The organism is Aeromonas sp. QDB25 (assembly GCF_027707725.1).
In the GTDB taxonomy this organism is placed as follows: domain Bacteria; phylum Pseudomonadota; class Gammaproteobacteria; order Enterobacterales; family Aeromonadaceae; genus Aeromonas; species Aeromonas caviae.
Genome location: NZ_JAPCIZ010000020.1, coordinates 1 through 56,595, shown reverse-complemented (window position 1 = coordinate 56,595; position 56,595 = coordinate 1). Strand labels below are relative to the sequence as shown.

47 protein-coding genes, 10 tRNA genes and 1 pseudogene (1 of these 58 only partly in view) are annotated in these 56,595 nt (G+C 63.9%); 38 read left to right on the top strand and 20 right to left on the bottom strand.

The window, feature by feature from the left end:
• From ybgF to PG883_RS09485, 11 genes are all read left to right on the top strand, one after another.
• Nucleotides 1-312 carry the final stretch of a tol-pal system protein YbgF gene (gene ybgF, locus PG883_RS09535; RefSeq protein WP_042014605.1) on the top strand. 498 nt of this gene lie to the left of the window's left edge, so only the last 312 of its 810 coding nucleotides appear in the window; the start codon falls outside the window, past its left edge; it ends in the stop codon at nt 310-312.
• A 174-nt stretch (nt 313-486) separates the two neighbouring features.
• Nucleotides 487-562, top strand: a tRNA-Lys gene (locus PG883_RS09530).
• A gap of 32 nt (nt 563-594) precedes the next feature.
• A tRNA-Val gene (locus PG883_RS09525) sits at nt 595-670 on the top strand.
• Nucleotides 671-718: 48 nt separating this feature from the next.
• A tRNA-Lys gene (locus tag PG883_RS09520) sits at nt 719-794 on the top strand.
• A 19-nt stretch (nt 795-813) separates the two neighbouring features.
• Nucleotides 814-889 (top strand) — tRNA-Val (locus PG883_RS09515).
• 48 nt (nt 890-937) lie between these two features.
• Nucleotides 938-1,013, top strand: a tRNA-Lys gene (locus tag PG883_RS09510).
• Nucleotides 1,014-1,032: 19 nt separating this feature from the next.
• Nucleotides 1,033-1,108 (top strand) — tRNA-Val (locus PG883_RS09505).
• A 22-nt stretch (nt 1,109-1,130) separates the two neighbouring features.
• A tRNA-Lys gene (locus tag PG883_RS09500) sits at nt 1,131-1,206 on the top strand.
• A 19-nt stretch (nt 1,207-1,225) separates the two neighbouring features.
• A tRNA-Val gene (locus tag PG883_RS09495) sits at nt 1,226-1,301 on the top strand.
• Nucleotides 1,302-1,322: 21 nt separating this feature from the next.
• A tRNA-Lys gene (locus tag PG883_RS09490) sits at nt 1,323-1,398 on the top strand.
• 19 nt (nt 1,399-1,417) lie between these two features.
• Nucleotides 1,418-1,493, top strand: a tRNA-Val gene (locus PG883_RS09485).
• Between the two features lie 47 nt (nt 1,494-1,540).
• Here PG883_RS09485 and PG883_RS09480 read toward each other — a convergent pair.
• Nucleotides 1,541-3,646: pseudogene (locus tag PG883_RS09480) on the bottom strand (methyl-accepting chemotaxis protein).
• A 142-nt stretch (nt 3,647-3,788) separates the two neighbouring features.
• On the opposite strand from PG883_RS09480, the gene nadA reads away from it, so the two are divergent.
• Nucleotides 3,789-4,862, top strand: a complete 1,074-nt coding sequence (gene nadA / locus PG883_RS09475) for a quinolinate synthase NadA (RefSeq protein ID WP_052816503.1) — start codon at nt 3,789-3,791, stop codon at nt 4,860-4,862.
• Between the two features lie 70 nt (nt 4,863-4,932).
• Here nadA and PG883_RS09470 read toward each other — a convergent pair whose 3' ends face one another.
• The gene (locus tag PG883_RS09470) at nt 4,933-5,793 is read right to left on the bottom strand and encodes a D-hexose-6-phosphate mutarotase (protein WP_042864408.1); all 861 of its coding nucleotides are present in this window, start codon (nt 5,791-5,793) and stop codon (nt 4,933-4,935) included.
• A gap of 105 nt (nt 5,794-5,898) precedes the next feature.
• Entirely contained in the window at nt 5,899-6,894 is a 996-nt protein-coding gene (gene gap, locus PG883_RS09465; RefSeq protein ID WP_010672882.1) for a type I glyceraldehyde-3-phosphate dehydrogenase, read from the bottom strand.
• 346 nt (nt 6,895-7,240) lie between these two features.
• Here gap and malQ point away from each other — a divergent pair, with 346 nt between their 5' ends.
• The 4 genes from malQ (at nt 7,241) to msrB (ending at nt 14,271) form a co-directional block, all read left to right on the top strand.
• Nucleotides 7,241-9,430, top strand: a complete 2,190-nt coding sequence (gene malQ / locus PG883_RS09460; protein WP_270807148.1) for a 4-alpha-glucanotransferase — start codon at nt 7,241-7,243, stop codon at nt 9,428-9,430.
• An 82-nt stretch (nt 9,431-9,512) separates the two neighbouring features.
• A complete protein-coding gene (gene glgB / locus PG883_RS09455) occupies nt 9,513-11,690 on the top strand; it encodes a 1,4-alpha-glucan branching protein GlgB (RefSeq protein ID WP_270807147.1) in 2,178 nt (725 codons plus the stop codon).
• Nucleotides 11,690-13,828 (top strand): glycogen debranching protein GlgX, encoded by a 2,139-nt coding sequence (glgX, locus tag PG883_RS09450; protein WP_270807146.1) that lies wholly within the window; start codon nt 11,690-11,692, stop codon nt 13,826-13,828. The genes glgB and glgX overlap by 1 nt, the downstream gene beginning before the upstream one ends.
• Nucleotides 13,829-13,884: 56 nt before the next feature.
• A complete protein-coding gene (msrB, locus tag PG883_RS09445; RefSeq protein ID WP_010672886.1) occupies nt 13,885-14,271 on the top strand; it encodes a peptide-methionine (R)-S-oxide reductase MsrB in 387 nt (128 codons plus the stop codon).
• A gap of 70 nt (nt 14,272-14,341) precedes the next feature.
• Here msrB and PG883_RS09440 read toward each other — a convergent pair whose 3' ends face one another.
• The 4 genes from PG883_RS09440 to PG883_RS09425 all read right to left on the bottom strand — a co-directional run bounded on the left by PG883_RS09440 (nt 14,342) and on the right by PG883_RS09425 (nt 18,294).
• On the bottom strand, nt 14,342-15,211 hold the full coding sequence (locus PG883_RS09440; RefSeq protein ID WP_270807145.1) for an AraC family transcriptional regulator: 870 nt from the start codon (nt 15,209-15,211) through the stop codon (nt 14,342-14,344).
• Between the two features lie 137 nt (nt 15,212-15,348).
• Nucleotides 15,349-16,491: a chromate efflux transporter gene (gene chrA / locus PG883_RS09435; RefSeq protein WP_270807144.1), complete on the bottom strand. Its 1,143-nt coding sequence runs from the start codon at nt 16,489-16,491 to the stop codon at nt 15,349-15,351.
• A 173-nt stretch (nt 16,492-16,664) separates the two neighbouring features.
• On the bottom strand, nt 16,665-17,111 hold the full coding sequence (locus tag PG883_RS09430; RefSeq protein ID WP_182955136.1) for a nucleotide triphosphate diphosphatase NUDT15: 447 nt from the start codon (nt 17,109-17,111) through the stop codon (nt 16,665-16,667).
• A 178-nt stretch (nt 17,112-17,289) separates the two neighbouring features.
• On the bottom strand, nt 17,290-18,294 hold the full coding sequence (locus PG883_RS09425) for an NADP-dependent oxidoreductase (protein ID WP_049635933.1): 1,005 nt from the start codon (nt 18,292-18,294) through the stop codon (nt 17,290-17,292).
• Between the two features lie 176 nt (nt 18,295-18,470).
• Between PG883_RS09425 and PG883_RS09420 the strand changes: the two genes are divergently transcribed.
• From PG883_RS09420 to PG883_RS09410, 3 genes are all read left to right on the top strand, one after another.
• Nucleotides 18,471-18,896, top strand: a complete 426-nt coding sequence (locus PG883_RS09420; protein WP_029313694.1) for a MarR family winged helix-turn-helix transcriptional regulator — start codon at nt 18,471-18,473, stop codon at nt 18,894-18,896.
• Between the two features lie 35 nt (nt 18,897-18,931).
• The gene (locus tag PG883_RS09415) at nt 18,932-19,162 is read left to right on the top strand and encodes a hypothetical protein (RefSeq protein WP_029313696.1); all 231 of its coding nucleotides are present in this window, start codon (nt 18,932-18,934) and stop codon (nt 19,160-19,162) included.
• Between the two features lie 148 nt (nt 19,163-19,310).
• On the top strand, nt 19,311-19,628 hold the full coding sequence (locus PG883_RS09410; protein ID WP_041211026.1) for a hypothetical protein: 318 nt from the start codon (nt 19,311-19,313) through the stop codon (nt 19,626-19,628).
• Between the two features lie 136 nt (nt 19,629-19,764).
• Here PG883_RS09410 and PG883_RS09405 read toward each other — a convergent pair whose 3' ends face one another.
• On the bottom strand, nt 19,765-20,241 hold the full coding sequence (locus PG883_RS09405; protein WP_010672894.1) for an Lrp/AsnC family transcriptional regulator: 477 nt from the start codon (nt 20,239-20,241) through the stop codon (nt 19,765-19,767).
• Between the two features lie 309 nt (nt 20,242-20,550).
• Nucleotides 20,551-21,174: a helix-turn-helix transcriptional regulator gene (locus PG883_RS09400; RefSeq protein WP_041214535.1), complete on the bottom strand. Its 624-nt coding sequence runs from the start codon at nt 21,172-21,174 to the stop codon at nt 20,551-20,553.
• A 148-nt stretch (nt 21,175-21,322) separates the two neighbouring features.
• Here PG883_RS09400 and PG883_RS09395 point away from each other — a divergent pair, with 148 nt between their 5' ends.
• Nucleotides 21,323-22,561, top strand: coding sequence for an MFS transporter (locus PG883_RS09395; RefSeq protein ID WP_042864400.1), 1,239 nt, complete (start codon nt 21,323-21,325; stop codon nt 22,559-22,561).
• Between the two features lie 236 nt (nt 22,562-22,797).
• The gene (locus tag PG883_RS09390; RefSeq protein ID WP_109112599.1) at nt 22,798-23,619 is read left to right on the top strand and encodes a Cof-type HAD-IIB family hydrolase; all 822 of its coding nucleotides are present in this window, start codon (nt 22,798-22,800) and stop codon (nt 23,617-23,619) included.
• Nucleotides 23,620-23,673: 54 nt separating this feature from the next.
• Here PG883_RS09390 and PG883_RS09385 read toward each other — a convergent pair whose 3' ends face one another.
• Nucleotides 23,674-24,237 (bottom strand): DUF2799 domain-containing protein, encoded by a 564-nt coding sequence (locus tag PG883_RS09385; protein WP_010672898.1) that lies wholly within the window; start codon nt 24,235-24,237, stop codon nt 23,674-23,676.
• Between the two features lie 200 nt (nt 24,238-24,437).
• Here PG883_RS09385 and PG883_RS09380 point away from each other — a divergent pair, with 200 nt between their 5' ends.
• The 3 genes from PG883_RS09380 (at nt 24,438) to PG883_RS09370 (ending at nt 28,526) form a co-directional block, all read left to right on the top strand.
• The gene (locus tag PG883_RS09380) at nt 24,438-25,277 is read left to right on the top strand and encodes an isopenicillin N synthase family dioxygenase (protein WP_010672899.1); all 840 of its coding nucleotides are present in this window, start codon (nt 24,438-24,440) and stop codon (nt 25,275-25,277) included.
• A 209-nt stretch (nt 25,278-25,486) separates the two neighbouring features.
• Complete coding sequence (locus tag PG883_RS09375) at nt 25,487-26,800, top strand: sodium-dependent transporter (RefSeq protein ID WP_010672900.1); 1,314 nt, start codon at nt 25,487-25,489, stop codon at nt 26,798-26,800.
• A 412-nt stretch (nt 26,801-27,212) separates the two neighbouring features.
• Nucleotides 27,213-28,526, top strand: a complete 1,314-nt coding sequence (locus tag PG883_RS09370) for a sodium-dependent transporter (protein WP_200164805.1) — start codon at nt 27,213-27,215, stop codon at nt 28,524-28,526.
• Nucleotides 28,527-28,562: 36 nt separating this feature from the next.
• Here the strand turns inward: PG883_RS09370 and PG883_RS09365 are convergent, their stop codons facing one another.
• The 3 genes from PG883_RS09365 to PG883_RS09355 all read right to left on the bottom strand — a co-directional run bounded on the left by PG883_RS09365 (nt 28,563) and on the right by PG883_RS09355 (nt 32,210).
• Nucleotides 28,563-30,200: a hypothetical protein gene (locus PG883_RS09365; protein ID WP_200164804.1), complete on the bottom strand. Its 1,638-nt coding sequence runs from the start codon at nt 30,198-30,200 to the stop codon at nt 28,563-28,565.
• Nucleotides 30,201-30,342: 142 nt separating this feature from the next.
• The gene (locus tag PG883_RS09360; protein WP_200164803.1) at nt 30,343-30,807 is read right to left on the bottom strand and encodes a hypothetical protein; all 465 of its coding nucleotides are present in this window, start codon (nt 30,805-30,807) and stop codon (nt 30,343-30,345) included.
• Nucleotides 30,808-30,836: 29 nt separating this feature from the next.
• Nucleotides 30,837-32,210, bottom strand: coding sequence for an aminotransferase-like domain-containing protein (locus PG883_RS09355; RefSeq protein WP_200164802.1), 1,374 nt, complete (start codon nt 32,208-32,210; stop codon nt 30,837-30,839).
• 116 nt (nt 32,211-32,326) lie between these two features.
• Here PG883_RS09355 and PG883_RS09350 point away from each other — a divergent pair, with 116 nt between their 5' ends.
• The 4 genes from PG883_RS09350 to PG883_RS09335 all read left to right on the top strand — a co-directional run bounded on the left by PG883_RS09350 (nt 32,327) and on the right by PG883_RS09335 (nt 35,875).
• Nucleotides 32,327-32,923: a LysE family translocator gene (locus PG883_RS09350; RefSeq protein WP_039039402.1), complete on the top strand. Its 597-nt coding sequence runs from the start codon at nt 32,327-32,329 to the stop codon at nt 32,921-32,923.
• A gap of 102 nt (nt 32,924-33,025) precedes the next feature.
• Nucleotides 33,026-33,616 carry a LysE family translocator gene (locus PG883_RS09345; RefSeq protein WP_010672906.1) on the top strand — a complete coding sequence of 197 codons (591 nt, stop codon included), beginning with the start codon at nt 33,026-33,028 and terminating at the stop codon, nt 33,614-33,616.
• Between the two features lie 135 nt (nt 33,617-33,751).
• A complete protein-coding gene (locus PG883_RS09340) occupies nt 33,752-34,444 on the top strand; it encodes an aspartate/glutamate racemase family protein (protein WP_041214542.1) in 693 nt (230 codons plus the stop codon).
• Between the two features lie 216 nt (nt 34,445-34,660).
• The gene (locus tag PG883_RS09335; protein ID WP_182955109.1) at nt 34,661-35,875 is read left to right on the top strand and encodes an aldose 1-epimerase family protein; all 1,215 of its coding nucleotides are present in this window, start codon (nt 34,661-34,663) and stop codon (nt 35,873-35,875) included.
• Between the two features lie 60 nt (nt 35,876-35,935).
• On the opposite strand, the gene PG883_RS09330 is transcribed toward PG883_RS09335, so the two are convergent.
• On the bottom strand, nt 35,936-37,726 hold the full coding sequence (locus tag PG883_RS09330; RefSeq protein WP_270807143.1) for an AMP-dependent synthetase/ligase: 1,791 nt from the start codon (nt 37,724-37,726) through the stop codon (nt 35,936-35,938).
• Between the two features lie 181 nt (nt 37,727-37,907).
• On the opposite strand from PG883_RS09330, the gene PG883_RS09325 reads away from it, so the two are divergent.
• Entirely contained in the window at nt 37,908-38,450 is a 543-nt protein-coding gene (locus PG883_RS09325; protein WP_270807142.1) for a hypothetical protein, read from the top strand.
• A 72-nt stretch (nt 38,451-38,522) separates the two neighbouring features.
• Here the strand turns inward: PG883_RS09325 and rimI are convergent, their stop codons facing one another.
• Nucleotides 38,523-38,972 (bottom strand): ribosomal protein S18-alanine N-acetyltransferase, encoded by a 450-nt coding sequence (rimI, locus tag PG883_RS09320; RefSeq protein WP_103255305.1) that lies wholly within the window; start codon nt 38,970-38,972, stop codon nt 38,523-38,525.
• 74 nt (nt 38,973-39,046) lie between these two features.
• Nucleotides 39,047-39,484 carry a hypothetical protein gene (locus tag PG883_RS09315; protein WP_270807141.1) on the bottom strand — a complete coding sequence of 146 codons (438 nt, stop codon included), beginning with the start codon at nt 39,482-39,484 and terminating at the stop codon, nt 39,047-39,049.
• A gap of 216 nt (nt 39,485-39,700) precedes the next feature.
• Here PG883_RS09315 and PG883_RS09310 point away from each other — a divergent pair, with 216 nt between their 5' ends.
• Complete coding sequence (locus tag PG883_RS09310; RefSeq protein ID WP_270807140.1) at nt 39,701-41,314, top strand: ATPase RavA domain-containing protein; 1,614 nt, start codon at nt 39,701-39,703, stop codon at nt 41,312-41,314.
• 95 nt (nt 41,315-41,409) lie between these two features.
• Nucleotides 41,410-42,864 carry an ATPase RavA stimulator ViaA gene (gene viaA / locus PG883_RS09305; RefSeq protein ID WP_041214545.1) on the top strand — a complete coding sequence of 485 codons (1,455 nt, stop codon included), beginning with the start codon at nt 41,410-41,412 and terminating at the stop codon, nt 42,862-42,864.
• A 12-nt stretch (nt 42,865-42,876) separates the two neighbouring features.
• Here viaA and PG883_RS09300 read toward each other — a convergent pair whose 3' ends face one another.
• Nucleotides 42,877-43,881 carry a sensor domain-containing diguanylate cyclase gene (locus PG883_RS09300; protein ID WP_049635922.1) on the bottom strand — a complete coding sequence of 335 codons (1,005 nt, stop codon included), beginning with the start codon at nt 43,879-43,881 and terminating at the stop codon, nt 42,877-42,879.
• A gap of 195 nt (nt 43,882-44,076) precedes the next feature.
• Between PG883_RS09300 and PG883_RS09295 the strand changes: the two genes are divergently transcribed.
• From PG883_RS09295 to PG883_RS09280, 4 genes are all read left to right on the top strand, one after another.
• Complete coding sequence (locus tag PG883_RS09295; RefSeq protein ID WP_180907174.1) at nt 44,077-45,939, top strand: diguanylate cyclase; 1,863 nt, start codon at nt 44,077-44,079, stop codon at nt 45,937-45,939.
• Nucleotides 45,940-46,183: 244 nt separating this feature from the next.
• Complete coding sequence (gene prfC, locus PG883_RS09290) at nt 46,184-47,773, top strand: peptide chain release factor 3 (protein ID WP_089503670.1); 1,590 nt, start codon at nt 46,184-46,186, stop codon at nt 47,771-47,773.
• Nucleotides 47,774-47,941: 168 nt separating this feature from the next.
• Complete coding sequence (locus PG883_RS09285; RefSeq protein ID WP_039039412.1) at nt 47,942-48,280, top strand: nuclear transport factor 2 family protein; 339 nt, start codon at nt 47,942-47,944, stop codon at nt 48,278-48,280.
• A gap of 103 nt (nt 48,281-48,383) precedes the next feature.
• The gene (locus tag PG883_RS09280) at nt 48,384-49,328 is read left to right on the top strand and encodes a bile acid:sodium symporter family protein (protein WP_041211045.1); all 945 of its coding nucleotides are present in this window, start codon (nt 48,384-48,386) and stop codon (nt 49,326-49,328) included.
• Between the two features lie 56 nt (nt 49,329-49,384).
• Here the strand turns inward: PG883_RS09280 and PG883_RS09275 are convergent, their stop codons facing one another.
• On the bottom strand, nt 49,385-50,296 hold the full coding sequence (locus tag PG883_RS09275; protein ID WP_270807139.1) for a MarR family transcriptional regulator: 912 nt from the start codon (nt 50,294-50,296) through the stop codon (nt 49,385-49,387).
• Nucleotides 50,297-50,488: 192 nt separating this feature from the next.
• On the bottom strand, nt 50,489-51,526 hold the full coding sequence (locus PG883_RS09270) for an alkene reductase (protein ID WP_039039415.1): 1,038 nt from the start codon (nt 51,524-51,526) through the stop codon (nt 50,489-50,491).
• 167 nt (nt 51,527-51,693) lie between these two features.
• Here PG883_RS09270 and PG883_RS09265 point away from each other — a divergent pair, with 167 nt between their 5' ends.
• Nucleotides 51,694-52,260: a TetR/AcrR family transcriptional regulator gene (locus PG883_RS09265; RefSeq protein WP_270807138.1), complete on the top strand. Its 567-nt coding sequence runs from the start codon at nt 51,694-51,696 to the stop codon at nt 52,258-52,260.
• Nucleotides 52,261-52,410: 150 nt separating this feature from the next.
• Here PG883_RS09265 and PG883_RS09260 read toward each other — a convergent pair whose 3' ends face one another.
• Entirely contained in the window at nt 52,411-53,322 is a 912-nt protein-coding gene (locus PG883_RS09260; protein WP_048206938.1) for a LysR family transcriptional regulator, read from the bottom strand.
• Between the two features lie 155 nt (nt 53,323-53,477).
• Between PG883_RS09260 and aguA the strand changes: the two genes are divergently transcribed.
• On the top strand, nt 53,478-54,575 hold the full coding sequence (aguA, locus tag PG883_RS09255) for an agmatine deiminase (RefSeq protein ID WP_213320732.1): 1,098 nt from the start codon (nt 53,478-53,480) through the stop codon (nt 54,573-54,575).
• A 148-nt stretch (nt 54,576-54,723) separates the two neighbouring features.
• Nucleotides 54,724-56,427, top strand: coding sequence for an amidase (locus tag PG883_RS09250; RefSeq protein ID WP_270807151.1), 1,704 nt, complete (start codon nt 54,724-54,726; stop codon nt 56,425-56,427).
• Nucleotides 56,428-56,595 lie beyond the last annotated feature (168 nt).

Below are 56,595 nucleotides of genomic sequence, written 5' to 3'. Positions count from 1 at the left end.
AAGGCCATTCCTGCCTTCGAAGGGTTCATCAAGCAGTTCCCGAACTCCAGCTATGTTCCCAATGCCCACTACTGGCTTGGCCAGCTGATGTTCAACAAGGGCGACAGGGCGGGGGCCGCGAGCCAGTTCTCCACGGTGGCGAACAAATACAGCAAGTCACCCAAGCGGGCCGATGCCCTGCTGAAACTCGGCATGCTCGCCCAGCTTGACGGCAAAAAAACAGAGGCCAAGGCCTTCTATGAGCAGGTGATCAAGGGTTACCCCAACACCTCGCCGGCCCAGCTGGCCAAACAGAGTCTGGCCAAGCTGTGACATTGCTGCATGTCACTGTTTTCGTAACACTCTTGTAAAGAACACTCTGCTTTGTATGCGCAGTGAACAATCAGATTTAATTTAAGATTTTTCTATTGCGCCAGGATGATAAATCCGTAATATAGGCCGCCGTCAGAGCCGGAGCAGTAATGCAGTCGGCACTGGTCGTGGTGAGGGTCGTTAGCTCAGTCGGTAGAGCAGTTGACTTTTAATCAATTGGTCGCTGGTTCGAATCCAGCACGACCCACCATTTCTTCACAGCAGGTGAAGACAATATTCCCAGGTCGTTTAGCTCAGCTGGGAGAGCACCTCCCTTACAAGGAGGGGGTCACTGGTTCGAACCCAGTAACGACCACCATGTTGTAATGCTGGCCGCCACATGCGGTTGGTGAAAGGTTCAGGATGTGGGTCGTTAGCTCAGTCGGTAGAGCAGTTGACTCTTAATCAATTGGTCGTAGGTTCGAACCCTACACGACCCACCACTCTGAACACAGAATCCCAGGTCGTTTAGCTCAGCTGGGAGAGCACCTCCCTTACAAGGAGGGGGTCACTGGTTCGAGCCCAGTAACGACCACCATGTTGTAACACTGGCCGCCACATGCGGTTGGTGAAAGGTTCAGGATGTGGGTCGTTAGCTCAGTCGGTAGAGCAGTTGACTCTTAATCAATTGGTCGTAGGTTCGAACCCTACACGACCCACCACTCTGAACATTGAATCCCAGGTCGTTTAGCTCAGCTGGGAGAGCACCTCCCTTACAAGGAGGGGGTCACTGGTTCGAGCCCAGTAACGACCACCATGCTTTAAAAAATGATTTCGATGGGTCGTTAGCTCAGTCGGTAGAGCAGTTGACTTTTAATCAATTGGTCGCTGGTTCGAATCCAGCACGACCCACCATCATTTCAGTCTTATCCCAGGTCGTTTAGCTCAGCTGGGAGAGCACCTCCCTTACAAGGAGGGGGTCACTGGTTCGAGCCCAGTAACGACCACCATGCTTTAAAAATGATTTCGATGGGTCGTTAGCTCAGTCGGTAGAGCAGTTGACTTTTAATCAATTGGTCGCTGGTTCGAATCCAGCACGACCCACCATCATTTAAGTCTTGTCCCAGGTCGTTTAGCTCAGCTGGGAGAGCACCTCCCTTACAAGGAGGGGGTCACTGGTTCGAGCCCAGTAACGACCACCATATTGAAAAGCCCGCAGCGATGCGGGCTTTTTCGTTTCCGTCTCTCATCAGGTTCGCAGTCGATCCAGCTCGCTTGCCAGGGTGGTGGCCGCCTGTTCCAGTGCCTCGCTCAGGCGCTGGCTGGCATTGGCCTCTTGTCCCAGGGTGGTGGCGGCGTCGCCGATGCGCATCAGGTTCTGGTTGATGGTGTCGCTCACGGCACTCTGCTGCTCGGCGGCGGTCGCCACCTGGCTGATGTGATCATGGATCTGCTGGATCTGGGTGACCACCTGATTGAGTGCCTCGAAGGCCTGCTCCGTGCCTTCAACCGTGCTCACCGAGCGGGCGATCCCCGTGCTCATCAACTGCTGGCTGCTGGTGACCTCGGTTTGCAGGCTGCCGATGAGCTGCCCTATCTCGTCGGTGGATGAGCGGGTCTTGTTGGCCAGCGCCCTCACCTCGTCCGCCACGACGGCAAAACCCCTGCCCATGTCGCCGGCCCGCGCCGCCTCGATGGCTGCGTTGAGGGCCAGCAGGTTGGTCTGTTCGGCAATGGCCCGGATCACATCGAGAATATGGCTGATATTGGTGCTGCGCTGGGCGACCTGGGCGACCGCCTTGTCGGCCTGATGCATGTCCTCGACCAGGGTATGGATCTCGTTGCGGGCCCTGCTCAAGGTCTGCTGGGCCGTGCTGACATGGTGGGTCGCCGCTTCAGACTCCTGCGCCGCCTGTTCCGCATAGCCCGCCACACTGACTGCCGTGGTGCTCATCTCGTGCATGGCGCTGACCACGCTCTCCAGCTCCAGGCTCTGATCATCCAGGCTGCTGCGCATGGCATCGGCCGTCTGTTTCATGCCCCTGGCCTACTGATGCACCTGTTGCCCTATCTGCTTGCTGCCCTGCACCATGGCCCTCAGCTTGCCGAGGAAGGCATTGAGATGCCTGCCCAGCTCGATGAGCTCCTGGTGGGTGTCGATACGCATCTGCTGGGTCAGGTCGCCTTCATTGCTGGCGAGGTGGGAGACGTGGCGGCTGATGAGGGAGAGGGGCGCCGTGATGGTCTGGATGAACCAGACAAGCAGGCCCAGGGCCACCAGGGTGATGACAACGATGGCAACCAGCTGCTGCTGCTGGGTAGCCTGCAACAGGCTGCCGAGCTGCTGGCTGATGGTGTTGGCCTGGCTGAGGGCGAGGGCCTTGGGCACCTTGATCATCAGCCACCACTGGTTGTCGGCGGCCTCGATCCGTATGGGCTGCTGCAGGATGAAATCGCTGTCGGTATCGGCGGGGTGTCCATTCGGGGCAACCAGTCCAGCCTCTGTCAGGGGGCGACCCAGTTTGTCCGAATGGCGGTTGCTGCCGACGATGAAGCCCGTCTTGCTGACCAGGGTGACCTCGGCCTGGTTGTCATAGAGGCTCTTGCCAAGGTGCTCGGCCAGTTGCTGAAAGATGGGCAGGTTCATGTCGACCCCGGTGATCCCGGCAAACTTGCCATCCTTGAGGACGGGCACCGTCAGGCTGGTCATCAGCATCTTCTGGCCAGGGCTTATCTCGTAGAGGTAGGGTTCCATCAGGCAGGGGCGACGAGTCTCGCGACCGCAGAGATACCACTCGCTGTTGCGAATGCCGAATTCATTGCGCGAGGTGTCGAACTTGGCGTCACTGGTGTCGGCATCTATGGTCTGCTGCGCGATGTTTCCGTTCTGTTCCCGGGTGAAGTAGACCTCGAGACTGCCCTTGCCGACAACCGAATGGCTGGCGCCTGTCTGCCAGTCGGCGTCCTGTCCGTCGTAACCGTTGGGTTCGAACTGGGCGTAGATGGAGCTGATCCCGTTTGCCTGGCGCAGGCGGCTGCCAAGCAGGAGCTCCACTTGCGGGCGACTCAGCCGCTGGTCCGGCTGGGCCATGCTTCCTTCAAGCTGCGCCGCCATGCCGAGCGGTATCTGATAGGCCTGCTGCAACTGGTCTTCGATCTGCACGGCATACCGCTCTGCCTGGAATTGCAGGGAACGGGAAACCTCCTGCTCCAGGGCGCCACGGGTCTGCGCCATGATGTCATCGCGCAGGCCGTTCAGCGAGGAGGACTGTATCCATGTCATGGCGACGCCACTGGCGAGAAAAAGTCCCAGCGTGAGCAACAACAGCTTGGTTTTGAGCGAACGTTGTTTCATTCGACAACTCCTTTTGGCAAGAATGACAACGATATGGTCGGAGCGGATCCTGACAGTTGTACTGTACTGGATTTGTTGATGGGTTTGTGCACGGCTTCTGGTTATAATTTTGGCCTTCCCGAGCGTTGATGGAACAGTCGCAATGAGCAATGCACTGAGCAGTATTCCGCCGGTAGTCGAGATGGACTACCCCTTCCCGGCCAAACCACAGCCCCTGACTCCCGAGCAGAAGGCGACCCTGATCGCCGAGATCAAGGTGCTGCTCGAGGCGCGCCAGGCCGTGCTGGTTGCCCATTACTACACGGATCCCGAGATCCAGGCCCTGGCAGAAGCCACCGGTGGCTTCGTGGGTGACTCCCTGGAGATGGCCCGCTTCGGTCGCGACCATGCGGCCCAGACCCTGATCGTGGCCGGTGTGCGCTTTATGGGAGAGACCTCCAAGATCCTGAGCCCCCACAAGCGGGTGCTGATGCCGACGCTGGAGGCCGAGTGCTCGCTTGATCTGGGTTGTCCGATCGACCAGTTCTCCGCCTTCTGCGATGCCCACCCCGATCACATCGTGGTGGTCTATGCCAATACCTCGGCAGCGGTGAAAGCGCGGGCCGACTGGGTGGTCACCTCCAGCATTGCGCTGGAGATCGTCGAACATCTGGACAGTCAGGGTCACAAGATCATCTGGGGCCCGGACAGACACCTCGGCGCCTACATCGAGAAGAAGACAGGGGCCGAGATGCTGCGCTGGCAGGGTCACTGCATCGTGCACGACGAGTTCAAGGCCAAGGCGCTGCGCGAGCTCAAGGCCCAGAACCCGGATGCCGCCGTGCTGGTGCACCCGGAGTCCCCGGCCTCCGTCATCGAACTGGCGGATGCGGTGGGTTCTACCAGCCAGCTCATCAAGGCCGCCAAAGAGCTGCCCCAGCAGAAACTGATCGTGGCGACCGATCGCGGCATCTTCTACAAGATGCAGCAGGCCTGCCCGGAGAAAGAGATGGTGGAGGCGCCCACCGGCGGCGATGGTGCCACCTGCCGCAGCTGCGCCCACTGCCCCTGGATGGCGATGAACGGCCTGGTGGCCATCAAGGAGGCCCTGACCGACGGCGCCGAGCGTCACGAGATCCATGTGGATGAGGCACTGCGTCTCAAAGCGCTTGTCCCGCTCGACCGCATGCTGGATTTCGCCGCCGAGCTCAAGCTCAAGACCCAGGGCAACGCCTGACTGACGCTGATGGCAAGATGCAAAGAGGGCTCCCGCGGGAGCCCTCTTTATTTATCCGTCATCTGTATCGTCAGATGATGACGGTGGAGAAGCTGTGCTCCTCGTCGGGCGGGACGGTGATCCCGTCCTCGGCGGTGATGGCCGCCTCGACACAGAGCATGGTGCGATAACCGTCGTCACTCATATCGGCCATGGCGCTGGCCCCTTCCTGCCAGGGGGTCCAGACCACCACGCTGTCGTGGTTGCCGCTGACCACCCGGGTGGTGCGCTCACCATCCTGCACGCTGACCATGGCATCGGGCTGGCGGTAGATGCGATCCATGGCTGCGGTGACGGTCAGCGCTCCCTGTTGCAGTTCGTTGCGGCCGGTCAGCTTGTCCAGATAGGGTTCGCCGAGGCCGGTCACGGTTACCGCTTCCGGCGCACTGATCTGCAGGTAGGTGTGCAGGGCGGCATTGTAGGTGAGCGCTGACTTGCCGGTGTTGCGGGTGGTCAGCACCAGGGAAAGCTCCTTGCCGACCAGTACGTCCAGCTCCAGCTCGAAGGCATGGGGCCAGAGCGTCCTGCTGGCATCGTTGTCACGCAGGGAGAGGTGGACGAGTGTGCCATCCCCGTGATCGGAGACCCCATCCAGCGTCCACAGGCAGTTGCGTGCGAAGCCATGAGCCGGCTTGCCGCTGCCAACGCGAGCGGGGGAGGGGCCGAACCAGGGCCAGCAGAGGGGAATGCCGCCGCGAATGGGCTTGCTGCCATCCAGTATCGCCTTGTCGCTGAGCCAGAGAGAGGCCGGTTCACCATGGCGTTGGTAACGCAGCACATGGGCGCCAAACAGGCTTATCTCGGCCCTGGCGTGCTCATTGTCTATGGTCAGCAGGGGCAGGCCATCCTGGCTCAGGGTGCAGTGGGCAGTCAGCGTACGTGTCGGTGTCATAAAGGCTCCAGTGCTCGGGGACATTCAGAAAGGGTCCGTGATTCAGAATACAAAAAGGCGGCCATTGGCCGCCTTTTTTCAAGCTACGCGATTGCGCATCCCAAATTACTTGGAGATGTGAGCGATCAGGTCCAGAACCTTGCTGGAGTAGCCCATTTCGTTGTCGTACCAGGAGACGACTTTCACGAAGGTCTTGTTCAGCTGGATACCAGCCTTGGCATCGAACACGGAAGTCTGACGCTCACCCAGGAAGTCGGTGGAAACCACTTCGTCTTCGGTGTAGCCCAGCACGCCCTTCATGGCGCCTTCGGAGGCAGCCTTCATGGCCTGGCAGATTTCAGCGTAGGACGCTTCTTTCTTCAGGTTGACGGTCAGGTCAACAACGGACACGTCCGGAGTCGGCACGCGGAAGGCCATGCCGGTCAGCTTGCCGTTCAGTTCCGGGATGACCACGCCAACAGCCTTGGCAGCACCGGTAGAGGACGGGATGATGTTCTGAGCCGCACCGCGGCCACCGCGCCAGTCTTTGGCAGACGGACCATCAACGGTCTTCTGGGTAGCAGTGGTAGCGTGAACGGTGGTCATCAGGCCGGATTCGATACCGAAGGTATCGTTCAGAACCTTGGCGATGGGGGCCAGGCAGTTGGTGGTGCAGGAAGCGTTGGAAACGATGTCCTGGCCAGCGTAGGAATCCTGGTTGACGCCCATGACGAACATCGGGGTAGCGTCTTTGGACGGACCGGTCAGTACGACTTTCTTGGCACCGGCAGCGATGTGCTTGCGAGCGGTTTCGTCGGTCAGGAACAGACCGGTTGCTTCGGCAACAACGTCAACACCGATTTCGCCCCATTTCAGGTTGGCCGGGTCACGTTCAGCGGTAACACGTACGGTTTTGCCGTTGACGATCAGGTTGCCGTCTTTGACTTCAACAGTGCCCTTGAAGCGACCGTGAGTGGAGTCGTACTTCAGCATGTAAGCCATGTAGTCAACGTCGATCAGGTCGTTGATACCAACCACTTCGATGTCAGCACGCTCAGCGGCCAGACGGAAAACGAAACGACCGATACGGCCAAAACCGTTAATACCTACTTTGATAGTCATAATTGGTTACCTAACTGTTCAGTAGTCAAAGAAAATTCCGTTTGTAAATTTACTAGAACTCCCTCGCGAGTCAACCAACAATCTGCGCGAAATTGCGCTATATCATGAAAAACTGTGAAATTTATTTTCGGTTTATGTAACTGGCTACCAACTTTTGTTGAATGCATCATCAGCAAAGTCGGTGGCAGAGAACAACAATAGTGCCTGCCCGGTCACACATCCAGCCGGGGAGATATGTAAAAATGTGCGCGGTTCAGCATGGCCAAAGAGCCACTGTTCAAGTACCAACCATAAAAATTAATCACAAAATAGCGTAGACAGAATCCACAGCGGGAATTCTCAAACTATGACCACCCTGATTGAACAGCTGGCTGCCGCCAAAGGCATTGCCAGTGAGTATGTTGATGCCTGGGGCCAGCCGGCCCTGGTATCGGAAAAGAGCAAGGCCGCCATGCTGGGCGCCATGGGCTACCGCGTCGACGACGAGGCCGCCCTGTCCGAACAGCTTGAGCAGGAGCACCGCCAGCACTGGCTGCGCGCGCTGGATCCCGTGATGGTGGTACGCAGCGGCGACGCCGTTACTCTTGAGGTTCGCCTCCCCATCGAATTCGTCAACGATGCCCTCACCTGGCAGCTCCAGCAGGAGCAGGGTGCAGTGCTGTCCGGTCAACTCACCCCCATCGAGGGTGAGCTGGTCGGGGTGGCCGAGTTCGAGGAGATGGAGTGCCAGGCCTATCGCGTCACCCTGGATGTGCAGCCTGCGCTGGGTTATCACCAGCTCATCCTGCTTGAAGAGGGCAATGACGAGCCGCTGGCCACCATGCGTCTCATCGTCGCCCCCAAATCCTGCTACAAGCAGGCGCCCATCGCCAATGGTCGCAAGGTGTGGGGCCCGAGCGTCCAGCTCTACTGCCTGCGCAGCCGCCACAACTGGGGCATCGGCGATTTCAGCGATCTCGGCCAGCTGGTTGAGAATGCCGCCGCCTGGGGAGCCCACTTCGTCGGTCTCAACCCCATCCACGCCCTCTATCCGGCGAACCCGGAGAGTGCCAGCCCTTACAGCCCCTCTTCCCGTCGCTGGCTCAACGTCGCCTATATCGACGTGGAAGCGGTGCCCGAATTCCTGGGCAACGATCGCCTGAAAGCGGAAGTGGCGAGCCCGGCCTTCCAGCAGCACCTCACCTCCCTACGGGTCAAGGACAATGTGGATTACACCGGCGTCATCCAGACCAAGATCGGGATGCTGCGCCAGGTGTTCGACCAGGCCAGCTTCAGTGCCGAGCGTCAGGCTGCGTTCGATGCCTTCGTGGCCGCCGGTGGCGACAGCCTGCAACAGCAGGCGGCGTTCGATGCCCTGCAGGCCCACTTCTATGCCAAGGGCGACAACGCCTGGGGCTGGCCGGTCTGGCCTGAGCAGTTCCGTGACTACCACAACCCGGCCGTTGCCGCCTGGATGGCCGAGCACAACCAGGACGTGGCCTTCTACCTCTACCTGCAGTTCCTGGCCGACGAGCAGCTGGCCCAGGCCGATGCCCGCGCCAAGGCCGCCGGCATGGTGATGGGGATCTACCGGGATCTGGCGGTGGGTGTCTCCGAAGGCTCCACCGAGATCTGGGCGAACCGGGATCTCTACTGCCCGAAAGCCTCGGTCGGTGCGCCGCCCGACATCCTCGGCCCCCTCGGCCAGAACTGGGGCCTGCCCCCCATGAACCCGAACCAGCTGTTCGAGGCGGCCTACCAGCCCATGGTGGATCTGTTCCGCGCCAACATGCGCTCCTGCGGTGCCCTGCGTATCGACCACGTGATGGCCTTGCTGCGCCTGTGGTGGGTGCCGCCCGGAGAGTCCGCCGCCAAGGGTGCCTACATCTACTACCCGGTCAACGATCTGCTGGGGATCCTGGCCCTCGAATCCCACCGCAACCAGTGCCTGCTGATCGGCGAGGATCTCGGCACAGTGCCGGAGGGGATCGACGTGACCCTGAAGGAGAACGGCGTCCACTCCTACAAGGTGTTCTTCTTTGAGCGCTCCAAGGACGATGGCGGCTTCATCTCCCCGGCCCACTACGCCGAGCAGGCGATGTCGGCCCTGACCACTCACGACATGCCGACCCTCAAGGGCTTCTGGCATTGCGACGATCTGGCGTTGGGACGCGAACTGGGCCTGTATCCGGATGAAGAGGTGCTCAAGACCCTGTATGCTGATCGCCACCAGGCCAAGCAGCGGATCCTTGACAGCCTGCATGCCCATGGGGTCATCTCTGGCAATATCAGCCACGACGTGAACTGGGTCGGCATGAACACCGAGCTCAACCACGGTCTGCAACTGCACATGTCCCGCGGCAGCTGTGCCCTGTTCAGCACCCAGCTGGAAGACTGGCTGGAGATGGACAAGCCGGTCAACGTGCCGGGCACCAGTTACGAATACCCCAACTGGCGTCGCAAGCTCTCCCGGGATCTGGAGGATATTTTCGCCGACGAGGCGCTCAAGAATCTGGCGGGCAAGATGAGCCGGGCCCGTGACGAGGCCAGCCGTTGAGCCTTAATCGCCAACATGTGACTCACTTTCATCCGCTTCGGCCCAGGCCGAAGCGGATGTTCAGCCATCAAAGGAAATGTCGATGCCCGTTGAACGTTTGGTTGCCGCCCGCTGTGCCGATCCCTTCTCCCATCTAGGCCTGCTGGCCAATCCGGATGGGCCAGGCCTGAAACTCACCGCCTGGTTGCCCGATGCGCTCGAGGTCCGGGTCAGAGACCTCAAGTCAGGCAAGATAGTTGCCACCCTGACCGCCGCTGACGAAGCGGGCCTCTTTGAAACTGTTTTCACCCGCCGCAAGAATCCCTTTCCCTACCAGCTCATCGCCAGCTACGTCGACGCCAGTGCCGACATCATAGACCCCTACCAGTTCCAGGCCGCCGCCTGGGAAGGGTTGGCGGAGCTGACCTGGCAACCGGAAAACCTCTACCACACCCTAGGTGCACAACTGCGCACAGTGGAGCACCTCGGCCAGCAGGTGGAGGGGGTGCGCTTCGCCGTCTATGCGCCGAGCGCCACCGCGGTGAGCCTCATCGGCGACTTCAACTTCTGGGATGGCCGTCGCCACCCCATGCAGCGCAGCCAGTGCGGTCACTGGGTGCTGTTCGTGCCGGGGCTCAAGGCCGGGGATCGCTACAAGTTCGAGCTCAAAGACCCCATGGGCAACCGGCTGCCCCACAAGAGCGACCCGGTGGGTTTCTACTGCGAGCAGTACCCCTCGTTCGCCTCCGTGGTCTATGACCACGATCAGTACCAGTGGCAGGATGCCGCCTGGCGCGAGAGCCAACGCAACGACAAGCGGGAGCAGCCGCTCTCCATCTACGAGTTGCACGTGGGCTCCTGGAAGCGCCACCCCAACGGCGACAGCCTGAACTGGCGCGAGCTGGCGGTGGAGCTGGTGAACTACATCAAGGAGATGGAGTACACCCACATCGAGCTGCTGCCGGTCTCCGAGCACCCGTTCAGCGGCTCCTGGGGCTACCAGCCCGTGGGCATGTTTTCCCCCACCAGCCGCTACGGCAGCGCCGACGACTTCAAATACTTCGTGGACCAGTGCCACCAGGCCGGGATCGGCGTCATCCTCGACTGGGTGCCCGCCCACTTCCCGTCCGACGCCCACGGCCTGGCCCGCTTCGACGGCACCCCGCTCTACGAGTACGAGGATCCGCGCCGTGGCTGGCACCCGGACTGGAACTCCTACATCTATGACTTCGGTCGCGATACCGTGCGCCAGTTCCTGGTGGCGAGCGCCCTGTTCTGGCTCGACAAGTTCCACGTCGACGGCCTGCGGGTGGATGCGGTCGCCTCCATGCTCTATCTGGACTACTCCCGCAACGCCGGCGAGTGGGTGCCGAACGTCGATGGCGGCAACCACAACTACGAGGCGATCAGCCTCTTGAAGTGGACCAACGAGGAGGTGTACGGCAAGTACCCCCATGCCATGACCATCGCCGAGGAGTCCACCGCCTTCGCCGGGGTTTCCCGTCCCACCTTCCTCGGCGGCCTGGGTTTTGGCTTCAAGTGGAATATGGGCTGGATGCACGACACCCTCAGCTACATGCAGAAGGAGCCCATCCACCGCCGTTACCACCACAACGACATGACCTTCTCCATGGTGTACCACTATGACGAGAACTTCATTCTGTCCCTCTCCCACGACGAGGTGGTCCACGGCAAGCACTCCCTGCTCTACAAGATGCCCGGCGACGAGTGGCAGCAGGCCGCGAACCTGCGCGCCTACATGGGCTTCATGTATGCCCACCCCGGCAAGAAGCTGAACTTCATGGGTACCGAGATCGCCCAGAGCAACGAGTGGAACCACGACGCCCAGCTGCCCTGGCACCTGTTGCAGTATCCCAAGCACGGCGGCCAGCAGCGGCTGATCCGGGATCTCAACCACCTCTATCGTCACGAGGCTGCCTTGTATCAGGCCGATTATGAACAGACCGGCTTCCGCTGGCTGGATCACAACGACGCCGACAACAGCATCTTCGCCTGGCTACGGGCGGACAAGCTGGGGGCGCATCCCCTGATGGTGGCCTGCAACTTCACCCCGGTGCCTCGGGTCGGCTATCGCCTCGGGGTGCCGGCGGCCGGCCACTATCGGGTGGTGCTCAACACCGACAGCGAGCATTACTGGGGCAGCAACTATGATGTGGGTCTGGTCTTCGTCGCCGAGCCGACGCCCTGGCAGGGCATGGCGCACAGCATAGTGCTGGATCTGCCGCCGCTCGCGACCTTGTTCATCAAACAGGAGTCTTGATGTTCGCAATGGAAAACGGGGTGGATCACCCGCTGGGCGCCCGGCTCGACGAGACGGGCTGCCACTTCTGCGTCTGGGCACCGCAATCGGACAAGGTGGAGCTCTGCCTGTTCGACGAACAGGAGCAGGAGCAGGCCCGGCTGGCCCTGCCCGGCCGGCGAGGCCAGTACTGGTTCGGCCATGTGCTCGGCGTCAAGGTCGGTCAGCGCTACGGTTATCGGGTCCATGGCAGTCCCCAGGACGGCCTGTTGTTCGACCCGGACAAGCTGCTGATCGACCCCTATGCCAGGGCACTGAGCCGTCCTACCTACTGGGACGACGCCCTCTATCAGGGGGACAGCGCGGCCATGGTGGCCAAGTCCGTGGTGGTGGACGATGCCTTCGACTGGCAGGGGGTCGGCAAGCCCGGCATCCCGCCCGAGCGGGTCGTGCTCTACGAGACCCACGTCAAGGGTTTCACCCGCCAGCACCCCGGGATCCCCAAGGAGCTGCAGGGCACCTATCTGGGCATCAGCCACCCGCTGATGATCGAGCACCTGCAGTCGCTGGGGGTCACCTCGGTGCAGCTGATGCCGGTGGCGGCCTTCATGTCCGAGCCCAGGCTCGAGCAGCTGGGGCTCACCAACTACTGGGGCTACAACCCCATCGCCTTCTTCGCGCCCGAACCGCGCTACGGGGCGAAGGATGCGGTGACCGAGTTCAAGACCATGGTGCGCGAGCTGCACCGGGCGGGGCTCGAGGTGATCCTGGATGTGGTCTACAACCACACCGCCGAGTCGGGCTTCGACGGCCCCATGCTCTCCCTCAAGGGGTTTGACAACGCGGGCTACTACGCCTTCGAGTCGGGGGCCCACGGTCCGGATTACCATCGCCACGCCAACGTCACCGGCTGCGGCAACAGCGTCAATCTGGATCACCCCAATACCTTGCGACTGGTGCTCGATGCCCTGCGCTACTGGGTCACCGAGATGCAGGTGGATGGTTTCCGCTTCGATCTGGCGGTGACCCTGGCGCGGGAAGCGGGGGAGTTCGATCCCATGAGCGCCTTCTTCAAGGCCATGATGGCGGATCCCGTGCTGGCGCGGGTCAGGCTCATCGCCGAACCCTGGGACATAGGCCCCTTCGGCTATCGTCTCGGCCAGTTTCCGAGCCAGTGGCTGGAGATCAACGATCGTTACCGCGACACGGTGCGCGCCTTCTGGCGCGGGGATGCGGGCAAGATGGGGGATTTTGCCACCCGTCTGGTGGGTTCGCGGGATCTCTTCCCGAAGAACTGGCGCTCCCCCCACACCAGCGTCAACTACCTCTGCTATCACGACGGCTTCACCCTCGAGGACCTGGTCTCCTACAACCAGCGCCACAACCAGGCCAACGGCGAGGACAACCGGGACGGCCACGGCAACAACCTCTCCAGCAACCACGGGGTGGAGGGGCCGACCCTGGACCCGCGCATCAACAACCTGCGCCAGCAGCAGAAGCGCAACCTCATCGCCACCCTGCTGCTGTCACAAGGGACGCCCCACTTCCTGGCCGGGGACGAGATGGGCCGCAGCCAGCTTGGCAACAACAACGCCTACTGTCAGGACAACCAGATAAGCTGGGTGAACTGGCAACTGCGCCCGGAGGACGAGCGGCTGCTCGCCTTCACCCGCCAGATGATGGCGCTGCGGGCGGAGTCAGGGGTCTTCTCCAACCTGCAACTGAGCGACGACGGCTGGAACGGCAAGGCGACCAGCTGTCACCAGGTGAACTGGTATCACCCGGACGGCCATCAGCTCACCGATCAGGACTGGCACGCCCCCATGGGGCAGGCGTTTGCCATGGACATCGGCATGATTGGCTGCTCCGGGGAGCGCTGGTACGTGCTGTTCAACGCCAGCGACTATGACATCCAGTTCCGCCTGCCGCCGCCGGGGGAGGGCATGGAGTGGATCCAGACCATCGACACCGCCACCAACGACGGCCTGCCCTTCCTGCCGGACGACATCAAGCGGCAGGTGGCGGTGGGGCGTGCCCACTCCCTCAAGCTGCTGGAGCGGGTCGCCCTGCCGGCGGCGGTGCTGGCGAGCGAAGGGGTGGTGGCAGCGGATGTTGTCGCCGTGTTGCCAACGGGATCACAGTTCCCGCTGGCGGGGTAGAGCCAGGCGCCCTGACTGGGTATGCTGGGCACCGTTATCAGTGGTGAGGAGCCGGAATGAGCAGTAACAACCCTGAACAGTGGCGCGACAAGCTGAGTGCAGAGCAGTTCCACGTCTGCTGGGAGAAAGGGACGGAGCGTCCCTACAGCGGTGCCCTGCTGCACAACCGCAAGAGCGGCGATTACCACTGCGTCTGCTGCAAGCAGGTGCTGTTCCACTCAGGAGCCAAGTTCGACGCGGGCTGCGGCTGGCCCTCGTTCGACCGGGCCATCGAGGGGACGGTGACCTACACCGAGGACAACAGCCACGGCATGAAGCGGGTGGAGATCACCTGCAGTCAGTGCGGCTCCCACCTCGGCCACGTCTTCCCCGACGGGCCGACCGAGACCGGCCAGCGCTACTGCGTCAACAGCCTGAGCCTGGATTTCGAGCCCGACGCCTGATCCCCGACACGACCAGCGGCGCCTCCCTTCGGAGGCGCCGCTTTTTTATCTCCCCCTGTCAGGTGCCGGGCTATGCCAGCGGCAGGTAGATGTCGGTGACCAGCTCATGGGTGGGCACCTCGTGTACAAAGTTGTGGTAGTGGAAGAAGAGCGGAAAATCCCGCAGCTCTTCGCCGCTGGCGGGCAGCCAGTCGCGGTAGAGCGCCCGGGCACAGTCGGCCAGGAGGTCGTGGGAGCCGTGGTGGCGTACCACGGCGCAGCGCCCGGCCGGGATGAGGGCATTCTTCACACCCCACTCATTGTCCTCGGCGACGGGGGCCTCGACGCTGCCACAGAGGGTAAAGCGAAACGCCGCACCCTCCGTCGTGGCGGGGTCGTCCGGCGCCAGGCCATAGGTCCGGCTGGTGGCGACCGGGGAGCCGCCCGTGGCCTTGCGCCACTGGATGAAGCGCGCCGCGGTGTCGTTGATGCGCTCGGACAGGCCCTGATGGGTCAGGGCGGCGACGGCGGTCTGCGGGAACTGGATGATGTCGACTCGCATGGGGTCAATCCTCTTTGTGGGGGGCCGTGGCAGGCAGCGATGCCAGCTGGCCCAGTCCGGGTGCTGCCTGAACTGGCTGGGCGTCAGGCCGAACGTCTGCTTGAAGGCGCGACTGAAAGATTCGCCATGCTGGAAGCCGGCATCGAGGGCGATATCAGTCACCTTGTCCAGAGGTGCGAATGCCAACCGGTAAGAGGCCCGCTTCAGCCGCAGCAGCTGGATGTAACGCCCCAGCGGCACGCCGCAGAAAGCGGCAAATTGCCGATGAAAGTGAAAGGGCGAAAAGTGCGCCACGGCGCTGAGCCGCTCCAGCGACAGGTCGTCGTCGAGATGGCGCTCGATGTGCTCTGTCACCGTTTGAAAGCGTCGGCGGTAGGCCTCTGTCTGGTTGTGATCCATGGTCTCTCCTCTGTGCTGCCCACTATCGGCCAACGGGCCCGAGCTGTCCTGACGGATCTTGCTCTCTTTGCCTCCCCTCGGGGATAAGAGCCATGACCGCCAGCCCGGCGGGCGCTGCCTGACTTGTCGCGGGTTCGTCAGGCCAGCAGCAGGGCTGCCCCCGTCAGCAGGGCGGCGAGGGGCAGAACGGGGAGCCGTGGCACCCGCAGCAGGTAGAAGCCGACGGCGGCCAGCGCCAGATCGGTGGGGGAGAGCACGGCGCTCTGCCACACCGGCTGATAGAGGGCCGCCAGCAGCAGCCCCACCACGGCGGCGTTGATGCCGGCCACGGCCCCCGCCAGACGGGGGCGGGCCAGCCAGTGCTGCCAGCAGGGGCCCAGCGCCCAGAGCAGCAAGAAACCCGGCAGGAAGAGCGCCAGGGTCGCCAGCAGCGCCCCGATGAGGGGAGTGGCGGGCAGCAGCACGGCGCCCAGGTAGGTGGCCAGGGTGAACATGGGGCCGGGTACCAGCTGGGCCAGGCCGTAGCCGGTCAGGAACTGCTGCTCGCTCAGGTGGTGACCCAGGCTCTCCTGCAACAGGGGCAGCACCACGTGACCACCGCCAAACACCAGGCTGCCTGCCCGGTAAAACTCGGCCAGCAACTGGCTGACGGGGCCGCTCGCCACCAGGGGCAGGCCGACGAACAGCAGGGCGAACAGCAGCAGGGTCGGCCAGTGAGGCTGGCGAGCAGGAGTGGACGCGAGGCCCTGACTCCCCGGGGGTGGCTCGCGCAAGGCACAGAGCAGGGCCGCGCCGAGCAGCATGGCGACCTGGGTCAGAAGACCGGGGGCGCACCAGAGGGCGGCGGCGGTGGCCACCATGACCCCCTGTTGCAGCGCCGTCTTGCAGAACTGGCGGCTCATGGTGAGCACGGCATCCGCCACCACGACGAGCGCCAGCAGCTTGAGGCCGTGCAGGGCGGCGTCCAGCCAGAGGTTGCCCGCAAGCTGACCCAGACCGACGGCGGCCGCCAGCAACAGCAGGAAGGAGGGGAGGGTAAAGCCGACGAAGGCGGCCAGGGCGCCGCCGATGCCGGCGCGGTGGCGGCCGATGGCAAAGCCGAGCTGGCTGGAGGCCGGACCCGGCAGCAGTTGGCACAGGGCCAGCAACTGGGCGAACTCCCCCTGGTTCAGCCAGCCCAGCCGCTGGACAAAGGTGCGCTGAAAATAGCCGATATGGGCGGCCGGCCCGCCAAAACTGATGCATCCCAGCCACAAGAACTGCATGAATACCTGTCCCATCTTCCCCTCCTCGTCATCATCCTGGCCCGGATAATATGACAAAAAAGTGACAGTTTGGTGACGGTACGCCCTCCCGCGCTGCCTGCCATCAACAGGGGCTGGCGGGGTGGCTGGTCGCCTCCGCCAGCTGACGAGAGGTGCCGGGGTGACGCGCGGCAGCCTGCCGGTGAGGGTCAGGGGGCCGGTTGTGCCTGGGGCAGGTAGCATTGTCCCGCCAGCCAGCAGGCGATGGACTGGCGACTGGCATCGAAGTGAGGCTCGGGCAGAGTGTGCGGGTCGCACCAGATCCAGCCCTCGCATTTTTCCGGCTCCAGCAGTTGCGGCTCCCCGTCCACCTCTGCCAGCAGGGTGACCGAGATGTAGTGCAGGCCGCTCTCGCGCCAGGTCTCCAGGTTGTTGGTGACGGCGATGACGCGAGGCTGGCGGATGACGAAGCCGGTCTCCTCCGCCACCTCCCGGATGGCTGCCGACTCGAAGGTCTCCCCCAATTCCAGATGACCGCCTGCGATGGACCAGTAGGGGGCATGGCTGCCCTTGCGCTTGCCAAGCAGTACCTGGCCCTGGCCATTGGTGAGAATGACGCCGACACCGACGCGGGGATAAGGGGTAGACGTAGACATAGGTGAGGCTCCTTGCTGAGACGGCGGGGTGCGCCAGGGAAAACGGGCCCACCTTAGGGGGGATGGGCCCGTTGCGCAAGCCGCCTGTTCAAGGGCGATCGGATGCCGATTTTCCATCGCTTAAATGGATGGGTCTGGCGACATTCTATCTGTTAAATAGATGGGAAATGCCCCCGGTTCAGGGCAGTCTGACCAGCATTTTGCCGGTATTGCGGCCCTGGAACAGTCCGATAAAGGCTTGCGGCATGCTGGCCAGCCCCTCGCTGACGGTCTCCTCGGCCTGGAGGGTGCCCGCTTCGAAGGCCGGCATGGCCTCGGCCAGGAACGCCCCGTAGTGTTGCCAGTGATCGGAGACCAGCAGCCCCTGCATCAGGATGCGCTTGCGGATCACCTGGGAGAGGTTGCGCGGGCCGCTGGCCTGGCCGTTGCTATTGTACTGCTCGATGAGGCCGCACAGCACGATGCGCCCGTGCACCACCAGGTGGTTGAGGGCGGCATCCAGCATGGCGCCCCCCACGTTCTCGAAGTAGACGTGGATGCCTTCGGGGGCGAGGCGGGCCAGCTCGGCGTCGAGATCCGGGGTCTCCCGGTAATTGATCACCGCATCGGCTCCCAGGGTCTTGAGGTAGGCGACCTTGTCGGCCGAGCCGGTGGAGCCGATGACCCTGGCCCCCGCCTGCTTGGCGAGCTGGACCGCCATGGTGCCGACCGCCCCGGAGGCTGCCGAGACCAGCAGGGTTTCACCGGCCTTCAGGTGTGCCACCTTGTGCAGGCCCGCCCAGGCGGTCATGCCCGGCATGCCGAGGGCGCCGAGGAAGCGCTGGGGCGGCAGGGTGGTGTCGGGCAGGCGGGTGAGCTGGGCGGCGTTTGCCACGAAGGCATCCCGCCAGCCCAGCATGCTGCTCACCTTGTCCCCCACCTTGAAGTCGGGGTGGCGCGATGCCTGTACCGTGCCGATGGCGCCGCCGTCGAGGGGACCGTTGAGGGGGAAGGGAGGAACGTAGCTTTTTGCCTCGCTCATGCGGCCGCGCATGTAGGGGTCCACCGACAGCCACTGGTTGGCGACCTGCACCTCTCCCTCCTGCAGGGCGGGCAGGGGCACGTCCCGGAGGGCGAAGTCCTCCAGGGTGGGGAGACCGGTGGGGCGACGCAGCAGTTGGATTTGATGGCTGATGGCATTCATGGGCATTCTCCGGCAGTGGGGCCGCGCGTCGGGCGGCGGCCTGGTATTTTTGTTTGTGTGCAAACTAAAATCAGGGTAGTCCTGAACGCGGGGGCTGGCAACTGTTTTGTGTGCAAACTATTCAGCCCCGAAGTTGATGGGGTATACTGCCCCCCTTGTCGTCAGCGAGGTCCTCCATGAGCGAATTGAAAAAGCAGGTCTGTTTTGCCCTCTACAGCGCCTCCAATGCGGTGATGCGTGCCTATCGGCCGCTGCTGGACAAGCTGGATCTCACCTATACCCAGTACCTGGTGATGCTCTCGCTCTGGGCCCGGGACGAGGTCAGCCTCAAGGAGATAGGGCAGGAGACCGGACTGGATGCGGGCACCCTGACCCCCATCGTCAAGCGGCTGGAGAGCAAGGGGTGGCTGACCCGCACCGTCTCCCACGAGGATGAGCGGCAAAAGTGCATCAGCCTGACCGAGGCGGGACGCCAGTTACAGCAGGAGGTCAGGGAGTGCTGTCTGGCGGACAGCTTGCGCAACCAGGTGGATCTGGCCGATGCTGAGTTGGCCCAGCTCAAGCAGCTTTGCGATCGCGTGGCGGCGCAGCTGGGGCGCTGATCCCTTTTCCCGTCAGGAGTGACCCGATGAAACCCATGCAATCCCTGCTTCCTCTGTTTGCCATCCTGCTGTGCGCCTGTGCCGATACCTCCTATCCCCGTTCCGAGTTGCAGATCGACGATGCCGATGCCTGGCAGGCCATCTGCAAGGACGGGGTCCGGGTGCGGGCGGTCACCGACGAGGGGATCTGTGCGGATCACCGCGGGGTGGCCATGTGGACAAATAAACCAAGGGCTGCACGGATGGCAGAAGAAGCGGCCAAGTAGTGTGACCTGTACGACATAAAATGACATGACCGGCCATGGGGCCGGTTTTTTTCGCGATCTTGCCAGCACTTTGGCACCTTGTTCATGGTGCACTCATTTTTCTCTTCCCATACTGGCCCTCAAGGTAGCAAACCAACAGGAGAGAGAGATGCAATCATCCATCGTCGGGCTCTCCATTCTGTGGGGGCTGGCCAGCTTTGGTGTGCAGGGGGATTTCATCGAGAGCCGTGATACCGCCTCCCCCTCCTGGCAGGCCGAGTCCAGAGTGGAGATGGAAGGGTACTTGATGGAGTCGTTGGGCGCCGATCGCTGGGTGTTCGACAACGGCAGCGAGAGCCTGGAAATCTCTCTGCCCAAAGGGCAGTGGGTGTCGACCGGTGAGCGGCTGCGGCTGCGCGGCGAACCCCTGCAGGAGCAGAGCGGCTGGTTGCTGCAGGTGCAGGACGTCAGCCAGGTCGAGGCATGACGAGGCGTTCGCCACCTGGCGGCGCGATGGCGCCCGCGGGGTGGTGTTGACCGCGAATGCCCTTGATAGCAGAGACAAGAAGAGGAGGCCCGGGCCTCCTCTTGCTTTTGGTGCTCCCCGGATGCGGGGTGGGTTGTCAGCCCAGGTGGTTGAGGGGCAGGGCGGTCTTGTGCTTGATGCGGCGCAGCACGAAGCTCGAACGCACCCCGGTCACGCCGGAGATGTGGGTCAGCTTGTCCAGCAGGAAGTGCTGGTAGTGCTCCATGTCCCGCACCACCACCTTGAGCTGGTAATCCGCATCGTTGCCGGTGATGAGGTCGCACTCCAGCACCTCGGGCAGATCCTTGACGGCGCGATCGAAGTTCTCGAACCGCTCCGGAGTGTGCCTGTCCATGGAGATGTGAATGTAGGCGGTGAGGGTCAGCCCCAGCTGGCGGGCATTGAGCAGGGTGACATGGGTATCGATGAGACCGGCATCCTCCAGCGCCTTGACCCGGCGCGAGCAGGGGGAGGGGGAGAGCCCGACCAGCTCGGCCAGCTCCAGGTTGCTGATGCGGCCATTTTCCTGCATCAGCTCCAGAATATGCCTGTCTATACGATCAAGTTTCAGCATTCTCCGTACCTCTTCGCAATTACTAATCCACTTTTCCTAGATTAAGGGTGAACTATTGCAAAAACAACTGAAAATACCTGCTACTTCACAACCACTCACCGCATCGCGGGGAGTACCATGGTTACATCTTCCGGTGGCAAGACAGGCGCCCGACCAGGCACCTGTGGTGAAGGACCTTACCGGGTCAAGAGCCCCATCAGCCGTTCGACCTTATCGGGAAACAACGGGCTGGAACGAGAGCACCCCCTCCCCGAAGGCAACAAAGCAGGCATCCCGGCGCCTGCTTTGTTGTTTTTGCGTTCCACCCGCTCAGGGGCGGGGCGGCCGGATGCGATAGAGACAGCGGCTGTCCCCCTCCAGCAGATACTGCTCCCGCTCCACCTCGGCCGGCGCCAGCAACCGGCGAAACAGCGCCAGCTCGCTGCGGCAAAAGCCCCGACAGGCCCTGGCCGCACTGCAGATGGGGCAGTGACTCTCCCACCACAGCCAGCTGCCGTCCTCCTCCTGCGACATGTCCGCCATATACCCCTCCTGGGTGCGCAGCGCCTTGAGCGTCATCAGCCTGTCTGCCAGCGCCGGCTGGGTCAGCCTGGATTCATAGCGTGCCTGCATCTGCTGCTCCCGCCGCGTGATGAGCTGCTCCATGCCCGCGTCGCCAAACACCTGCCGGATGTCGTCGATCAGCTGCAGGGTCAGATCGCCATGGGTGTCGGGGAAGCGTTGCCAGGCCTGGTCGGTGAGGTGCCACAGGCGCACCGGGCGACCGCGGCCGCGGGCCTCGTCGCTAAACCCCACCCAGCCCTCGGACTCCAGGGCCATCAGGTGCTGGCGCGCCCCCATGGACGTCATCTGCAACTGGTCGCCGAGTTCGGCGGCGCTCTGGGGGCCGCGGGTTTTCAGCAGATAGAGGATCTTGTCGGTACTGGCGTTCATGGGGGCTCCGGTGGTGGGTATCGGTGCGGTGACCGCCTGGATGAGGTCATTATGGGTAGCAGGGCGATTTAAATCAACAATCTGCTTTACTTAATGGACGACCCCTCACAATATAAATAAACCGATAACTTTATTTAATGAGGCAAAGATGGAAGGGATCAAGGGACAGGCGACCCTCTGGGTATTGGTGATGACGGTGACGCTGGCGGTGGCGGGGTTCAGCCTGCCTTCCCCCGTCCTGGCGCCGCTGCTGCTGGATCCGGCCCAGGGCATGTTGACGCCACAGGCGTCGGACTGGAGCCGCAAGGTGTGGCTTGGCGTCATCATGGGGCTCTATCCGTTGTTTCAACTGCTGGGGGCCCCCTTGCTTGGCCGTCTCTCCGATCGCCATGGGCGCAAGCCGGTGCTGACCCTCTGTCTGGTGGGGGTGCTGGCGGGGTATGTGCTGATGGCCCTCGGCATCGCCTGGCGTTCCCTGCCGCTCTTGCTGCTGAGCCGGGTGGTGGAGGGCTTCTTCAACGGCGACATCGCCATCGTGCAGGCGATGGCGGCGGACATGAGCACGGCCAGGACCAAGGCCCGCAACTTCGCCCGCATCAACATCGGCATGAACCTGGGCTGGGTGGTGGGCCCCATGATCGGAGGCTATGCGGCCGTGGTCTCGGGGGATTACAGCCTGGCGGCCTGGCTGGCGGTGGGGATGACGGTGATCAACCTGCTGCTGGTGCTCTGGCTGCTGCCCAATCGTCCCCCGGTGCCGGCGACCCGGGATGAGGCCCCCCTCTCGACCCGCCAATTGCTGTTGCAACCTCGTCTCCTGCCCTACTTTGCCCTGACCCTGGCAAGCTACGGGGCGGTGCAGCTCTACTTCACCTACTTCAATGTCTGGCTGGTGGAGCGGCTGGCATGGGATCCGGTGCAACTGGCCCAGGCCGCCGTGTTGGTGAGCGTGCCCATGATGCTGGGATCCTGGATCGGTGAGCAGCTGGCACGGCACTGGCGCGGCAGCTCCCTTGGCATCGTCGGCCACCTGGTGATGGCGGCGGGCATGCTGATGTTCATCCTGCCGACCCAGTGGTGGGGGCTCGCGCTCACCTTCATCCCGGCCGGCATCGGCATGAGTCTGGGGGAGCTGGCCACCTCGGTGGCGGTCTCCAACCGCAGCCATGCCAGCCAGCAGGGGCAGGCGATGGGGCTCTACCGCGGTCTGGCGGTGGGCAGCGAGATCCTGGCGGTGGTACTGGGCAGCCTGGTGCTGCTGGCGGGGACCGAGTGGCCCTTCTACCTTGCCGGCCTCTGCGGCGTGATCTGTGCCCTCGGCTTCTACGGATTGCGCAGACGGGCGGACAGGCGAAACGCCGTGGCCGGGTGCGCCGAGGCGGGCTGACGAAGGGCGCGGGGATCACAGTTCGGCGACGGGATGACGGGCCGGACTTGCATCGCGGCGCCGAGTCTGGGACGGTATGGCTCTTTGCTCCGCTTTTCCCGATCCCCCGGTGAGCGCGTCTCCCATCATGGACCCTGCGATGCCCAGTCCGCATTCCCGGCGGTGAGATGTGTCGTCATGGCACTGGAAACGGGAGGGGATGGCGCCGCACCCGTCTCGATATTCCTGGAGGTGATATGAGTCGTTATCAGGCCATTGCATTGGACATGGACGGTACCCTGCTGAACCGGGATCACAAGATCTCGTCCGCTACCCGGGCGGCCCTGGCCCAGGCCCGGGCCCACGACATCAAGGTGCTGCTGGTGACGGGTCGCCACTTCATGACGGCCCGTCCCTTCCACCACGAGCTGGCCCTCGACACCCCCATCATCTGCAGCAACGGTGCCTACCTCTATGATCCGGTGCAGGAGAGGATCCTCGCCGGGGATCCCCTGGCCGTGGCGCCTCTCACCACCCTGCTGGAGGAGGTGCAAGCCCAGCAGATGGGGGCGCTGTTCCACCTGGGGGACGGCATCGGCTACCTGGGCTGCGAGGAGCACGTGGGTCGGATGCGGCGCTGGTCGGCAACCCAGCCGGATCACCTCAAGGTCTCCCTGCTGCCCGCCGAGGATATCGAGTCCTGGTTGCAGTCCCCCATCTGGAAGCTGGAGTTGTTCAACCAGGATCCCGGCCGGTTGCACCGTTTCGTCGGGGAGGTGGTGGAGAGACTGCCCTTCACCCGTGACTGGGCGGCCCCCTATGCGGTGGAGCTGGTGCAGCCAGGTTGCAGCAAGGGCAACCGGCTGGCCCAGTGGGCGGCGAGCGAGGGGATCGCCATGGAGAACCTGGTGGCCTTTGGCGACAACAACAACGACATCAGCATGTTCGAGCAGGTGGGGCTGGCGGTGGCCATGGGCAATGCGGCGCCCCAGATCCAGGCCCATGCAGACCGGGTCACCGCGGATCACAACGAGGATGGCATCGCCCTGGCGTTGCAGCGCTGGGTCCTGCCCGCCTGAGGGGAAAAACAGTCTGCGGCATAAACAGAAAGGGGCCATGTCGGCCCCTTTTTGTCAGCTCCCGAAGGAGAACTGGATCACCCGATCCGGGAAGCGCAGCCGGTTGTAGTCCCGGTACACCCCTTCGTAGTGACGGATGGCGCGCTCGCGCTGGGCACGATAGTAGTCGCGCTGGCGGCTGTCGCTCTCGCCCCGGATCTGCTGATCCAACTGGTGGATGCTCCGCTCGGTGCGCTCCAGCTCCTGCTGCAATTCGCCGAGGCGCTGCTCCAGCAGGTACTCCTTGCGGCCGCGCTCGAACTGGGTGAGGAAGCTGGTGTCGTTGGGGCAGACCCCCAGGTATTCGCTCCCCTCCCGTCCCTTGCTGTAGGCAAGCTCGGGGATGCAATAGAGCTCCAGCCCCTTGGCGTAGCCGCGCTGCCACTCCGCCTCATCCACTTTGAGGCCGTACTCCCCGCAGGTCTTCTGATAGTCGCGGGTGGCGCTCCGGGTCTTGCCCTGCTCCCCGTCCTGATAGCCCTGGTTGTACCAGCTCATGGCACGGCACTCCTCCTCCGAGAGGGAACTGCACCCGGCGAGCAGGAAGGGAAGGGTCAACAACAGGATCTTGGGGGACATGAGGGGGCTCCGACAGCAAAGGGGGTGGGGCATTCTAGAAGAGGAGGCCCGTCCGGGACAAGCACCGGGCGAGGGGGCCGTATCATGATGTTTTTATCAGTATTTTCAAGCCATTGTAGACGGGCTTCCGGCAGCCTTTTCTTGCCGGGGGAGGCAGGGTAAACTGCGCCTACTTTTAACTGGCATGTAACATAAAAACAATGAAAGTCCTGACCGTCGATTATCGCTCCCCCGATGCGGCCGAGCGCTTCACCGAATCCCTGCGCACCACCGGCTTCGGGGTGCTGACTCACCACCCCATCCCGAAGGAGCTGGTGCAGTCCATCTATGACAACTGGTATCGCTTCTTCATGAGCGAACAGAAGCAGGATTTCCTGTTCAATCGCGAGACCCAGGACGGCTACTTCCCGCCCTCTGTGTCCGAGGTGGCCAAGGGCCACAGCCAGAAGGACATCAAGGAGTACTTCCACATCTATCCCTGGGGGCAGATGCCGGCAGAGCTGAAAGAGCAGGCGATGGAGTACTACCGCCTCGCCAACGATCTGGCCGCCGAGCTGCTGGGCTGGGTGGAGCAGCACACCCCGGGCGACATCGCCGCCCACTACAGCTGCCCGCTCTCCTCCATGATCGAAGAGAGCCACAAGACCCTGCTGCGGGTGCTGCACTACCCGCCCTTCGACGGCACCGAGGAGCCGGGTGCCATCCGCGCCGCCGCCCATGAAGACATCAACCTGCTGACCATTCTGCCCGCTTCCAACGAGCCGGGCCTGCAGGTGAAAGGTTCAGACGGGGAGTGGATGGATGTGCCCTGCGATTTCGGCACCCTCATCATCAACATCGGCGACATGCTGCAGGAGGCCTCCCGCGGCTACTACCCCTCCACCACCCACAGGGTCATCAACCCGACCGGGGGCAGTGCCGCCAAGTCCCGCATCTCCTTGCCGCTCTTCCTGCACCCCCGTCCGGACGTGGTGCTCTCGGAGCGTCACACCGCCCACAGCTATCTGATGGAGCGGTTGCGGGAGCTGGGGGTGATCTAATCCCGCCAGACCCGAGCAGACAACAAACCGGAGCATACCCGCTCCGGTTTTTATTTTGTGGCACGATTGGTGGGTTATCCGAATTTTATTGGTCAATGATGCTAAAAACTGAGTTTTATATCGGATATACGCCGAGTGATTGCGCGCCTGCGGGCGTACTCTGAGCGCCATTTCGGGCCTCGTTGGCAGGCCTTTCGCGTGGAGTTCTTATGAAGCAGTCCCAATGGTCATCCCGGCTCGGTTACATCCTGGCCGCCGCAGGTTCCGCGGTCGGTCTCGGCGCCATCTGGAAGTTCCCCTATGTCACCGCCGCCAACGGTGGCGGCGCCTTCCTGCTGGTCTTTCTGCTGTTCAGCTTCACCCTGGGGGTGGCGGTGCTGATGGGGGAGACCCTGATCGGCAGCCTGACCCGGCGCGGGGTGGTGGGCGCCTTTGGCGAACTGATGGGCAGGCGCTGGCGCTGGGTCGGTGCCATGGGCTTGCTGTGCAGCCTGCTCATCTTCTGTTTCTACAGCGTGGTGGGCGGCTGGACCCTGGGGTACACGGGCATGGCCCTGGCGGGGGAGCTGCAACAGGGGGACGGCGCGGCACTGACAGCCCGTTTCAACGACTACGTCGGTGATCCGCTCTGGCCGGTGCTGACCCACCTGCTGTTTGCCGGCTTGACCTGGTGGTTCGTGCGGGGCGGCGTGCAACAAGGGGTGGAGCGCACCCTGCGCTGGATGATGCCGGCCCTGTTCATCATGATCCTGCTGCTGGTGGCCTTCGGCCTCACCCTGCCGGGCGCCATGGGCGGGGTGCGCCACTTCCTGATGCCCGATTTCAGCAAGCTCGGCATGTCGGGTGTGCTGGACGCCATGGGGCTGGCCTTTTTCTCCCTCTCCATCGGCCTTGGCATCCACACCACCTATGGCGCCTACCTGCCTTCCAGCGAAGGGGTCGGTCGCTCCAGCCTCTGGGTGGTGCTGCTGGCGAGCGTCATCGCCGTGCTGGCGGGCCTGATGATCTTCCCGGTACTGGCGGCGACCGGTATTGACCCGGCCTCGGGCCCGGGCCTCACCTTCATGACCATGCCAGCGGTGTTCCAGCAACTGCCCTTCGGCCAGGGGCTGGCGGTGGTGTTCTTCTCTCTGCTGGTGGTGGCGGCGCTCTCCTCCTCCATCTCCCTGCTGGAGCATTTGCAGTGCTTCCTGTGCGAGAGCCTGGGCTGGTCCCGCCGCGCGGCGTGCAACCTGGTCATTGCCCTGGTGATGGCGGGTGGCATCCCGGTGAGCCTGTCGTTCGGTCCCTGGGCCACCCTGACCCTGTTTGGCAAGAATATCTTCGAGTTGCTGGACTTCATCACCTCCAACCTGATGATGCCCCTGTTCGGGCTGGCCCTGACGCTGCTGCTGGGCTGGCGGCTCGGTCGTCAGGCGCTGCCCGAAGGGCTGGCTCCCCACTGGCGGGCCCTGCTGATGGGCTGCTGGCGCTGGCTGGCTCCCCTGCTCATTGGCGGCATTCTGGTGCGCGGCCTGGTGTAGGGAGGGTTGGTCATCTGTGCCACTCCCCAACCGGGCTGGCTGGGGAGTGGGGTGGCAGGATTGACTCTTTATAAAAATCCGTTAATTAAAAATAAACGGGATAACGGTCTGGCATTTCGATATTTTGTTTTGGTTAAATCTGTTTTTGGTTCTGTTTTAGACTATTTCCTGTCAACCTCTCTTGCCATGGTTTAGGCTGTGGCTCCTTTTTACCGTGCAGGCGTCGCCCTCCCATGTCACCCCTTATCGCCCTCTGTGGCCGATTTAGCCCCTTCCTGGAGAGGTGACCTTGCAGGTGTCGTTTGTCTGACTGTTCATTGCAAAGGTCGCCCTCAGGCGGCCTTTTTTGTTGCGGCGCACACCGCGTCTAGCCATGGAGTATCGAACTGATGTTGTCTTGCCCGGAGGTTGTATGAGCCAGGTTCAGTGGTCTTCCCGTATTGGTCATGTGCTGGCGGCCGCCGGCTCGGCGATCGGCCTTGGCGCCATCTGGAAGTTTCCCTATGTGACAGCCACCAACGGGGGCGGTGCCTTCCTGCTGGTGTTCCTGCTCTTCAGCTTCACCCTGGGGGTCGCGGTGCTGGTGGGGGAGACCCTGCTCGGCAGCCGCAGCCAGCGCGGCGTGCTTGGCGCCTTCCACAAGCTGGTGGGGCCGAACTGGCGCTGGATGGGTTACATGGGGATCCTGTGTGGCTTCTTCATCTACAGCTTCTACAGCGTGGTGGGGGGCTGGACCGTGGGCTATGCGGCCCTGGCCGTGGGCGGCGAGCTCAACCTGAGTGAGGCGAGCACCCTCACCGCACTCTTCACCGGTTATGTGAGCGATCCCCTCTGGCCGGCCCTCACCCATCTCGTCTTCGCCGGGCTCACCTGGTGGTTCGTGCAGGGAGGGCTGCAACAGGGGGTGGAGCGGGCGCTGCGCTGGATGATGCCGGCCCTGTTCGTGATGATGCTGCTCCTGGTGGTGACCGGGCTCTCCATGCCGGGGGCCATGGCCGGGGTACGCCAGTTCCTGATGCCCGACGTCTCCCACCTGACGGGGCAGGGGGTGCTCGACGCCCTGGGGCTGGCGTTCTTCTCCCTCTCCATTGGCCTCGGGGTACACACCACCTATGGCGCCTACCTGCCGAGCAGTGACGGGGCGCTGCGCTCCGGGGTCTGGGTAGTCACCCTGGCGAGCTGCATCTCGGTGCTGGCGGGGCTGATGATCTTCCCGGTGCTGGCCTCCACCGGCATCGATCCTGCCGCCGGCCCCGGCCTCACCTTCATGACCATGCCGGCGGTGTTCAACCACCTGCCGTTCGGTCAGGGGCTGGCGGTGATCTTCTTCCTGCTGCTGCTGGTGGCGGCGCTCTCCTCCTCCATCTCCATGCTGGAGCACCTGGTGCGCTTCACCACCGAGGAGTGGGGCTGGTCGCGCCGCAATGCCTGCCGGGTACTGACCCTGCTCATCATGGCCTGCGGCATTCCGGTCAGTCTGTCGTTCGGCCCCTGGGCGGACTACACCCTGTTTGGCAAGACCCTGTTCGATCTGCTGGATTACCTCACCTCCAACCTGATGATGCCCCTGTTCGGTCTGGTGCTGACCCTGCTGCTTGGCTGGAAGCTGGGGGACAGTATTGTGCCTGCGGATCTCTCGCCGCTGATGCGTGGCGCGCTGCTCTGGTGCTGGCGGCTGATCGCCCCCCTGCTGATCGCGGGGATCCTGGTGCGGGGCTTGTTGTAACGCACCTGCCAGGGCGGCATGCGCCGCCCTGGCAGGCTATAGGCCCTGATGGGGACCGAGGGGCGGCAGTTTGGGGGCCAGGTGGGATCTCACCTGTTGCAGGGTCTCCCGATAGGCGTTCCCATGGTGTTCCAGGAAGGCGGCACTGTGGTTGAGACGCTGCTCCAGCCTGTCCACCAGGCGGGCCACCGCCGGGGCCGCCATGCCGGCGGGCCAGCACTGGGTCAGCAATACCAGCAGTTGCCAGGCATCCCCCGCCTGGGCCGGGAATCGCTCCTGCAGGGTCAGAGCGCTCTGCACGGCGAGCTGGAGCTGACCCGTGGTCATGGCCCGTTGCCGCTCCTCGCGCAGCTGGGTCAGCTGCTGCTCCCGCTGCGCCAGTTGCCGCGCCAGATCGTCGACCACCTGCAAAATGAGCCCCTGCAGCAGCGGGGTCTGTGCCACCGGCCCCTGATACTGGCCGAGCTGGGCCAGATAACGCTGGGCATGGTGGGGAAGCCCGCAGAACTGGCTGACGGCCACCCCGAGCAACTGATTGAGGTGATTGTCCCGCGCCGCCTCCGGCGGGTGCTTGGCCAGCAGCATCAAGGCGTCATCGAATCGATAATCCAGACCCAGCATCAGGGCGCGCAGCAGCCCCTCCTCGTGGGCCCGCAGGGTCACGGCCTGCTGGCCGAGCTCCTCCAGGGCCTGCTGCAGCCCATGAACTCTGGCCTCTCCCGGTGGATGCCAGAGCACCGCCAGGGTCGCATCCAGCAGGCAGCGTTCGACGGAGTGGCGAAACGTCTGTTTGGGGAAGTAGCGCAGGATGAAATCGCTGGCCTGCGCCAGCACCTGACCTTCATCCCTTCGCAGCAAGGCTAGCAAAATGGCCACTTGGCGCCACTGCGGCTGCCAGGGGCAGCGTTGCAGCAAGCCTGACAAAGTTTCCCAGGCAGGATCCCACTGCGCCTCGTGCAGTTGGCAGGCGAGAACCAGCGCCTGATGGATGACGGGGGGCAGTCGCTCCCGGTTGCGGGCCAGATCCTTGTGGGCGCTCTCCACCCGGTTCAGCCCGAGCAGGGCCTGGTTCAGCCCCTGGCGTGGCCACCAGGCATCGTACTCCGTGGTGCAGATGGCGTAGTGCTGGGCGGCCTGCACCCGTTCCCCGGCTTGCAGCAGCATGTAGCCCTTTACCCTGTCCATCTGTGCTTCCAGCCCCTTGTGGCTGGCGTGCCGGTAAAGCAGATCCTCGCACTGGGCGCAGGCGCTGCGCCACTCCCTGAGCGCCATGGGGGTGGCCAGGGGGCGGGTCACCGTGGTCAGTGCCAGCAGCGCTTGCAGGCTGTGCGCCAGCTGCTCCGTGGTGAAGGGCACGGCCAGACGCAGGGCGAAATAGAGGTCGGAGGGGGGGAACTGGCCGGTGTCCTCGTCCTGCTCCAGCAGCAGGAGCACGCAGCCGGGCGCGAGCAGGCCCAGGTGGTGTGCTTCATGCAGCAGCCTGACTCCCTCGTGGGCCTGGTGGTGATACTGGCGGCAAAGAATGGCATCGAAGGCGTGCTGGCGCAGCAGGGCGGGCAGGCTTGCTATCTCTTTGCAGTGGAACAGCTCGGTGGGGGGCAGCCCCAGATCACTCAGTCCCTGGGTGAGGGTCGAGCCCATCATGGCATCGTCTTCAATGAGGAGGATCTGCATCTTTGACGCTCCTTCGCCGGTCGGGGGTGGCGAGGTTGGATTCAAAGGTAGCCTCCACTCTCCCGCGAGAGCCAGAGGGGGTCAATACCCCACCTGGGTCAGGGATGGCTCAGTGCCGGCCTTCGGCGGGGCAAAGAAAGCGTCACTGAAGGCCGGGCCCCCTGGCCGAGAAGGGGCAGTCCCGCTCGGGGACTCGCAGCTCCCCGGCGCCCGCCTCTCCCTGCCAGGCGAGCTCGAGCTGGCCCAGGCGCCCGAGGCGGCGCAGCTCGAACTCGTAGCGCAGGCAGGGGTTGTCGGTGGGCAGCTGCGTCATCCCGGCGGGCAGCCGGTAGTCGTAGCGCAGCAGAGGGCCATCTTGCAGCCGGCTCTGCACGGGCACCAGCCCCTCCGCCGTCGGTGCGGGGGCCTTGAGATAGCGGCGCAGCGCCACCGGGGCGTCGATGGCTTTTTGATAGTGAAGGCCGTTCATGGCTGCCAACTCCTCCTCCAGCCGCGTCAACTCCCCCTCCAGTCCGCTCAAGGCGGCGCCAAGCTGTTGATGGGCCGGGGAGGCGCAGCCTCCCAGCAGCAGGGTTGTGATCAGCAGGGCGGGACGGGCGGCAGACATGAAGGCTCCTCGGGTGCCAGGGTCAATGACTATAGCAGGGGATTGGTGGGCGGCGTGCCCCTCAGCAGCCCGGCGAGGCGCTCCAGCCCTTCGGCGACGCGGGCGTCGGTGGCGGGCTGGCTCAGGCTGAGGCGTACTCCCTGCGGGGCGGCAAACTGGCCGGCGGCGAAGTGTTCTCCGCTGGCGACCCCCACGTCAAGGGCGTTGGCGGCCTCCGCAAACTCCTGGCTGCGCCAGGGCTCGGGCAGCGGCAGCCAGGCGTGCATGGACCCCGCCTGCCAGCGCGCTCCCGGCAGCAGGTGGCGCAGTAGCTCACCCCGGCGCGCCAGGATTTTTCGCTGGTGTTCGATGAGCGGCATGATCTGGCGCTGGCTCACCAGCTTGCAGGCCAGTTCGATGAGCAGCGGACTCACCATCCAGCTCGACAGCCGCATCGCCTGGGCGAAGCCGTTGCGAAGGGCGGGAGGGGACAACACGAAGCCGACCCGCAGGCCGCCGCAGGCGATCTTGGCGAGACTGCCAAGGTAGATGACCCGCTCCGGTGCCAGGTTGACCAGGGGAGGGAGCGCACTTTCGGGCAGCAGGCCGTTGACGTCATCCTCGACGATCAGCAGATCGTGGCGACGGGCGATGGCGACGATGGCGTCGCGCCGCGCCAGGCTCATGGTGGCCGTGGTGGGGTTTTGCAGGGTGGGGGTGAGGTAGAGCAGCTTGGCCCGGCGGGTACGGCACGCGGCATCCAGCGCCTCCGGCAGCAGTCCCTCCTCATCCATCGCCAGTCCCACCACCTGATTCTTGAGCTGGCGTGCATTGCCCAGCATGCCGGGGTAGCTCAGGCCCTCGCAAAACAGGGTCTCTCCCACGCAGCCGGTGGCCAGCAGGGCCAGCATGATGCCGTGCTGGGCCCCATGGCTGAACAGCAGGCGATCTTCGCTCGCCGTGATGCCCTGCTCGGCGAGCCAGTCGACGAACAGCTGGCGTTGTGCGGGGCGTCCCGCCTCCTTGTCATAACCGAGCAGGCCGTTGAGATCCCCCTGCGCCAGCTCGGTGAGCAGGGGCCTGATGATGGCGCCCCTGTCCAGCTGGACCGGGAGGTTCTGCCACAGCTCGATGCGCTGGCTGTCTTCATTGCGGATCACCCATTCGTTGGCGGGATCCGCCGCTCCCCTGACCCAGGTGCCGTGCCCGACCCGGGCCGCCAGCAGGCCCCGTCGCTCCGCCTCGGTGTAGGCGCGGGTGACGGTGCCCACGGTGACCCCCAGCTTGTCTGCCAGGGCCCTGTGGGTCGGCAGCCGGGTCTCGGGTGAGAGGATGCCGGTGGCGATGGCCTGCTCGATGGCCTTGACCAGTTTGAGGTAGAGGGGCCCCTCGAAAGGGGTGAGGTCGGGCGTCCAGATTGTCATGGTGACAATAAATCCATTGATCCAAGATTGTCCGCAATATAGCGTGATTATCAGCCTATACACAACCAACAAGCACACATTGTATCGGTACAATGTGGCGAGAAAGGAGTCTCCCCATGACCATCGAATGGTATGCCACCCTGTTTGGCTTCGCCCTGCTCACCTGCGGCACGCCCGGGCCGAACAACCTGATGTTGACGGCGTCCGGCGCCAACTTCGGCGTGCGGCGCACCCTGCCCCATCTCATCGGGGTGGCGGTGGGCCAGCCTGTGCTGCAACTGGTGCTGGCGCTCGGCTTCTATCCGCTGTTCGAGCGCTGGCCCCTGCTCAAGCTGAGCCTGCAGGTGCTGGGCAGCCTTTACCTGCTGTGGCTGGCGTGGCGCATCGCGGTGGCAGGCGCCCCCGGAGATCCCGCCAGCCGTGCCCGCCCCTTGACCCTGCTTGAAGGGCTGGGCTTCCAGTTCCTCAATCCCAAGGCGTGGATGATGGGGATCTCGGCCATCAGTCTGTTCAGCCTGCCGGGGAGCGACTACTGGCCGAGCATGTGGGGCATCATGAGTGTCTTCCCCATGGCGGGGTTCCCGGTCTGCTTCGCCTGGGTGATGTTTGGCCATCAGCTCAGCCGCTGGATCAACTCGGACAAGGGGTGGCGTCGTCTCAACGGCAGCCTGGGTGCCTTGACCGCCCTGTGCGTGGTGATGCTCTGGTATTAACAGCGTCTTGATTATTCATGCAAAGAAAATGCATTGCTGACCTTGTCGTCAGGGCGTCGGCTCTGCATATTAGGAGGCTTGCCGTATCTGAACGAGGTTGAGATGGATCTGAACTGGTTGCTCCCCCTGGCGGGCTTTGCCCTTATCACCTGTGGCACGCCGGGCCCCAACAACATGCTGCTCACCAGTGCCGGGGCCGCCCAGGGGTTTCGCCGCTCCGTGCCTCTGCTGGTGGGGGTGGTGGGGGGCATCAACCTGATGATCCTGGCCACGGCCCTGGGGCTTGGGGTGGTGTTCGAGCGTCTGCCCCTGCTGCACGACGGCCTCAAGCTGGTGGGGTCGGCCTACCTGCTCTGGCTGGCCTGGAAGGTGGCCAACGCCAGTGGCCCGGCGGAGGGGAACCGGCCGCTCATCCCGGCCCATCAGGGGGCCATGCTGCAACTGCTCAATCCCAAGGCCTGGATGATGGCGCTCTCCGCCATCAGCGGCTTCACCCTGGCGGGGGAGGCTTACTGGCCGTCCGCAGGCTGGGTGCTCGGCATTTTCTTCGTGACCGGCCTCTATACCGGCGCCTTCTGGGTGCTGTTCGGTGCCCAGGTGCGCCGCCTCATCCGCACCGCCACCGGCTGGCGTCGTTTCAATCTGGGCATGGGGCTCGCCACGGCGGCCTGCGTGCTGATGATCTGGGTTTAGGCCTCGGCCTGAGCCTTTACCGGCTGTCTTGTTGGCCCTTCGGGGCCTTTTTTATTGCCGGGGCGGTGCGATCAAACGCGCCCCCTGAGGGATTGCAGCATTGGTTTGCACCATCGGGTTACATAAGGAGATCCCATGAAATGTATCGGTCTGCTGGGTGGCATGAGCTGGGAGTCCACCGTCAGCTATTACCAGGCCCTCAACCGGGGGGTACGCGAGCGGCTCGGCGGTCTGCACTCGGCGCGGGTGCTGCTGAGCAGCGTGGATTTTGCCGGGATAGAGCGGTTGCAGCACGCCGGTGACTGGCCCGCCACCGCCCGTCTGCTGGCGGCCGAGGCCAGGGCCATCCAGGCCGGTGGCGCCGATTTTCTGCTGATCGGGACCAACACCATGCACAAGGTGGCGCCGGAGATCGAGGCCGCCATCGACATTCCCCTGCTCCACATCGCCGATGCCACGGCCCATCGCCTCCAGGCCGACGGGGTGACCCGGGTGGGTTTGCTCGGCACCCGCTTCACCATGGAGCAGGATTTCTACAAGGGGCGGCTCCAGGAGCGCTTCGGGCTGGAGGTGCTGGTGCCTGATGACGCTGCACGGGAGCGGGTGCACCGCATCATCTATGACGAGCTCTGCCTTGGCGATATTCGCGAGTCGTCTCAGGCCGAGTATCTGGCCATCATCGCCGATCTGGCACAGGCCGGTGCCCAGGCGGTGATCCTGGGTTGCACCGAAATCGCCCTGCTGGTGGGGGCGTGCCAGGCCGCCGTGCCTCTCTATGACACCACCGCCATCCACGCCGAAGCCGCGGTGACGTTGGCCCTTGCCTGATGTGGTGCGGGGGCGCCCCTCTCGGCGCCCCGCCTGTTTTTTCCTCCTTTCATAACTGTGAGTCAGCCTTCATTTCAGCAAGGCTGAAGCCGTTTTTATTGTCAATCGGCTCACATTTCCTCTTTTTGTCTCTTGAGTCCGGGGCGTCAGACGCCTAGTTTTCGATCACTGAAACGATTCAGCTTTCACAAAAACAAGAGACACGAGGATAAATCCATGTTGAAGAAACTCTCCATTGCCGTGCTGCTCGCCCTGGGCGCCACCGCGGGTCACGCCGCCGAATTTCTGCTGACCGACTCCCAGCAAGGGCTGGATGTGGGGGACTGGAAGATCACCAGCGAGAAGCTCGGCATCAAGATCCCGGTTCCCTTCACCATCGAGAAGAAACGCCTGCACGGCGGCCGCCAGGAAGGGGTGGATCTGCTCATCGTCGACAACGGCGTCATGAAGATCACCCTGGTGCCGACCCGCGGCATGGGGATCAAGGAGGTCAAGGCGGCGGATCTGCGCCTCGGCTGGGATTCACCGGTCAAGGAGGTGGTCAACCCCGCCTTCATCGATCTCGAGAGTCGTGGCGGCCTCGGCTGGCTCGACGGCTTCAACGAGATGCTGGTGCGCTGCGGCTACGAGTGGACGGGTCATCCCGGAGTGGATGACGACGGCCGCCTCAAGAGCCTGCATGGCCGGGTGCAGAACATCCCCGCCTCCGTGGTCAGCGTGACCGTGGACGACGAGCCGCCCTATGCCATCCACGTGCTGGGCCGGGTGGACGAGCGCACCTTCAAGATGAGCGAACTGGTCACCTGGACCCAGCTGAGCGTGGTGCCCGGTCAGGCGGAATTTGCCCTGCAGGACAAGCTGACCAACCACGCGGACTACGAGAACGAGTACCAGATCATCTATCACGGCAACTTCGGGGCCCCCATTCTGGAGGAGGGATCCAGGGTGAGCACGCCGGTGAAGCAGATCTCCCCGTTCAATGACTACGCCAAGGCCGGACTCAAGGGTTGGCAAACCTATCTGGGGCCCACCAAGGGCTTCGACGAGATGGTGTTCAACCTGGTGCCCTACAGCGACGCCGACGGCAATACCCTGGCAGTGCTGAACAACCGGGCCGGCAACGCCGGAGTGGCGGTGGGCTACAACACCCGACAGCTGCCGGTGCTGACCCTGTGGAAGAACACCGACACCCGGGCCCAGGGCTATGTGACCGGCATCGAACCCGGTACCAGCTATGCCTACAGCACCAAGTACCAGCGCCCGCTCGGGCTGGTCCCCAAGATCCAGCCGGGGGAGACCAAGACCTTCGATCTGACCTATCGCCTGCTGCAAAATGCCGACGAGGTGAAGCAGGCCCTGGCCCAGGTGGAGAAGATCCAGGGCGGTCGGGCCACCGAGCTGCGCGAGCAACCCCTGGTCAAGCTGCCATAAGGGAGAGACGCCCAGCAAAAAGCCGCTCCATGAGCGGCTTTTTCATATCAGGCCCGTCGATCAGACGTGGCTGTACATGGCTTCTATCTCGCGCTGGTACTTGGCCTCGATGATCTTGCGGCGCAGCTTCATGGTGGGGGTGATCTCCCCGAGCTCCATGGAGAAGGCGCTCGGCAGCAGGGTGAACTTCTTCACCTGCTCGAACTTGGCCAGCTCTTTTTGCAGATCGGCGATGCGGGCTTCGAAGAACTCCATTACCCGGGAGTGGCGCAGCAGCTCGGTCTTGCACTGGTACTGCAGGTTGATGGAGCGGGCGTACTCTTCCAGGGACTCGAAGCAGGGCACGATGAGCGCCGACACGAAGTGGCGGGCATCGGCGACGATGGCAATCTGCTCGATGAAGCGATCCTTGCCGAGGGTCCCCTCCACCAGTTGCGGCGCCACGTACTTGCCGTTGGAGGTCTTCATCAGCTCCTTCAAGCGCTCGGTGAAGTAGATGTTGCCCTCGTCATCCAGCTCGCCTGCATCGCCGGTGCGCAGGAAGCCATCCTCGGTCATCACCTCGGCGGTGGCCTCCGGTTTGTTGTAGTAGCCACGCATCACGGTGGGGGCGCGCACCAGCAGTTCATTGTTCTCGCCGAGTTTCACCTCGATGCCGTTTAGCGCCGTGCCGATGGAGCCCAGCCTGAACTGGGTGTCTTCATAGCAGCAGACGGTGGCGGTGGTCTCGGTCATGCCGTAGCCGTACTTGAGGTTGAGCCCCATGGCCTGGAAGAAGAGATTCACCTCGTCCGAGAGACGGGCGCCCGCCACCGGCAGAAAGCGGGTGCGACCGCCGAAACGGGCGCGCAGCTTGCGAAACACCAGGCGCTCGGCAAGCCAGAGCTGGCCATAGAGCAGGGGAGAGGCGGACTTGCCCGCCTGACGGGTGGCGACCATCTGCTTGCCCACCCGGGTGGCCCAGCCGAACAGGGCGCGGCGCAGGCGCGGCGCTTGGGCGACCTTGGCCTGGATCATGGCGTAGGCCTTCTCGTAGAGGCGGGGCACGGCGCACATCACGGTGGGCTTCACCTCGCCGATGACATCCATCACCTTCTGCGGGTCGCGAATGTAGACGTTCTCGGCGCCGCAATAGAGCACGTAGTAGCTCCAGGCACGCTCGAACACATGGCTCAGCGGCAGCATGCAGAGGGAGACATCCTGCTCGCTGAGGTCGAGGCGAGCGTCATGCATCTCGAAGCAGGCGGCCATGTTGGCGAAATCGAGCATGACCCCCTTGGGTTCGCCCGTGGTGCCCGAGGTGTAGATGAGGGTCAGCAGGTCGTCCATGCGGTAGTGGCGCTCGCGCTCGCGCAGCACCTGCTCGCTGGGTTGGTGGTTGCCGGAGACGAGGAAGGTCTGGAAGTGGCTGGCCGAGGCGCAGCCGCGCAGATCGACGGTGCCGTCCAGGGCGACGATGTGGCTTATCTCGCCGCTGTCGATGAGGTGCAGCGCCTGATCGAACTGGGGCTGCTCCCCCACGAACAGCATCCTGATGCCGGCATCCTTGACGATGTAGCGCAGCTGATCGAGGGTGCTGGTGGGGTAGATGGGCACGCTGACGCCGCGGGCGGCCAGGATGCCGAGGTCGGCCTGGGTCCACTCGGGCATGTTGCGGGCATAGATGCCGACCATCTCGCCGGACTGGTGGCCCGCCCGGATCAGGCCTTGGGCGCAATAATCCATGGCCTGACCCAGGGTTCGCCAGCCGATGGCGCGCCACTGGCCATCCTGCTGGACGCGCAGGGCGGCCTTGTTGCCAAGGCGGGCAATACGCTTACGCATCACTCTAACCAGATGAAACTGCGACATCTCACGCATCCTCAAGTAACAGTTGTGCGCCCGCAGGGGCACCAAAATCGGGGCTGGAGTTTAAACTCTAACATTACAGCTTACAAGTGTGCGCCATTTGTCCTGGATCACAAAGTCGTCAACCAGATGAGAGTGAGGCATGATAGGGGGCAGGGATCGGATTCATTCAGGGAGTTGCACCATGAATATCGGGATCAAGAGCCTGTTCACCGGCGTGTTGCTGCTGTTGGCGGGGGCTGGCGCCCTCTGGTATTTGCTGGGGGGCGCGGGGGAGCAGGATAATCCCTGGCTGAGTGGCGCCGAGGGCTATGAGCAGGCGCAGCGGCTGGCGCTGAGGGAAGGATACCCCTTGCTCTACGTGATCGAGCGCGCCAAGTGCCGACGCTGCAAGGCGCTGAATACCAGGCTGTGGCGTGCCCCCGAGATGCAATCCGCCCTGGCGGGGCTGGTGAAGGTGCGACTCAACCCGGATGCGGGGGATGGCAGCGAGCACATTCTGCGCCGCTTCCCCCAGGTTGCGACGGCCCCTGGCATCTATGTCCAGCGACCGGGTGAGCCGCTTCGCCCCATCAAGATCGCGGTGGATATCGAACGGATCTGGATGCCCGGCGTCACCTATGGTCGCGGCTTCTTCATGCCCCTCTCGGGAGCCGCCTTCGAGGCCGTGCTGAGGGTGACCCTGAGCCTGGAAGACCCCTCCATCGACAACGCGCCCCTGCCCTGAGGGGGGAAGCGAAGCGGGGGAGTCTGGGAGGTCAGAGGGGGGCGTCCGCTGACGGCGGTCTGCTGCGGGTTGTCAGCCGAAGTCGAACAGACGGGACATCAGCACGGCATCCTCCCTCTCCTGCCCGGTGCCATAGTAGTCGGCGCGGCGGCAATACTCGGCAAACCCCTCGCTCTCGTAGAGGTTGATGGCGGTGCGGTTGCCGGCCCTGACCTCCAGGAACCAGGCCTCGGCCTTGCCGGCCTTGCTGCGGGCCAGGTACTCCCTGAGCAGCGCCCGCCCCAGCCCCTTGCCCTGAAAATCGGGATGCACGCAGAGATTCATCAGGGAGCTGTCTCCCGCCACCAGATCCGAGATGTAGAAACCGGCCGGTCGTCCGTCCACCAGCATCAGGCCGTTGAGATAGCGCGGCCCGAAGCAGGAGAGCAGGTTGGCCTGGCTCCAGGGCTCCTGGTGGGCGGCCTGCTCGATGGGGTAGATGGCTTCGAAGTCCGATTCGAGCAGGGGGCGAAAGTGGGGCAAGAGGTCAGACATGGTCACTCCGGACGGGATTCAGGCTTGCGATGGACACCATGGCCGTGCCATGGTCGTGAGCATCAAGGGGTGTGGCGCTGCCGGCACTGCTGCCAGAGGGCGCGCTTGTGCGCCCCATCGGGCTTGAGCGGGCAGACCAGGGCATCGGGCCAGCGAGGGTCCGGCGCCGTCAGCCAGAGCAGGGGCGAAGTGGCCCCTGCTGGCAGGGAAGGCATCTCGGACAACAGGGAGACCTCGTCCGTGCCAAGGCCGAGCCAGCGGCAGATGTCCCCGAGCAGGGAGGGCGCGGGCAGCGTCTCGGCCAGCAGCCAGAGCTTGCCGGTCGGCAGAGGGGCAGTCTCCTGCGGGGCCAGCACCTCGTCGGCGGGCGTGTTTGCCGGCTGTGCGGCGCCGTCGGGGCTGGTGCTTCCCGCCAGGAGTCGGCCTCTTTGTTGCCAGAGGGGGATGCCCATGCGGGCCAGGATGCGCTGGCGCAGCGGGTCCAGCAGGGGATCTTGCATGGCGAAGGCTCACTCTTGATCTGCGTTGGGGTAAATAATGATGCGCAGAGTACACTCTCGCGGGATTTGCTGCACCCCGGACGTGCGCTTTTCGCCCTGTGGCGATGGCAAACGAGCGCCTCCCCGGGGGCAGAGATGACAGACAATGAGAGTGGGGCGGGGCCAGAGGCCGGACCCCGTCACCACGGATGACCTATCAGCTTCGGAACTGTGCCTATGCCGCCTTTAGCCCAGAATACTGTTCGTGCCACCCCCATTCATGAGCGCCTGCCACGGCTCCTTTCCGCCCTTGGCGAGGGACTGTATGAGCGCCAGGATGCCCTGCGGCTCGGCCTGTTGGCGGCCCTGAGTGGCGAGAGCGTCTTTCTGCTGGGCCCCCCGGGCATCGCCAAGAGCCTGATCGCGCGGCGCCTCAAGCTGGCGTTTCAGGATGCCCGCCATTTCGAATACCTGATGACCCGTTTCAGTACGCCGGAGGAGGTATTCGGCCCCCTCTCCATCCAGGCGCTCAAGGAGGATGGCAAGTACCTGCGGTTGACCAGCGGCTACCTGCCGGAGGCCGAGGTGGTCTTCCTCGACGAGATCTGGAAGGCGGGCCCCGCCATCCTCAACACCCTGCTCACCGCCATCAACGAGCGGCAGTTTCGCAACGGCGACAGCCAGCACCCCATTCCCATGCGGCTGCTGGTCACCGCCTCGAACGAGCTGCCTGCCCCGGACAGCGGGCTGGAGGCGCTCTACGACCGCATGCTGGTGCGGGTCTGGATGGACAGGGTGCAGGAGAAATCCAACTTCCAGGCCATGCTGGCGAGCGATGGCCAATCCCATCAGAACCTGACCCCGGCGGTGCAGATTCGGGGGGAGGAGTACGACGCCTGGCAGGATGCCATCGAGCAGGTGCGCCTGCCGGACGCCTGTTTCGAACTCATCTACCAGCTGCGCCAGCAGCTCGACAGCCAGCTCGGGCACGGCTGCTATGTCTCGGATCGGCGCTGGAAGAAGGCGGTGCGGCTCATCAAGGCGAGCGCCTTCTTCAATGGCCGCGACGAGGTGGCGCCCCTGGATCTGCTGCTGTTCAAGGATTGCCTCTGGCACGACGAGGCTTCCCGCACCGCGCTGCTGGAGATGATCGGCGAGTTTTCCCGCCTCTACGGCTACCAGCAACTGGCGCTGACCCGGGAGCTGCTCTCCCTGCGCGAGCAGTTCAAGCAGTTGCAGGGGGCGGTCGCCTTGCGCATCGGCTGCAAGGCGGTCAAGCGCAAGCAGTGGTTCAGCCGTCGCGCCCGCGGCACCGAACTGCCGCTGGCCAACGCCAGGCTGTTCGGCAAGCTGGTGCACTTCCAGCTGCTCACCCCGGCGCCCCTGGATGGCAGCGATCCCGAGCGCCTCACCGCCACCCTCACCTTTGATCGCACCCTGCTCTCTCACTGGCACCCCACCGGGGAGGCGCTGGTGGGTTGGCCCCTCGGCAACCCCAAGGAGGGGCACTACGAGCTGGTGCTGGACGAGCAGTTGCGGCTGCACGTGCTGGATATCCAGCGCCAGCCCGTGCCCCTGATGCTGGTGGAGCGCACCCCCATCCCCGAGGTGGTGATGGCCCCCTGGCTGTCGGCCCTGGACGACCTGACGGGCCAGGTGAACCGGGTGCTGCAAAACCTCAAGGGCCAGCGCAACCTGTTCGACCGTCACCAGCCCCATCTGTTCGTGGGGGACCACTGGCTGCGTCAGGTGGAGGACAGCTTCTTCGTGCTGAGCCGGGACCTGGAGCGGCTGGGGGCCGAGCTGCAGCAGTGGCGGGATCGTCTGCCTCTTCTCGATGCACAGGGGTGACGTCGCGCCTGACGTGGGATTGGTGAAATAAACAGGATGAAAAACATGTTTAGTCAGCATGATATTCCATCACATCTCAACGCCCGGGGTGGCCCATGCTAGAGATCGGCATGATGGACCTGGGGCTGCTCATGGGGGAGGGGGAGCTGGCGGGGGAGATGGCGCTGCTGCTTGCCTCCACCCCCAAGATCTCCGAGTTCCTCAAGCGCTCGCCCCTGCAGGGGAAGCTGCTCAGAAAGCGCATCCAGACCTGGAGCGAACAGCTTGGGGAGGAGATGCGCCACAAGCCGGTGCCGGTGGCCCTCGAGCGGGAATACCTGCTCTATCAGGCCCACCGGCAACTGCCCCTGCCGGAGTTGGTGGGGCGCCTGCCCGCCCTGCTGGAAGCCCTTGAGCAGCACAGCCCTTTTGCGGGGGATGCCCGCAGCCTGGTGCGCCAGATAGTGGCCCAGCCCACCGAGGGGTTGCGCCAGCTCTTCATCGAGAAGTGGCGTGCCAGCCTGGTGGGCAGCCTGTTGCAGTTGCAGCAGCAGATAGCGGAGGCGGAGCGGGAGAAGCAGCGCCAGGAGATAGAGGATCAACTGCTGGCCAACCGGACCCTGGCCGATGCCCTGGATCCGCACCAGATCTCCGCCGGGGGGCTCTGGGATCTGGCCCAGGGGAGCTGGCACAAGCGCAGCCTGGCGCTGGTGAAGCAGTACGCCCGCATGTTGCAGCAGGAGCCTCTGCTCGCGGAGATTGCCGCCCTGCTTGGGCGCAGCGAGCGGGAGCGGCGCAGCGAGGACAGGACGCTGCCGCCGGTGCCTGTGCACGAGCTGGAGGAGGTGCAAAGTGACGATGTGCCCGACGATCTGGTGGGGGTGCACCCGGCCAGCGATCTGATGCGCCTCCTGCCGAGCGAGGCGGTGATGCTGGCGCTGCCGGAGCTGGAGCTGGAGTTCTATCGCCGTTATCTGGAGCGGCGCCTGCTGAGCTACCAGTCGCGGGGCACCCTGCCGCGCCAGCGTCTGATGCTGCGCTCCCCCGAGCAGGGAGGGCAGGAGGTGCAGCCGCGGGGCCCCTTCATCGTCTGCGTCGATACGTCAGGTTCCATGGGGGGCTATCCGGAGGAGTGCGCCAAGGCGCTGTTTCTCGCCCTGCTCAAGGGGGCGATGGAGGAGAAGCGGGGCTGCTATCTGATGCTCTTCTCCACCGAGGTGGCGACCCTGGAGATCACCGCCGACACCGGGCTTGAGAAGGCGGAGCGCTTTCTCTCCATGAGTTTTCACGGGGGGACCGATCTGGTGCCCTGCCTAGAGCAGGCCCTGACCCAGCTCGAACAACCCGCCTTTGCCAAGGCCGACGTGCTGGTGATCTCCGACTTCATCGCCCAGAACCTGCCCCACGCCCTGCTCGAGCGGATGAACCGGCGACGGGCGCAGCAGACACGCTTCCATGCGGTCGCCATGTCCCGTCACGCCAAGGCGGCCATTTTGCGGGTGTTCGACAACAGCTGGCTGCTCGATTGCGGCCTGCGTGGACGCCTGCTGCGGCGCTGGCAGCGCCATTGAGGGCGCTCAGGCTCAGAGCGTGGGCCTGTGGTAGAGGCCCCGTTCGTTGACCTGCTCCTGATCCAGCAGCGGCTGACCGCTTGGCTGGGCAATGTAAAAACCCCGCTTGCCGCTGCGCTTGACCCTGTACATGGCCTGATCCGCCCGGGCCAGCGCTGCGCCGAAATCGTCCTGGGGCCGGATGGCCGCAATCCCCATGCTCAGTCCCACCGAGGCGTCCCCGTTGGGCAGCTCGAAGGGGGTGGCGATGGCATCGATGCACTGGCGGGCGAGGTGGCTGGTGCGGGGATCGTCGCACGCCCAGGGCAGCAGCAGCACGAACTCGTCCCCGCCGATGCGCCCCAGCCGTACCTCCTCGGCGCAGCAGTGGCGAAGGCGCTGGGCAAGGGAGACCAGCAGTTCGTCACCTGCCCGGTGGCCCAGGTTGTCGTTCACCAGCTTGAAGTCATCGAGATCGATGAAACAGATGGCCTGGTACTCCCCGGGAAAGTGGCGGTGCAGCGCGGTGCGGTTGAACAGGCCGGTGAGGGGATCCCGGTGGGCAAGCTGGGCGAGCTGCTGCTCGTACTCCTTCTCGTGGGTGATGTCGATGTGGGTGCCCATCACCCGGACGGGGTTGCCCTGATCATCCCGCTCCACCACCCGGCCCCGGTCCAGCACCCAGGTGGTCTTGCCATCTTTGCCGATCATGCGGTGCATCGCCTGATAAAACGGGCTCTTGCCCTCCAGATGATCGAAGAAGGCCTGCAGCACCTGCTCCCTGTCCTCCGGGTGCAGGTGGGCGCGCCAGACGTCGAAGTGGGCCGACAGCTCCTTGGGCTGGTAACCGAGCATGGAGCCCCAGCGCCGGTTGAAGATGATGAGTTTGCCGGTGGGCACATGGTTCTGCCAGATGCACAGGCCGGTGCCGTCCATGGCTGCGTCCAGCTTCTCCCGCGCGTCATCCGCGATGCGTTTGAGACGCTCGTTCTCCAGCAACAACCTGTCGTAAGCCTCCCTCAGCTCCTCGTAGGTCATTCCTCATCCCTTCCCCTGTTCGAAAGCATATATAGTCGATGCACTCTCTCCTTCTGTAAAGAAGGGGATAGGGGAGGCTCTCGTTCGATATGAGGAGTTTTCTCACCCTCTGGCGGCTGTGCGCCCAGAGTCTGTGGGGATATGATGACAGCGGTGAGCGCGGCGTCCGGCCAGTGAAGAGGAGAAAATGTCCGCATGAAGATCCTGATGGGAGGTGGTCTGTTGCTGGGGGTTGCCCTGGCCCAGACGACGCCACTGGCTGGGTACGAGTTGCAACTGGCGTTGCAGCAGCTGGAAGAGTCGACGATGCCGGTGCAGGTGTTTCGCGAGCGCGTCGCCGCCCTGACTGCCGGACAGGCACACTATCCGCCCGAGGTGCAGGGCCGCCTTGCCCGGCTGCAGTGCTGGGCCCAGCCGAGTGAACGGGACGAGGAGTTTCGCCGCGCGGTGGCGTTTGCCGAGCAGGGGCTGGCGCAGGCCCGTGCCCGCAAGGACAGGGTCACCGAGGTGGGGTTGCTCGCCTGCCGCGGGTATCACCGGCAACTGCTCGGCAACATGGCCGGGGCCGGGGAGGATTACGACGCCGCCCTGACCCTGGCTCGCCGGCTCGGGGATGAGCGCCAGCGTGCCGACATCCTGAGCCTGCGGGGGGAGATGTACTCCTACCAGGGGGAGCTGGCGGAGGGGCTGATGGATCTCATCGATGCCCACCAGCGCTACGAGGCGCTCGGGCTGGAGGCCAAGGGGCGCGAGGTGCTCGCCAATATTGCCAATGCCTATCGCAGGATGGGGCTCTATGAGCGGGCCGAGAGCTACTTCAACGAGCTGGAACACGACTATCGGCAGCTCGGGGACGAGGAGTACCTGGTGGACATTCACAGCCAGCAGGGGCTCCTCTACATCGACACCGAAGAGTACGACAAGGCGCTGCCCCTGATGGCCGAAGCGGAGCGTTACTATCTGGGGTCAAACCAGGAAGGGGTCCTGGCCTGGAGCCGGATCGAGCTGGCCACCATCCTGCAGAAACAGGGCAAGCCGGACCAGGCCATGACCAAGCTCGATCAGGCGGCAGCCTCCCTTCATCAGGGGGAGGGGGCGGACAGCGTCACCCTGGGCCACTGGCACCTCGTCATGGCCGACGTCCTCGAGGCCCTGAACCAACCCGGCGAGGCGCTGCGGCACCTGGACGAGGCCGAGCCCATCTTTACCCGGGAGCAGAACCTGCGCTTCCTCGCCCGGGTGCATGAGACACGGGCCCGGGTGCTGGAGCGTCAGGGGCATATCCAGTCGGCCCTCACCAGCCTCAAGACCTATGTCGAGACCCGCCAGGCCCTCGAGCTCAGATTGCGGGAACAGCGCTCCTTGCAGATGCGTTTCGAGTTCGATCTCGCCCGCAAGGAGCTGGAAAACCAGACCCTCAGGTCCCAGCAGCAGTTGCAGGCGGAGAAACTCAAGCAGTTGCAGGAGCGGCGCTACTGGCAATACCTGGTGGTGGCCCTGCTGCTGGTGGTGATGGGTACCCTGGTGGTGCATCAGCGCGGGCGCACCCGCAAGATGCAGCGCCTCGCCATGACGGACGAACTGACCGGCATCCACAACCGGCGCCAGATCCAGGCCAAGGGGTGCAAATGGTTCACCCAGGCCCGGGAGGAGGGCAACCCCCTGTGCGTGCTGCTGCTGGATGTGGATCACTTCAAGAAGGTGAACGACCAGCTGGGCCACCACGTGGGTGACAGGGTGCTCACCGCCGTGGCCCAGTGCATCGAGGAGCAGTTGCGCAGCCTCGACAGGGTGGGGCGCAACGGCGGCGAGGAGTTTCTGGTGCTGCTGCCGGATACCCTCCTGAACGAGGCCGTCGAGGTGGCGGAGCGGATCCGCCAGGCCGTCGCCCGTCTCGAGATTGAGGGGGTGCCTGCGGATCACCCCATCCGCATCAGTATCGGCTGCGCCCAGTACAAACCCGAGGATGACAACCTGGGCGAGCTGGTGCGCCGGGCCGACGAGGCCATGTACGAGGCCAAGCTGGCGGGGCGCAACCGGGTGATGACGGCCCGGTGAGGCCGACCCCGGGCCCCCGTGATAGCGGGCTGGGTATTTTTCACTCGCGCGGGTATAATGCCGCGCAATTTTGCTTTGATCCGGGGCCAGACCCATGTAATGCAACGCGCTTCTCCTGTCTCCACCGGCGGTCACTGACCCGCCCGCGTGGTGTCGTTGTCTGCATGGGCGCCCTGATTCCAAGGTGCTGTCCCGCATTTTTCCCACGGTGGCTCCAGGCCGCCGCTCAATAGAAGAACGTCGAATTATGTCAGCTGAATTTCTGAGTGAAGTCTCCAAGAGACGCACTTTTGCGATCATCTCGCACCCGGATGCGGGTAAAACCACCATCACCGAAAAGGTCCTGCTGTTCGGACAGGCCATTCAGCGCGCCGGTACCGTCAAGGGCCGTGGCTCGGGCCAGCACGCCAAATCCGACTGGATGGAGATGGAGAAGCAGCGCGGTATCTCCATCACCACTTCCGTGATGCAGTTCCCCTACGCCGACTGCCTGGTCAACCTACTCGACACCCCGGGTCACGAGGACTTCTCCGAAGATACCTACCGTACCCTCACGGCGGTCGACTGCTGCCTGATGGTCATCGACGCCGCCAAGGGTGTGGAAGACCGGACCCGCAAGCTGATGGAAGTGACCCGGCTGCGCGACACCCCCATCCTCACCTTCATGAACAAGCTGGACCGCGAAGTGCGCGACCCGATGGAGGTCATGGACGAGGTGGAGCGCGAGCTCAACATCATGTGCGCCCCCATCACCTGGCCTATCGGCTGTGGCAAATCCTTCAAGGGTGTCTATCACCTCTACAAGGACGAGACCTACCTGTATCAGAGCGGTCAGGGCCACACCATCCAGGAGAAGCGGGTGGTCAAGGGGTTGAACAACCCCGAGCTGGATGCCGCCATCGGCGACGATCTGGCTGCCCAGCTGCGTGGCGAGCTGGAGCTGGTGCAGGGCGCCTCTCCCGAGTTCGATCACGATGCCTTCATCGCCGGCGAGATGACCCCGGTCTTCTTCGGGACCGCCCTCGGCAACTTCGGTGTCGACCACATGCTGGACGGCCTGACCGACTGGGCGCCAGCCCCCATGCCGCGCAAGGCCGAGAGCCGCGAAGTGGTGGCGACCGAGGAGAAGTTCTCCGGTTTCGTGTTCAAGATCCAGGCGAACATGGACCCGAAACACCGCGACCGTATCGCCTTTATGCGTATCGTGTCAGGCACTTACTCCAAGGGCATGAAGATGCGTCACGTGCGCATCGGCAAGGACGTGAACATCTCCGACGCCGTCACCTTCATGGCCGGTGACCGTGAACAGGCGGTCGAGGCCTGTGCCGGCGACATCATCGGTCTGCACAACCACGGCACCATCCAGATCGGCGACACCTTCACCCAGGGTGAAGATCTCAAGTTCACCGGCATCCCGAACTTCGCGCCGGAACTGTTCCGCCGCATCCGCCTGCGTGACCCCCTCAAGCAGAAGCAGCTGCTCAAGGGGCTGGTGCAGCTCTCCGAAGAGGGGGCGGTGCAGGTGTTCCGTCCGCTCATCAGCAACGATCTCATCGTCGGTGCGGTCGGTGTGCTGCAGTTCGACGTGGTGGTTTCTCGTCTGAAGAGCGAGTACAACGTCGAGGCCATCTACGAGGCGGTCAACGTCGCCACCGCCCGCTGGGTGGAAGGGACCGACGTCAAGAAGTTCGAGGAGTTCAAGCGCAAAAACGAGGTCAACCTGGCCCTCGATGGTGGTGACAACCTCACCTACATCGCCCCGACCATGGTCAACCTGCGCCTGGCCCAGGAGCGTCACCCGGACGTTCACTTCCGCCAGACCCGCGAACACTGATCACCCCGCCCGCACCCAGCGGGTGGCTGATGACCAGAGAGACCCCGCTTCGGCGGGGTTTTTTGTTATGGGGCGTTTCATTGGAAGGGGCGTAGATCCCCATTCGGGGCTTGATGTCTGAATAAAAATCCAGGATAAGTGATTTTAATTTCGCCCATGGAGAGAGACATGTCCGTCACCCAACCCGTAGAGGCGCAGTTTGCCGCCTACAATGCCCACGATCTCGACGCCTTCGTGGCCTGCTTTGCCCCGGATTTCAAAGGCTATCGCATGCCGACTGAGACGCCGAGCACAGTCGGCAAGGGGGCGCTGCGGGCCTTCTATGCACAGCACAGATTCAACAACCCGCTGCTCAAGGCCGAGCTGCTGTCACGCACCGTCTTGGGCAACAAGGTGTTCGATCACGAGCTGATCCACGGCCTCTCCCCCGAGCCCATCGAGAGCGTGGCGGTGTTCGAGGTGAAGGAGGGTCTTATCCAGACCGCCTGGTTCTATTTCCCTTCCTGAGCGCCGCTACACGGGCCTGCCGGCGACAAAGCTGGTATAAGAGAAAGTTCCCTGCGGGCATCCTCCGGTCTGCCCGCGTCTGGACAATAACAAGGAGTACATCATGCTTGGACGCATCACCCACCTCTTCCCGCTTTGGGCCCTGCTGTTTTCCCTGCTGGCCTACTGGCAGCCTGAGCCCTTCGTCGGCCTCAAGGGCCAGATAGTGCCGCTGCTGACCATCATCATGCTGGCCATGGGGCTGACCCTCAAACCCCAGAACTTCCTCGACGTGGTGCGCAACAAGAAGGCCATCGGCCTCGGGCTGGTATTGCAGTTCAGCGTGATGCCGCTGGCCGCTCTGCTGGTCAGCCTGTTGCTGGGCTTTGATGCCGAGTTGACCGTGGGCATGGTGCTGGTGGGCAGCGTTGCCGGTGGCACCTCTTCCAACGTGATGTGCTATCTGGCCAAGGGCGATGTGGCTCTCTCCATCACCATGACAGCTCTCTCCACCCTGCTCGGGGTGCTCGTCACCCCCCTGCTGGTGCAGCTGCTGGCTGGCAAGAGCGTCGACGTGCCGGTGCTGGACATGCTGCTGAGCCTGGTGAAGATAGTGCTGATCCCCGTGGTGTTCGGGGTGGTTGCCAATGTTTTCCTCCACTCCCTGACTGCACGTATCGAGCCCGTGCTGCCGCTCGTCTCCATGGCCGCCATCGTCATGATCATCGCCATCGTGGTCGCCCTCAACGCAGGGCAGTTCGCCAGCATCGGCCCCATCGTGGCGCTGGCGGTGATCCTGCACAACGGCATCGGCATTGCGGCGGGCTACTGGGTCAGTCGCTGGCTGGGCTTTGAGGAGCGGATCTGCCGCACCGTGGCCTTCGAAGTGGGGTTGCAGAATTCTGGCCTCGCCACGGCGCTGGCCATGAAATTCTTCACTCCCGCCTCGGCCATGGCTGGCACCCTCTTCTCGGTCTGGCACAACCTGTCCGGCTCTCTGCTGGCCGGGGTCTGGGCCAAGCGGCCGCTTTCCCGGCCTGCTGGGACCCTGGAGCAGCGCGCTGGCTGATCAGGGGGCGAAAGATGAAACAACAAGGGGCCATGGGCCCCTTGTTGTTGTTTGAGCTAGTCGAGCGCCAGCACCATGCAGATCTCGCAGGCATCGTGGCCCGTGCAGCCAAGGGGCCCCGGCAGGTGTTCGAAGCCCAGGGATTCATAGAGGGCGGTGGCTTCCCGCAGCACGGCGGTGGTCTCCAGATAGCAGCGCTGGTAACCCAGGGCGCGAGCCTCGGCCAGCGCCTGCAACACCAGCCGCCGTCCCAGGCCCAGCCCCCGCAGGGGGGGCAGGAAGTACATCTTCTGCAGCTCGCACACATCCGGTGCCCCCGCCAGCGGCGCTATGCCGCCCCCGCCGAGAATGGCGCCGTCCGGTCCCTCAATCACCCAGTAGCGGCTGCGCTCCCCCTGATAGGTCTCGTGGAGAAAATCGAGGTTGGGATCCGCCACCCCGTACCCCTTGTCGGCGGTGAGGCCGTATTCGGCGGAGACGGTGCGCACCACGGCGGCGATCCGGGGATTGTCGGCCGGGGTGATGGGGCGGATGACGAACCCCTGTTGGCGGCGGGCGCGGGAGAGGGCGCTGCGATAGAGCCGCATCCCCTCCCAGATCTGCTCGCACTCGGCGGGGGAGAGCTGGGCCAGGGCCCCCGCCATGGTCTCGTCCATCTGCCGGTGCAGCTCCTCAAGCTGTGCCTTGCCCGGCTCGGTGAGGCTCGCCTCCTTGCTGCGCCCGTCAGAGGGGTGGGGTTGCCAGGCGATCAGCTCCCGCTCGGCGAGGCGGGCCAGGGGGCGGCTGGCGTTGGATTTGTCGATGCGAAGGCGCTCGGCAAGCTGCTGGTTGGTGGCGGGACCGTTCTCCAGCTCGATGAGCAGGTGGGCCTCCAGTGGGCTCAGGGCCAGCGAGCCGCACTGCTGGGAGAGCATGCCGAGTTCGCGTACCAGTTCCCTCGACAGGGCGCGCAGGGGGCGGGGATCCATGGGGTTGTCTCCTTGTGATGGTATTTGGTTGTTGTGCGCAACCAATACCATCTTTTGGTTGTTGGTGACAACCATTTGCGTGAAAAAGGGCGAAAGGCAGGCAGAAAAAAGGGCCCGGGAGAGGGCCCAAACATTGGAAACCCGCGCGGGGGCGCGGATCCCATCCTTGGTCAGGCAAGGCGCCGGCGAGGGTTAGACCAGCTCGGCCAGCATGGTGTCGGCATAGGGGGTCAGCGCCTCTCCCTGCTTCACCTTGGCGAGGTAGTCCGGGTTGGCGATGAGGGGGCGACCGATGGCGACGAGGTCGAAGCGGTCCGCCTCAATGGCCTCGAGCGCGGTCTCTGCGCTGTAGTTGCCCACTCCCACCAGGTGGCCGTCGTAGCGGGCACGCAGGTAGTCGGAGGCGCGGCCGTCCAGGTAGTCGAAGGTGAGGCTGTCATCGAAGATACCCAGGTGCAGATAGGCCAGAGTACGCTGGTTCAGCTCGGCCAGCAGGTGGTCGAACACGGCGCGATCCCGGGCATCCCCTTCCAGGTGCACATAGGCGCCGGGGGAGAGACGAAGGCCGGTGCGATCCCCGCCGATGCGGGCGGCGATGGCATCCACCACCTCGAGGGCGAAGCGGCTCATGTTCTCGGGGCTGCCGCCGTAGTTGTCGGTGCGCAGGTTGCTGGCGTGGTGCAGGAACTGATCGATGAGGTAGCCGTTGGCACCGTGGATCTCCACCCCGTCAAAGCCCGCCTCGATGGCGTTGGCGGCGGCCTGGGCGTAATCTTCGACCAGCTGGGCGATTTCGCTCCCGGTCAGGGCGCGGGGCACCTGATAGACCAGCTCGCGCATGCGCGGCACCGTGCCCTCATGGGCGACGGCGGAGGGGGCCAGCACTTCGGCGTGGTGGAAGAAGGGGTGGGAGAGACGGCCCACGTGCCACAGCTGGGCGAAGATCTTGCCGCCGTTGGCATGCACGGCGCTGGTCACTTTCTTCCAGCCGGCGATCTGTTCGGCGCTGTAGAGCCCCGGGGTATTGGGGTAGCCCTGCCCGTCCGGACGGATGATGGTGGCTTCGGAGATGATGAGGCCGATGTCGGCGCGGCGGCCGTAGTAGGCGGCCATCTGTTCGGTGGGCACCAGACCCGGGCCCGCCATGCAGCGGGTGAGGGGGGCCATCATGAAACGGTTCGCGAGGGTGAGGGTGTCGTTGAGGCGATAGGGCTGAAACAGGGTATTCATGATCGTCTGTCCTGAGGGAGTGATTCTTGAACGGGCATTCAAGACGTTTTTTGGTTTGTGTGCAAGTATTTTTTGAGCAAGCATTCAACATGGATTGACGGGGGAGGCTGGGGTAAACTTGCCGCCCTGTTTTTTCCGTCCCGCGGGACCTTGCCACCGGAGACCCCATGCGCAGCGCCGAATACGATCGGGATGCCGTCTTGCGAAACGCCATGGAAGCCTTTCGCGCCAAAGGCTATGCCAAGACCACCATGCAGGAGCTGGTGGCCGCAACCGGCCTGCACCCGGGCAGCCTCTATGCCGCCTTTGGCAACAAGCGCGGCCTGCTGCTGGCGGCGGTCGATCACTATGTGGCAGAGAAGGGGGCCCTGCGCCGCCGCTGCCTGGCACAGCCCAGCCCGCTGGCGGGGCTGCACGCCTACCTCGAGCAGGTGGTGGACGATGCCCTGCAGGGCTCCTGCCTGCTGACCCGCACCCTGATGGAGCTGGCGGAGCAGGACGAGGAGCTGCACCTTCGCTTCAAGGCCATCTACGGCGAGCTGGAACAGGATCTGGCCGGGCAGCTGGCCCTGGCAAAGGCGCAGGGAGAGCTGGCAAAAGAGGGGGACATCCCCACCCTGACCGCCTTCTTGCAGGTCCATATCCAGGGACTGGTCACCTTCGCCCAGTGTCACCCCGACCGCCCTCTGCTGACCGGTGTCGTTGCCCGGATGATGCGCGCCCTGCGGGCGTGATGGCGAGGATGGAAACAACAAAGGCTCCCGCGGGAGCCTTTGTTGTTGCTGGGAACTCCCCTCGCAGCAGGGGGTTTGCCCCCTTCTCCCGCTCATTTACAAAAGAATGGGAGAAGGGTTGGGGATGAGGGGGCTGCCAGCCGCAGCCGCTTAGCCCGGATTCACCAGATCCTTCATCAACGCCTTCAACCAGATCAACGCCGGTTGCTGGGCGTGGACCGGATGCCAGACGCAGTTGAGGTGATAATCCGGCACGTCGTCGGGCAGGGGCAGGCTTTTCAGCGGCCAGTGGCTGGCGAGCAGCTCGGCCACCATGCTGGGCAGCACCAGCAGGTGATCGCTCTGGCTCACGATGGCGGCGGCGGACATATAGCTCTGGCTGTTGACCGAGATGGTGCGGCTGTGGCCCAGGCTCTGCAAATAGCGGTCGAGGCTCGCCTCCGAGGTGCCGAGCGGTGAGTGGAACACATGGGGCATCTCGATTAGCTGGTCGAGGGTGATGCGCTCCTCCTCCAGCTCCAGGGTGGCGCGCACCAGCCCGGCCAGGGGTTCGGTGAGCCAGGTCTCCTTGCCCAGATACCCCGGCACCTGCATGTACTCGTCAAACCCAAGCACGAGATCTATCTCGCCGCTCGCCAGCTCGGCTTCCGGCAGGGTATCGCGCAGGATGCGGATTTCGATGGTGACGCCCGGCGCCAGCTTTCTGAGGCGCTGGATAAGGGGCGGGATCAGCACGCACTCCACGTAATCCGTGGTGCAGAGCACGAAGCGGCGCTTCGACTGACGCGGCGCGAACTCGTCCTCCTCCCAGAGTTGCTGCTCCAGCAGCCGCAGCGCCTGCTGCACCCCCAGATGCAGGCGCTGGGCCCGGGGAGTCGGCAACATCCCCTGGGGCGTGCGCACCAGCAGCGGGTCGCCGAGAAAGGCCCGCAACCGGCCGAGGGAGTGGCTCATGGCGGGCTGGCTGATAAAGAGCGATTCGGCGGCGCGGGTCACGCTCCCTTGCGTCATCAGAGCGTCAAAGGCGAGCAGCAGATTGAGGTCGAGCTGGTGCAGTTTCATGGGGGGATTATTCGCCGTGTTTATGGGACAATTAATCCTATTCATTTGATGGATGGGCGCGCAACTTCTTACACTGCGACCCACTCTTATTTTTCCGGGTTCCCGCGCCGCATCGGGCGTAAAGGGGGGCCTCAATCCATGCAAGGAGCCTTGCGATGAGCATCAAGACCATGAATTCCACGCCGGCCGCCGACGGCTTCACCATGCCCGCCGAGTGGGCTCACCAGCAGGCCGTCTGGATGATCTGGCCGTTCCGCCCGGACAACTGGCGGGAAGCCGGTCGCTTCGCCCAGGCCACCTTCGCCAAGGTGGCGGATGCCATCGGTGGCGCGACGCCGGTCTTTATGGGGGTGCCGGCCCAGTTTATGGAGCAGGCCCGTGGCATCATGCCCGCCCACGTTACCCTGGTGGAAATGGCCAGCGATGACTGCTGGGCCCGCGACACTGGCCCCACCATCGTCACCAACGCCGCAGGCGAGTGCCGTGGGGTGGACTGGGGCTTCAACGCCTGGGGCGGTCACAAGGGGGGTCTCTACTACCCGTGGAACCAGGATGAAGAGGTCGCTGCCCGGATGCTGGAGCAGCACGGCATGGATCGTTACGACGCGCCGCTCATTCTGGAAGGGGGCTCCATCCATGTGGATGGCGAAGGCACCTGCCTGACTACCGCCGAGTGCCTGCTCAACGAAAACCGCAACCCGCACCTGACCAAAGCGCAGATCGAAGCGCACTTGCGCGACTATCTGGGTGTGAAGAGCGTTATCTGGCTGGACGAAGGGGTCTACATGGACGAGACCGACGGCCACATCGACAACATGTGCTGCTTCGTGCGCCCGGGTGAAGTGGCCCTGCACTGGACTGACGATGAGACAGATCCCCAGTACGCCCGCTCCCTGGCTGCCCTCCAGGTGCTGGAAGCGGCGGTGGACGCCAAGGGTCGCAAGCTGAAAGTGTGGAAGCTGCCCCAGCCGGGCCCGCTCTACTGCACCCAGGAAGAGTCCGCCGGCGTCGAGAGCGGCAGCGGTGTGCCGCGCGAGGCAGAGGGCCGTCTGGCGGGTTCCTACGTGAACTTCCTCATCACCAACGATCGCATCGTCTACCCGCTGCTGGATGCCGCCACCGACGGCGAAGCCCAGCGCATTCTGGAAGAGATCTTCCCGGAGCATAAGGTCGTCGGCGTGCCGGCCCGCGAGATCCTGCTGGGCGGTGGCAATATCCACTGCATTACTCAGCAAATTCCTTCTGGCAAGTAAGAACCTGTTCCAAGCCAGCCAAGGTTGGTATTCAAAACCCCACTCAGTGGGGTTTTATCCCTTGATGATGTGATGGTCGCAGGCGCCGATGCGGCGATCATCATGACAAACAGTCACCCTTTTACAGGAGATCCCCATGATCGCCAAAATGGTAGATGTCACCGAGGTTTCCATTGCCGAGCTGCGTGCCGCGCTCGAATCAGGCCGCACCACCGCGGTCGAACTGGTCAAGGCCTATCTGGCCCGGATCGAGGCCTACAACGGCCCCGAGACTGCCACCAAACTCAACGCAGTGGTGGTCGCCAATCCCGATGCGCTGAAAGAGGCCGAGGCTTCCGATGCCCGCCGCGCCCGTGGCGAAACCCTGAGCCCGCTCGACGGCATCCCCTACACCGCCAAAGACAGCTATCTGGTCAAGGGGCTGACTGCCGCCTCCGGCAGCCCGGCCTTCAAGGATCTGGTGGCCCAGCGCGATGCCTTTACCGTTGAGCGCCTGCGCGCCGCCGGTGCCATCTGCCTTGGCAAAACCAATATGCCGCCGATGGCCAATGGCGGCATGCAGCGCGGCGTCTATGGCCGTGCCGAGAGCCCCTACAACGCCGACTACCTGACCGCGCCGTTTGCCTCCGGCTCCTCCAACGGGGCCGGTACCGCCACCGCCGCCAGCTTCTCCGCCTTTGGTCTGGCGGAAGAGACCTGGTCGAGTGGCCGTGGCCCGGCTTCCAACAACGGTCTGTGCGCCTACACCCCGTCCCGTGGCGTCATCTCGGTGCGCGGCAACTGGCCCCTGACCCCGACCATGGACGTCGTCGTGCCCTACGCCCGCACCATGGCCGATCTCTTGGAAGTGCTGGATGTGGTAGTGGCTGACGATGCCGATACCCGTGGTGATCTGTGGCGCATGCAGCCCTGGGTGCAACTGCCCAAGGCCTCCGAAGTGCGTCCGGCGTCCTATCTGGAGCTGGCTGACAAGGCCGATACCCTCAAGGGCAAGCGCCTCGGCGTGCCGCGCATGTTTATCAACAAGGATGAACTGGCGGGCACCAGCGACAACCCCGGCATCGGCGGCCCGACCGGTCAGCGCATCCATACCCGCGAGACCGTGATTGCGCTGTGGGAACAGGCGCGCAAGGCGCTGGAAGCCGCGGGCGCGGAAGTCATCGAAGTGGACTTCCCGCTGGTCTCCAACTGCGAAGGGGACCGACCCGGCGCGCCGACCGTGTTCAATCGCGGCATCGTGAGCCCGGAGTTTCTCAACGACGAGCTGTGGGAGCTATCCGGCTGGGCGTTCGACGACTTCTTGCGTGCCAACGGCGATCCCAAGTTGAACAAACTTGAAGATGTCGATGGGCCGAAGATCTTCCCCCACGATCCGGGCACCTTGCCGAACCGCGAAGGGGATCTGGCGGCGGGCATGGACGAGTACGTCAAGATGGCCAAGCGCGGCCTCAAGCGTTTCGATGAGATAGCCTCTGTGCCGGACGGCCTGCGCGGTCTGGAGCAGACCCGCAAGCTGGATCTGGAGGACTGGATGGACGGGCTCAAGCTCGACGCCGTGCTGTTCCCGACCGTCGCCGACGTCGCCCCGGCTGATGCGGATGTGAACCCGGCCTCCGCCGATATCGCCTGGAGCAACGGCATCTGGGTTGCCAACGGCAACCTCGCCATTCGCCACCTCGGCGTGCCGACCGTCACTGTCCCCATGGGCATCATGGCCGATATCGGTATGCCGGTGGGCCTGACCTTCGCCGGTCGCGCCTATGACGACAACAACCTGCTGCGCTTTGCTTCGGCTTTCGAGTCCACCGGCAGCAAGCGAATGGTGCCGCCGCGCACGCCGCCGTTGGGGTGATAGGTTTTGGGATTAATATCCCATGTTAATTTGGTGATAAAAAAACCACCTGCGTAATGAAGTGAACCCCGAAAGTTGGACACCCAACGAGTAGGGGTTCTTCGTTTCTATGGGAAAGCAAAAATACTCGACCGACTTCAAACGTCAGGTCGTTCTTCACTATCTCAG

Coding starts and splice junctions, on each gene's coding strand:
- nadA (WP_052816503.1), top strand. CDS start 3,789: ATGAGCAATGCACTGAGCAGTATTCCGCCGGTAGTCGAGATGGACTAC.
- PG883_RS09470 (WP_042864408.1), bottom strand. CDS start 5,793: ATGACACCGACACGTACGCTGACTGCCCACTGCACCCTGAGCCAGGAT.
- gap (WP_010672882.1), bottom strand. CDS start 6,894: ATGACTATCAAAGTAGGTATTAACGGTTTTGGCCGTATCGGTCGTTTC.
- malQ (WP_270807148.1), top strand. CDS start 7,241: ATGACCACCCTGATTGAACAGCTGGCTGCCGCCAAAGGCATTGCCAGT.
- glgB (WP_270807147.1), top strand. CDS start 9,513: ATGCCCGTTGAACGTTTGGTTGCCGCCCGCTGTGCCGATCCCTTCTCC.
- glgX (WP_270807146.1), top strand. CDS start 11,690: ATGTTCGCAATGGAAAACGGGGTGGATCACCCGCTGGGCGCCCGGCTC.
- msrB (WP_010672886.1), top strand. CDS start 13,885: ATGAGCAGTAACAACCCTGAACAGTGGCGCGACAAGCTGAGTGCAGAG.
- PG883_RS09440 (WP_270807145.1), bottom strand. CDS start 15,211: ATGGATCACAACCAGACAGAGGCCTACCGCCGACGCTTTCAAACGGTG.
- chrA (WP_270807144.1), bottom strand. CDS start 16,491: ATGGGACAGGTATTCATGCAGTTCTTGTGGCTGGGATGCATCAGTTTT.
- PG883_RS09430 (WP_182955136.1), bottom strand. CDS start 17,111: ATGTCTACGTCTACCCCTTATCCCCGCGTCGGTGTCGGCGTCATTCTC.
- PG883_RS09425 (WP_049635933.1), bottom strand. CDS start 18,294: ATGAATGCCATCAGCCATCAAATCCAACTGCTGCGTCGCCCCACCGGT.
- PG883_RS09420 (WP_029313694.1), top strand. CDS start 18,471: ATGAGCGAATTGAAAAAGCAGGTCTGTTTTGCCCTCTACAGCGCCTCC.
- PG883_RS09415 (WP_029313696.1), top strand. CDS start 18,932: ATGCAATCCCTGCTTCCTCTGTTTGCCATCCTGCTGTGCGCCTGTGCC.
- PG883_RS09410 (WP_041211026.1), top strand. CDS start 19,311: ATGCAATCATCCATCGTCGGGCTCTCCATTCTGTGGGGGCTGGCCAGC.
- PG883_RS09405 (WP_010672894.1), bottom strand. CDS start 20,241: ATGCTGAAACTTGATCGTATAGACAGGCATATTCTGGAGCTGATGCAG.
- PG883_RS09400 (WP_041214535.1), bottom strand. CDS start 21,174: ATGAACGCCAGTACCGACAAGATCCTCTATCTGCTGAAAACCCGCGGC.
- PG883_RS09395 (WP_042864400.1), top strand. CDS start 21,323: ATGGAAGGGATCAAGGGACAGGCGACCCTCTGGGTATTGGTGATGACG.
- PG883_RS09390 (WP_109112599.1), top strand. CDS start 22,798: ATGAGTCGTTATCAGGCCATTGCATTGGACATGGACGGTACCCTGCTG.
- PG883_RS09385 (WP_010672898.1), bottom strand. CDS start 24,237: ATGTCCCCCAAGATCCTGTTGTTGACCCTTCCCTTCCTGCTCGCCGGG.
- PG883_RS09380 (WP_010672899.1), top strand. CDS start 24,438: ATGAAAGTCCTGACCGTCGATTATCGCTCCCCCGATGCGGCCGAGCGC.
- PG883_RS09375 (WP_010672900.1), top strand. CDS start 25,487: ATGAAGCAGTCCCAATGGTCATCCCGGCTCGGTTACATCCTGGCCGCC.
- PG883_RS09370 (WP_200164805.1), top strand. CDS start 27,213: ATGAGCCAGGTTCAGTGGTCTTCCCGTATTGGTCATGTGCTGGCGGCC.
- PG883_RS09365 (WP_200164804.1), bottom strand. CDS start 30,200: ATGCAGATCCTCCTCATTGAAGACGATGCCATGATGGGCTCGACCCTC.
- PG883_RS09360 (WP_200164803.1), bottom strand. CDS start 30,807: ATGTCTGCCGCCCGTCCCGCCCTGCTGATCACAACCCTGCTGCTGGGA.
- PG883_RS09355 (WP_200164802.1), bottom strand. CDS start 32,210: ATGACAATCTGGACGCCCGACCTCACCCCTTTCGAGGGGCCCCTCTAC.
- PG883_RS09350 (WP_039039402.1), top strand. CDS start 32,327: ATGACCATCGAATGGTATGCCACCCTGTTTGGCTTCGCCCTGCTCACC.
- PG883_RS09345 (WP_010672906.1), top strand. CDS start 33,026: ATGGATCTGAACTGGTTGCTCCCCCTGGCGGGCTTTGCCCTTATCACC.
- PG883_RS09340 (WP_041214542.1), top strand. CDS start 33,752: ATGAAATGTATCGGTCTGCTGGGTGGCATGAGCTGGGAGTCCACCGTC.
- PG883_RS09335 (WP_182955109.1), top strand. CDS start 34,661: ATGTTGAAGAAACTCTCCATTGCCGTGCTGCTCGCCCTGGGCGCCACC.
- PG883_RS09330 (WP_270807143.1), bottom strand. CDS start 37,726: ATGTCGCAGTTTCATCTGGTTAGAGTGATGCGTAAGCGTATTGCCCGC.
- PG883_RS09325 (WP_270807142.1), top strand. CDS start 37,908: ATGAATATCGGGATCAAGAGCCTGTTCACCGGCGTGTTGCTGCTGTTG.
- PG883_RS09315 (WP_270807141.1), bottom strand. CDS start 39,484: ATGCAAGATCCCCTGCTGGACCCGCTGCGCCAGCGCATCCTGGCCCGC.
- PG883_RS09310 (WP_270807140.1), top strand. CDS start 39,701: ATGCCGCCTTTAGCCCAGAATACTGTTCGTGCCACCCCCATTCATGAG.
- viaA (WP_041214545.1), top strand. CDS start 41,410: ATGCTAGAGATCGGCATGATGGACCTGGGGCTGCTCATGGGGGAGGGG.
- PG883_RS09300 (WP_049635922.1), bottom strand. CDS start 43,881: ATGACCTACGAGGAGCTGAGGGAGGCTTACGACAGGTTGTTGCTGGAG.
- PG883_RS09295 (WP_180907174.1), top strand. CDS start 44,077: ATGAAGATCCTGATGGGAGGTGGTCTGTTGCTGGGGGTTGCCCTGGCC.
- PG883_RS09285 (WP_039039412.1), top strand. CDS start 47,942: ATGTCCGTCACCCAACCCGTAGAGGCGCAGTTTGCCGCCTACAATGCC.
- PG883_RS09280 (WP_041211045.1), top strand. CDS start 48,384: ATGCTTGGACGCATCACCCACCTCTTCCCGCTTTGGGCCCTGCTGTTT.
- PG883_RS09275 (WP_270807139.1), bottom strand. CDS start 50,296: ATGGATCCCCGCCCCCTGCGCGCCCTGTCGAGGGAACTGGTACGCGAA.
- PG883_RS09270 (WP_039039415.1), bottom strand. CDS start 51,526: ATGAATACCCTGTTTCAGCCCTATCGCCTCAACGACACCCTCACCCTC.
- PG883_RS09265 (WP_270807138.1), top strand. CDS start 51,694: ATGCGCAGCGCCGAATACGATCGGGATGCCGTCTTGCGAAACGCCATG.
- PG883_RS09260 (WP_048206938.1), bottom strand. CDS start 53,322: ATGAAACTGCACCAGCTCGACCTCAATCTGCTGCTCGCCTTTGACGCT.
- aguA (WP_213320732.1), top strand. CDS start 53,478: ATGAGCATCAAGACCATGAATTCCACGCCGGCCGCCGACGGCTTCACC.
- PG883_RS09250 (WP_270807151.1), top strand. CDS start 54,724: ATGGTAGATGTCACCGAGGTTTCCATTGCCGAGCTGCGTGCCGCGCTC.